Origin of the sequence: Butyricicoccus faecihominis (assembly GCF_024462775.1) — a bacterium.
GTDB classification, from domain to species: Bacteria; Bacillota; Clostridia; order Oscillospirales; family Butyricicoccaceae; genus Agathobaculum; species Agathobaculum faecihominis_A.
The window spans coordinates 55,999-102,425 of the sequence record NZ_JANGCE010000008.1; the positions used below are offsets into that span (position 1 = coordinate 55,999).

Annotated in this window: 41 protein-coding genes and 1 tRNA gene (1 of these 42 running past the window's edge); 21 read left to right on the top strand and 21 right to left on the bottom strand. The window is 55.8% G+C overall.

Annotated elements, in window-relative coordinates:
- The 7 genes in view from iolE to NE562_RS06385 are tightly spaced (at most 54 nt apart) and all read right to left on the bottom strand, a layout consistent with a single transcriptional unit that may run on beyond the window.
- A protein-coding gene (iolE, locus tag NE562_RS06355; protein WP_280961571.1) for a myo-inosose-2 dehydratase crosses the window boundary here: on the bottom strand, window positions 1-419 show its start. The gene continues 484 nt to the left of window position 1, outside the view; the window shows 419 of its 903 coding nt (coding positions 1-419); the start codon lies at window positions 417-419; its stop codon lies beyond the left edge, outside the window.
- 16 nt (window positions 420-435) lie between these two features.
- Window positions 436-1,251, bottom strand: coding sequence for a sugar phosphate isomerase/epimerase family protein (locus tag NE562_RS06360; protein WP_280961572.1), 816 nt, complete (start codon window positions 1,249-1,251; stop codon window positions 436-438).
- Between the two features lie 13 nt (window positions 1,252-1,264).
- Entirely contained in the window at window positions 1,265-2,245 is a 981-nt protein-coding gene (locus NE562_RS06365) for a Gfo/Idh/MocA family protein (RefSeq protein WP_280961573.1), read from the bottom strand.
- Window positions 2,246-2,299: 54 nt separating this feature from the next.
- On the bottom strand, window positions 2,300-2,989 hold the full coding sequence (locus NE562_RS06370; RefSeq protein ID WP_280961574.1) for a PIG-L deacetylase family protein: 690 nt from the start codon (window positions 2,987-2,989) through the stop codon (window positions 2,300-2,302).
- A 27-nt stretch (window positions 2,990-3,016) separates the two neighbouring features.
- Entirely contained in the window at window positions 3,017-3,976 is a 960-nt protein-coding gene (locus NE562_RS06375; protein ID WP_280961575.1) for a sugar ABC transporter substrate-binding protein, read from the bottom strand.
- A 48-nt stretch (window positions 3,977-4,024) separates the two neighbouring features.
- Window positions 4,025-4,993: an ABC transporter permease gene (locus NE562_RS06380; protein WP_280961576.1), complete on the bottom strand. Its 969-nt coding sequence runs from the start codon at window positions 4,991-4,993 to the stop codon at window positions 4,025-4,027.
- Between the two features lie 27 nt (window positions 4,994-5,020).
- Window positions 5,021-6,514: a sugar ABC transporter ATP-binding protein gene (locus tag NE562_RS06385; RefSeq protein ID WP_280961577.1), complete on the bottom strand. Its 1,494-nt coding sequence runs from the start codon at window positions 6,512-6,514 to the stop codon at window positions 5,021-5,023.
- A 313-nt stretch (window positions 6,515-6,827) separates the two neighbouring features.
- On the opposite strand from NE562_RS06385, the gene NE562_RS06390 reads away from it, so the two are divergent.
- Both NE562_RS06390 and NE562_RS06395 read left to right on the top strand, forming a co-directional pair.
- On the top strand, window positions 6,828-7,856 hold the full coding sequence (locus NE562_RS06390; protein WP_280961578.1) for a LacI family DNA-binding transcriptional regulator: 1,029 nt from the start codon (window positions 6,828-6,830) through the stop codon (window positions 7,854-7,856).
- Window positions 7,857-8,066: 210 nt separating this feature from the next.
- Window positions 8,067-8,489, top strand: a complete 423-nt coding sequence (locus NE562_RS06395; protein WP_280961579.1) for a flavodoxin domain-containing protein — start codon at window positions 8,067-8,069, stop codon at window positions 8,487-8,489.
- A 49-nt stretch (window positions 8,490-8,538) separates the two neighbouring features.
- Here the strand turns inward: NE562_RS06395 and NE562_RS06400 are convergent, their stop codons facing one another.
- From NE562_RS06400 to NE562_RS06420, 5 genes are all read right to left on the bottom strand, one after another.
- Window positions 8,539-9,477: a DUF1848 domain-containing protein gene (locus tag NE562_RS06400; RefSeq protein ID WP_280961580.1), complete on the bottom strand. Its 939-nt coding sequence runs from the start codon at window positions 9,475-9,477 to the stop codon at window positions 8,539-8,541.
- 113 nt (window positions 9,478-9,590) lie between these two features.
- Window positions 9,591-9,667, bottom strand: a tRNA-Val gene (locus NE562_RS06405).
- 62 nt (window positions 9,668-9,729) lie between these two features.
- Entirely contained in the window at window positions 9,730-9,849 is a 120-nt protein-coding gene (locus tag NE562_RS06410; protein WP_280961581.1) for an OadG-related small transporter subunit, read from the bottom strand.
- 19 nt (window positions 9,850-9,868) lie between these two features.
- A complete protein-coding gene (locus NE562_RS06415) occupies window positions 9,869-10,996 on the bottom strand; it encodes a sodium ion-translocating decarboxylase subunit beta (protein ID WP_280961582.1) in 1,128 nt (375 codons plus the stop codon).
- A gap of 271 nt (window positions 10,997-11,267) precedes the next feature.
- Window positions 11,268-12,938 (bottom strand): GGDEF domain-containing phosphodiesterase, encoded by a 1,671-nt coding sequence (locus NE562_RS06420; protein ID WP_280961583.1) that lies wholly within the window; start codon window positions 12,936-12,938, stop codon window positions 11,268-11,270.
- Window positions 12,939-13,318: 380 nt separating this feature from the next.
- On the opposite strand from NE562_RS06420, the gene NE562_RS06425 reads away from it, so the two are divergent.
- From NE562_RS06425 to NE562_RS06440, 4 genes are all read left to right on the top strand, one after another.
- Window positions 13,319-13,756 (top strand): hypothetical protein, encoded by a 438-nt coding sequence (locus tag NE562_RS06425; protein WP_280961584.1) that lies wholly within the window; start codon window positions 13,319-13,321, stop codon window positions 13,754-13,756.
- Between the two features lie 21 nt (window positions 13,757-13,777).
- The gene (locus NE562_RS06430; protein WP_280961585.1) at window positions 13,778-14,368 is read left to right on the top strand and encodes a ribonuclease domain-containing protein; all 591 of its coding nucleotides are present in this window, start codon (window positions 13,778-13,780) and stop codon (window positions 14,366-14,368) included.
- Between the two features lie 3 nt (window positions 14,369-14,371).
- Entirely contained in the window at window positions 14,372-14,638 is a 267-nt protein-coding gene (locus NE562_RS06435) for a barstar family protein (protein WP_280961586.1), read from the top strand.
- A 368-nt stretch (window positions 14,639-15,006) separates the two neighbouring features.
- A complete protein-coding gene (locus tag NE562_RS06440; protein ID WP_280961587.1) occupies window positions 15,007-15,219 on the top strand; it encodes a helix-turn-helix domain-containing protein in 213 nt (70 codons plus the stop codon).
- A 109-nt stretch (window positions 15,220-15,328) separates the two neighbouring features.
- Here NE562_RS06440 and NE562_RS06445 read toward each other — a convergent pair whose 3' ends face one another.
- The 4 genes from NE562_RS06445 to NE562_RS06460 all read right to left on the bottom strand — a co-directional run bounded on the left by NE562_RS06445 (window position 15,329) and on the right by NE562_RS06460 (window position 20,316).
- On the bottom strand, window positions 15,329-16,342 hold the full coding sequence (locus NE562_RS06445; protein ID WP_280961588.1) for a LacI family DNA-binding transcriptional regulator: 1,014 nt from the start codon (window positions 16,340-16,342) through the stop codon (window positions 15,329-15,331).
- 274 nt (window positions 16,343-16,616) lie between these two features.
- Window positions 16,617-17,657 carry a sugar ABC transporter substrate-binding protein gene (locus tag NE562_RS06450; RefSeq protein WP_280961589.1) on the bottom strand — a complete coding sequence of 347 codons (1,041 nt, stop codon included), beginning with the start codon at window positions 17,655-17,657 and terminating at the stop codon, window positions 16,617-16,619.
- Window positions 17,658-17,734: 77 nt separating this feature from the next.
- Complete coding sequence (locus NE562_RS06455; RefSeq protein ID WP_280961590.1) at window positions 17,735-18,772, bottom strand: ABC transporter permease; 1,038 nt, start codon at window positions 18,770-18,772, stop codon at window positions 17,735-17,737.
- Window positions 18,769-20,316, bottom strand: coding sequence for a sugar ABC transporter ATP-binding protein (locus tag NE562_RS06460; RefSeq protein WP_280961591.1), 1,548 nt, complete (start codon window positions 20,314-20,316; stop codon window positions 18,769-18,771). Before NE562_RS06460 ends, NE562_RS06455 begins: the two co-directional genes overlap by 4 nt.
- Window positions 20,317-20,810: 494 nt before the next feature.
- On the opposite strand from NE562_RS06460, the gene NE562_RS06465 reads away from it, so the two are divergent.
- Window positions 20,811-21,809 carry a Gfo/Idh/MocA family oxidoreductase gene (locus tag NE562_RS06465; RefSeq protein ID WP_280961592.1) on the top strand — a complete coding sequence of 333 codons (999 nt, stop codon included), beginning with the start codon at window positions 20,811-20,813 and terminating at the stop codon, window positions 21,807-21,809.
- Window positions 21,810-22,030: 221 nt separating this feature from the next.
- Here NE562_RS06465 and NE562_RS06470 read toward each other — a convergent pair whose 3' ends face one another.
- The 3 genes from NE562_RS06470 to NE562_RS06480 all read right to left on the bottom strand — a co-directional run bounded on the left by NE562_RS06470 (window position 22,031) and on the right by NE562_RS06480 (window position 25,702).
- The gene (locus NE562_RS06470) at window positions 22,031-22,891 is read right to left on the bottom strand and encodes a sugar phosphate isomerase/epimerase family protein (protein ID WP_280961593.1); all 861 of its coding nucleotides are present in this window, start codon (window positions 22,889-22,891) and stop codon (window positions 22,031-22,033) included.
- 15 nt (window positions 22,892-22,906) lie between these two features.
- Window positions 22,907-23,923: a Gfo/Idh/MocA family protein gene (locus NE562_RS06475; protein WP_280961594.1), complete on the bottom strand. Its 1,017-nt coding sequence runs from the start codon at window positions 23,921-23,923 to the stop codon at window positions 22,907-22,909.
- Window positions 23,924-24,040: 117 nt separating this feature from the next.
- On the bottom strand, window positions 24,041-25,702 hold the full coding sequence (locus NE562_RS06480; RefSeq protein ID WP_280961595.1) for a solute:sodium symporter family transporter: 1,662 nt from the start codon (window positions 25,700-25,702) through the stop codon (window positions 24,041-24,043).
- 290 nt (window positions 25,703-25,992) lie between these two features.
- On the opposite strand from NE562_RS06480, the gene NE562_RS06485 reads away from it, so the two are divergent.
- From NE562_RS06485 to NE562_RS06500, 4 genes are all read left to right on the top strand, one after another.
- Window positions 25,993-27,015 (top strand): LacI family DNA-binding transcriptional regulator, encoded by a 1,023-nt coding sequence (locus NE562_RS06485; RefSeq protein ID WP_280961596.1) that lies wholly within the window; start codon window positions 25,993-25,995, stop codon window positions 27,013-27,015.
- A 479-nt stretch (window positions 27,016-27,494) separates the two neighbouring features.
- The gene (locus NE562_RS06490) at window positions 27,495-28,526 is read left to right on the top strand and encodes a sugar ABC transporter substrate-binding protein (RefSeq protein WP_280961597.1); all 1,032 of its coding nucleotides are present in this window, start codon (window positions 27,495-27,497) and stop codon (window positions 28,524-28,526) included.
- A 131-nt stretch (window positions 28,527-28,657) separates the two neighbouring features.
- Entirely contained in the window at window positions 28,658-30,139 is a 1,482-nt protein-coding gene (locus NE562_RS06495) for a sugar ABC transporter ATP-binding protein (protein ID WP_280961614.1), read from the top strand.
- 12 nt (window positions 30,140-30,151) lie between these two features.
- Window positions 30,152-31,150: an ABC transporter permease gene (locus NE562_RS06500; protein ID WP_280961598.1), complete on the top strand. Its 999-nt coding sequence runs from the start codon at window positions 30,152-30,154 to the stop codon at window positions 31,148-31,150.
- A gap of 190 nt (window positions 31,151-31,340) precedes the next feature.
- On the opposite strand, the gene NE562_RS06505 is transcribed toward NE562_RS06500, so the two are convergent.
- On the bottom strand, window positions 31,341-31,592 hold the full coding sequence (locus NE562_RS06505) for a hypothetical protein (RefSeq protein WP_280961599.1): 252 nt from the start codon (window positions 31,590-31,592) through the stop codon (window positions 31,341-31,343).
- Between the two features lie 157 nt (window positions 31,593-31,749).
- Window positions 31,750-31,938: an Arc family DNA-binding protein gene (locus tag NE562_RS06510; RefSeq protein WP_280961600.1), complete on the bottom strand. Its 189-nt coding sequence runs from the start codon at window positions 31,936-31,938 to the stop codon at window positions 31,750-31,752.
- Between the two features lie 227 nt (window positions 31,939-32,165).
- On the opposite strand from NE562_RS06510, the gene NE562_RS06515 reads away from it, so the two are divergent.
- From NE562_RS06515 to NE562_RS06560, 10 genes are all read left to right on the top strand, one after another.
- Window positions 32,166-33,293: a cysteine desulfurase family protein gene (locus NE562_RS06515; protein WP_280961601.1), complete on the top strand. Its 1,128-nt coding sequence runs from the start codon at window positions 32,166-32,168 to the stop codon at window positions 33,291-33,293.
- Window positions 33,294-33,314: 21 nt separating this feature from the next.
- Complete coding sequence (locus tag NE562_RS06520; RefSeq protein ID WP_280961602.1) at window positions 33,315-33,968, top strand: PepSY domain-containing protein; 654 nt, start codon at window positions 33,315-33,317, stop codon at window positions 33,966-33,968.
- A gap of 38 nt (window positions 33,969-34,006) precedes the next feature.
- Window positions 34,007-34,657 carry a hypothetical protein gene (locus NE562_RS06525; RefSeq protein WP_280961603.1) on the top strand — a complete coding sequence of 217 codons (651 nt, stop codon included), beginning with the start codon at window positions 34,007-34,009 and terminating at the stop codon, window positions 34,655-34,657.
- A 28-nt stretch (window positions 34,658-34,685) separates the two neighbouring features.
- Window positions 34,686-35,849, top strand: coding sequence for a tRNA uracil 4-sulfurtransferase ThiI (thiI, locus tag NE562_RS06530; RefSeq protein WP_280961604.1), 1,164 nt, complete (start codon window positions 34,686-34,688; stop codon window positions 35,847-35,849).
- 202 nt (window positions 35,850-36,051) lie between these two features.
- Window positions 36,052-37,287, top strand: a complete 1,236-nt coding sequence (locus NE562_RS06535) for a competence/damage-inducible protein A (protein ID WP_280961605.1) — start codon at window positions 36,052-36,054, stop codon at window positions 37,285-37,287.
- Window positions 37,288-37,526: 239 nt separating this feature from the next.
- Window positions 37,527-39,737: a 1,4-alpha-glucan branching protein GlgB gene (glgB, locus tag NE562_RS06540; protein ID WP_280961606.1), complete on the top strand. Its 2,211-nt coding sequence runs from the start codon at window positions 37,527-37,529 to the stop codon at window positions 39,735-39,737.
- 90 nt (window positions 39,738-39,827) lie between these two features.
- Window positions 39,828-41,039: a glucose-1-phosphate adenylyltransferase gene (locus NE562_RS06545; protein ID WP_280961607.1), complete on the top strand. Its 1,212-nt coding sequence runs from the start codon at window positions 39,828-39,830 to the stop codon at window positions 41,037-41,039.
- Window positions 41,040-41,053: 14 nt separating this feature from the next.
- Window positions 41,054-42,181, top strand: coding sequence for a glucose-1-phosphate adenylyltransferase subunit GlgD (gene glgD / locus NE562_RS06550; protein WP_280961608.1), 1,128 nt, complete (start codon window positions 41,054-41,056; stop codon window positions 42,179-42,181).
- Window positions 42,182-42,360: 179 nt separating this feature from the next.
- Window positions 42,361-43,794, top strand: coding sequence for a glycogen synthase GlgA (gene glgA / locus NE562_RS06555; protein ID WP_280961609.1), 1,434 nt, complete (start codon window positions 42,361-42,363; stop codon window positions 43,792-43,794).
- Window positions 43,795-43,874: 80 nt separating this feature from the next.
- The gene (locus tag NE562_RS06560) at window positions 43,875-46,319 is read left to right on the top strand and encodes a glycogen/starch/alpha-glucan phosphorylase (protein WP_280961610.1); all 2,445 of its coding nucleotides are present in this window, start codon (window positions 43,875-43,877) and stop codon (window positions 46,317-46,319) included.
- Window positions 46,320-46,427: the final 108 nt, after the last annotated feature.

Below are 46,427 nucleotides of genomic sequence, written 5' to 3' on the forward strand. Positions count from 1 at the left end.
TCCGTAAAAAGCTTCCATTCCTCTTCGTTTAGCTTTTGCACGCCCTTGGCCGCGCGGTATTCGCGCGGGTCCCAGCAGGAGGAATTGGTGCCTTCCGCCGCAATCACATATTGCGCGCCCATATCGAGGAAAAACTTCGCCTTTTCCTTGAGCGCTTCAAAGTATTCGTCGCGCAGCTCGCGGCAGGCGAACATCGTATCGCACCAGCCGGAGGTGAGCTGTAGGCCGCGCTTGTCAAATTCGGGCCGCAGCGTCTTGGCGTCGCGGGGAAATTTGCGGCTGTTTTCAATACCGGCGTAGCCCGCGGCGGCCGCTTGATCGATAATATCGTAGAAAGAGTAGCCGTCGCCCAGCAGCGGATCGGTCATATCGTCGTTGCACCAGTTGATCGGATGCACGCCGATCTGTACGTTTTTCATTATTTGTCCCGTCCTTTCACTTGCTCAAATACCGGCGCACATACTCGGTCACCTTTTTGATATAGATCTTTTCATCCTGTTCGCCCTCGTACTCGATGGACAGCGTGCCGTCGAATCCGGCGGCAGTCAGGATATCGAGGATCGCGGGCAGGTCGTACAGGGTGTCGTGGCCGTCCTCCGCCACCTCGTTGATTTTCAGGTGGGCGTGCGCGGCGACGAGCTGTACGGTGGCGCGAATACCGTCCAAACCGTCCACGTAGTTACCGGTATCGAGCAGCAGGCTCAGGTTGTCGCGGTTTGTCTGTCCAAACAGCCGCAGCACATCCTTGGAAGCGGAAAGGAAGCCGCCGTGGTTATGGTTTTCAATGACGATGGACAAATCGAGCGTCTTGGCATAGTCGCAGAGCTCCTGTACACACGCGACCATTTCCGCCCAAGCGGTTTCGGGTTTCAGTAAGGCGGGCCCCTTTTTATGGATCTCGGGATCGGGACCGCCCATCCAGCCTGCGAACAGGCGAAAATGCGGGCTGCCGAGCGCCTTGCCGATAGGCATCCACGCCTTGGCGCGCTCCACCTGCGCGCGGTTCTGCTCGGGCGTCGGATAGCCGAAGCTGCAATCAAAGGCGATATTGCACACGCGCAGCCGCTTTTTGTCAAAATAGGCTTTCAGACTTTCGATATACGCGGGATCGGTCGATGCAAAATGCTTATCCTCTACCTCAATGAAAGAAATGCCCAGCTCCTCGGCGCAGTAATCGGCAAAATCAAACAGCGTGCACTGGTTCTGCATAAAAAGGTGGTCGAGAGACTGGGAGCTGCAACTGATTTTCATATTTATACTCCTATCACGCGTCGAACCGGATGATCGAGCCGCCTGCCTTGGCGGATTCGTAGCAGGCTTCGATCAGTTCAACTACCTTGTATCCGTCGTCCACGCTGTTTTGGGGCGAAGCGCCGCCGAAAATGCATTCGTTAAACATATGGTCGTGCATTTGCGCGTAGCCCCATTTCACATTGTGCTCCAACGTGGCATACTGCTTGCCCTCCACCACCGCGCCGAGGCCGGAGGAATATCGGTAACTGTCCAGTTCCTCGGTGATCACGCTTTTGTGATCGCCGACGACCTGCACCCGCTCGAAGGGCGAGATCCACGAGGCGTGCCCGCAGGTGGAAATGACGCCGAACGCGCCGCTTTTGAATTTCAGCTGCACGGCAAAGTTGTCCTCGATGGGGTAGAACGACGCTTCGCCGAGCGCGCGCAGCTCGGTGATATCGCCCAGCAGATAGCGGGCCATATCCAGAAAGTGCACGGTGGTATCATACATGAAGCCGCCGGTCATGGCGATGTCGGTCAGCCACGCGGGATTTTGCATATCGCCGTCGTTTTGGATGATGTTGACGTTCGCAGGTTTGAAGTCCGGCTGGCTGACCGTGCGCTTCGCTTCCAGATAAACGGGCGCGAAACGCCTGTTGTAGCCGACGAACACGTGCAGGCCGGTTTGGGCCTGCAAGGCGCGGATATGCTCCGCGTCCTTGAGCTCGGTCGCCAGCGGCTTTTCGACAAAAACATGCTTGCCGGCTTGCAGCGCCGCGACGCAAAGCGGACCGTGCGAGGTATTGGGCACGGTGATAAACACCATGTCCGCTTCGGAGGCAAGCAGCGCTTCGACCGAATCAAAGGCGGCGCAGCCAAAGGCGGCGGCGGCCTCTTTCGCGCGGGCAACGTTCATGTCGGTCATGCCATAGAGTTCTAGGCGTGGGTTGGATTGGATCAGGCCCGCGTGGAGCCGGCCCATGTTGCCTACGCCGATAATGCCAATTTTCATAATGTTACTACCTTCCTGAAATAAAATATCGTAATCGTGAAGCGTTCCATGCTTTTACGGCAGCAGCTTATAATCCGGCATGGAATCAAACAGCTGAAAGCCTTTAAAGGCTTCCGCGTATCGGAAACCGGCCTGCATGCCGCGGAATTTTCCCTGCACCTCAAGCATTTCCTCCCAAGAGGTTTCCGCCGTGAGCTGTGAGCGGTGACACAGCAAAGCTTGCCTTTTGGTTTCAAATTGGTCTGTGATATCTACGAAAGCGGTGGGCATCGGCCCGACGCCGGCATAGGTATCCATCAGAAAAACGGTGGGCTGCCGTTGGAGCGCCGGCGTTTGCACACGCACGTTTTCCAGCGGAAGATAGACGATGCTATCCTGTACGATTGCTCCGACCGTGTGGTGATCGACGTTTCCGTCGTAAGGATCATGCGTTAAAATCACATCGGGCTGCGCGCGGCGCATGGCGTCGATCATGAGGCGGCGGGTATCTCGGTCGTTGAACAGCTCCCCGTCGTCCAAACGCAAAAACTGTACCGCTGCGGGATACAGGCTTGCCGCCGCAAGCTGCTCTTTTTCACGGCGGGCGATCAATTCCTGATCGTCCACTTTACAGTGCGTCCCTGTCCGGCCGTTTGTGGCGACGAGGATGGACACGGTATGGCCTTGCTCCGCATATTTTTTTAAGGTGCCGCCGCACCACAGGTCGGCGTCGTCCGGATGGGCCACAACTGCAAGCACATTCATGGGATTTCCCTCCTAATGCAGTGTTGTTTATTGCAAATAGTCCTTTACATTTTCCTTTGTAATGGGTTCAAATGGAATGTAGGTATCCTCTACGGACTCGCCTTTAGCCAGCTTGCTTGCCATTTCGGCGCAGGCCTTGGCCTGTGCGTTTGCGTTCTGGTAGGCGCTCATCACCATTTCGCCTGCGTCGATCGCCTGCAGCGCGTCGTCCACTGCGTCAACGCCGAGCACCATGACGCCGTCCAGCCGCCGCGCGCCCTTGAGCGCTTCGACGGCGCCCAAAGCCATCTGATCGTTTGCGCATACAATGGCGTCGAACTGATCGAAGCTTTGGATCCAGTCCTCCGCGATCTGCATGCCCTTGGCGCGGTCGTAGTTGCCGTCCTGCTCGGATAGGATCGTCACATCGGGCCGCTTTTCTCCCAGTAGATTCTTAAAACCGTTCATGCGCAGCGTAGTGTGGTTCATACCGAGTGTGCCGGACATATACAGGATGTTGGCGTTTTCCGGCAAGTTTTCAATGCAGTATTCGGCTTGCAGCCGGCCGGCCTCCTCGTCGTTGGAGCCGCAGTATAGGTAGTCGCCATCCGCGATTTTTGCGCGGAAAGCAATGAATGGGATAGCCGCGTCATTCGCGGCCTTCACCGCGGGCACGAGCGCTTCGTAGTCCAGCGGCAGGGCGATCACGACGTTGACCTTTTGCGCGACAAAGTTCTCAATATCCGCAATCTGCTTTTCAATCTGATTCTGCGCGTCGGATGCGAGCACCTCCATGCCGTCGTACTCCTTGGCGTATTCAAGGAAAAACTCTTTTGTCAAACGGCAGTTGACATCGGAATCGGCCAAGTTTGCATAGCCGACGGTATAGCCGCCGGTGTTTTCTTTTGGGGTATCGTCCGGCGTGTCCGCCGCGGGCGGCGTGGATGAGCAGGCGCCCAGAGAGAGGATGAGCGATAGCGTGGCGGCGATAACGGTGAGTCGTTTCATGGTTGTTTCCTCCATTTTTTTATTTTTCGCGCTTGCCGGCGCGGTTTTTCAAAACGATTTGCTCGTTGATTTTTTGCTTTTCACGTCAATGATAACCGCGATCAGGATGACCAGCCCCTTGACGATCTGTTGATAGTACGCGGAAACGTTCTGCAAATTGAGCATATTGTTAATGATGCCGACGATCAGGCCGCCCGCGATGGTGCCGATAATGCTGCCGGAGCCGCCGCTGAGGCTGATGCCGCCGACCACGCAGGCCGTAATGCCGTCGAATTCATAGCCTACGCCGATGGCCGGCTGGCCGGAGTTGACGCGGGCCATCAGAATGATGCCTGCAAGGCCTACAAAGCAGCCGTTGGTGAGATAGGATAGCATTTTTACCTTTTTCACATTGATGCCGGAGGCGATCGCGGCGCTTTCGTTGCCGCCAATCGCATAAATGTAGCGCCCAAGCGGCCGTCTGCTCATAATAAACCACGTAATGAAAAGGACGATGGCCAAAATGATGACGGGGATGGGGATCAAACCGATATAGCCCTGCCCCAATACGGTCAGCCGGTCGAGATTTGAAATAGGAACGCCATTGGTGAATACCAGAGCAAGCCCGCGCGCGCTGGTTTGCACCGCCAAGGTAACGATAAACGCGGGAATACCATAGCGCGTCAGTACAAAACCGCTGAACAAGCCGCATAGGCCGCCGATCAGGATCGAGGCGAAAATGGCCAGAAGGACGCTGTTCGTCGTTACGAAGACCGAAGTGCCGATGCAGCCCGCCAGCGCAACGACCGAGCCGGGAGAAAGGTCAATATCGCCGCCGGTAATGACGAGCTGTTCGCCGCAGGCGATCAGCATGATGACGACGATCTGCCGCATGATGTTGGTGATGTTGGCTGGGGTAAGGAATTTACTGTTCAAAAGTGATGAAACCACGATCATCAATAGCAAAATCAGATAAATACCGAATTTACGGAATATTTCTGTAAGCTTTGTTTTGGTTATCGTTGATGCTGCGCTCATTTTTTTATCCCTCCACCTTCGTTGATATCAGTCCCCAAGCGCCATTGTCATGATTTTTTCCTGACTTGCCTCTTCGCGCTGCAATTCCCCCTTCAGCTTTCCTTCGTGCATGACCAAGATCCGGTCGCTCATCCCAAGCACCTCCGGAAGCTCGGAGGATATCATGATGATCGCCATGCCTTTCTTTGCCAACTGGCACATAATCTTGTGAATCTCGGATTTTGCGCCGACGTCGACGCCGCGCGTGGGTTCGTCTAGGATCAACACGTTGATATCGGAGATCAGCCATTTTCCAAGTACGATCTTTTGCTGGTTGCCGCCGCTGAGGGAGTCCGCGCGATTGTTTGCGTCGTTCGTTTTGATGCGCAGCATATCGATGATTTCTTGCGAGCGTTTTGTTTCCTCGCGTTCGCTGAGCGCGATACCGCGGACAAACTCTTGTAAAAAAGCAAGCGTGATATTCTTCTTGATGGACATTCCAAGCACTAGGCCGGACAGCTTTCGGTCCTCGGGGACCATGGCGATGCCGTGCTGGAGCGCGTCCTGCGGCACATGCACGGATATTGCGCGGCCGTCTAGAAAAAGCTTTCCTTCGCTTGCTTGGTCTAGCCCGAATATACAGCGCATGATCTCCGTGCGCCCTGAGCCGATCAGCCCGGCCACGCCAAGGATCTCGCCGTGCCGTACGGAAAAGCTGATATCCCGAAACACGCCTTTTCTGGAAAGACGCTCTACCCGAAGCGCCTCGCCCTTGATCTCCGCAAATTCCTTGGGGAAAATATCGGTGAGTTCTCGGCCGATCATCATCGATACCACTTGGTTTTTATCAAGTGCCGACGCGGGGCTGCTGCCAATCCATTGTCCATCGCGCAATACTGTGACTTCATCCGCAATGCGGAACAATTCGTCAAGCTTATGCGTGATGTATATAACAGCCGCGCCGTTTTGTTTGAGCTGTTCGATGCATGCAAAAAGGGTATCGACCTCGTTCTCGGTAATGGCCGAGGTGGGCTCGTCCATGACAATGATCTTGGCATTGCAGGAAAGCGCTTTGCAGATCTCCACCAACTGCATGATCGATACGCTGATGTCGCCCATTCGCGTAGTGGGAGGGTATTTGATATTCATGCGCTGCATGTATTCCGCCGCTTTTTCGTACATGGTTTTATAATCGATGCCGCGGCCGTAGGACAAAAGAGGTTCGCGCCCCAAAAATATGTTTTCGGCTATGGAGAGATTGAGGACTGAGCTCAATTCCTGATGAATCATGGCCACGCCATGCGCCGCGGCCTTTTTGGGCGTAAGCGGGCCGACGTTGACCCCGTCGATCCAAATTTCCCCCTCGTCCGGTTGCATCAGGCCGTCAAGGATCTTCATCAGCGTGGATTTTCCGGCCCCGTTTTCGCCCATCAAAGCATGCACGGTGCCGGGGCGTACCGCAAGATCGACCGATTGCAGCGCCTGTACGCCCGGAAAACCTTTTGTGATATTCTTCATCTCAAGCAAATAACGATCCGACAAAACATTTCCTCCTATCTAAAATTAATGTTTTTAATTCTATATTTATTGTTTATAACCCGGATTATACGCCTGCATTTCATGTATGTCAAGAATGAAATTCATATATATTATAAAATATTGTATAATTAATTTTATTAATTGTGCAATATGACATATAAAGCTTGGTGGGATTGTAATAACTGAATAAATTAAAAAAATTATATATTTGTTGTTTAAAACGATTTGTGTTTTTATTTAACAAGTGATATAATGCATTATATTGAGAGTATTTGATAGAACAGGAATTTCTTATTCCTGCCAAGGATGTGATGCTATGCCTAAACGAGTAACACTAAAAGACATTGCGGAAAAAATGGCGGTCTCGCAAAATACCGTCTCCGTGGCCTTGCGCGGAGAGGCCGGCGTAAGCGACCAGCTGCGCGATCAAATTCTCGCTGTCGCACGGGAATTGGGGTATGCGCCGAAGCATGTTTCGGCGCGGCCTTCAGTACTGATCTGCTCCACCGTAGAAAATTTTAGCGATACCTACTTTTTTTCCGACATGCACCGTTTGCTGCGTGAAAAGATAAAGGTGCGGGGTGGAAAAGCGGTATCGCTGAATCTGGATTCCTCATATTCGCGGATGGATATCAATCAAATCATACGGCAGAACAATACTTGCGCGGTTGTATTATTGGGCGATTCCAGCGAACAGATCGTATCGTATTTTGCGGAAACGGGGCTTCCGGTTTTATGTTGCAGTTTCTTTTGCCCAACGATTTTAACGGATGTGGTGATCGAGGATAATTTCTCCGGCATTTATCAGCTCGTCAAGCATTTGTATGAGCATAACTACCGGCAGTTGGGTTTTATCGGCAATCCGGATATGTATTTTGCCTTCTTTGAACGGCTAATGTGTTTTCGCAGCATATGCGAGCACTTTTCTCTGGTGTTTGATCCTTCTGTTTGCATCTGCGATTATCCGTTGGATGGACCGATGAGCATCCGCTATATGAAAAAACGGCTTGCGGAGCTTCCGTACATGCCGGAAGCCTTCCTCTGCGCGGACGACCGGACCGCGGTGCTGACCATAAAGGCACTGACGGAATTGCATTATGCTGTGCCGCGCGATATCGCGGTCACTGGCTTTGATAATAGCGAGCTGTCCCGGCTAAGCACACCGACGGTGACGACCATCGATACCGAGATCGAGCTGCAGGCTGAGGCTGCTGTCGCGCGATTGTGGGAAAAAATAAGAAGCCGCGAAACCGAAGATGGGAAATGCGAACGGTTGGTGTTGCCGGTCACCTTTATTTCGGGTGATTCGGTCGATCTTTCGCACAAGATCACGACGGATAGATAAAAAGGCAGCGCGAGCCACGCTTTGCGTAGCGCGGCTCTCGCTGCCTTTTCATTCCAGTGTATACTTTGCGGCAATATCCCTTTGACAGCGATTGTCTTTTACCTTATACTGAACGTGTTCAAAAAATGTTTCGCGGAGGCCGCGATGGCGCGCGTAATTTATTGATACGTTGGCAGATAATTTGACAAACCACGCAGAGAGGAAAGAATAATGAAAGTATTGATCGCTTATGCAACGAAATCCGGCGCAAGCCGTGATTGCGCGGAAACGCTGGCAAGCCGGTTTGAAAACGCCGTGCTCGCGGACCTTTCTAAATCCAGTCCTTCGCTCGAGGGGTTCGACGCGGTCGTCCTCGGTTCCGGTATCCGGATCGGAAGAGCCTACCGCCCGGCGCGGCGCTTTTGGAAAGATAATCAGACGCGTCTGTTGGAAAAGCCGCTTGCGTTCTATTTCTGCAATGCGGAACCGGAGTCGTTTGAAAAAGCGGTACAGCGGAATATCTCGCAGGAATTGATGGCGCACGCGGTCTGCGTCCGCTCATTTGGCGGTATCCAGCCGTTTTCCAAGTCACAAACCAAAGAATGGATGAACCACGCGGCGATGGAAGAGCTCGCAGCGGCGTTGGGCCAATAAAAAAGAGTCACTACCCATGCGTGGCGTGGGTAGTGGCTCTTTTTTCTCTTCATAGGTCGAATTGCAGCTGGTCCACACGATAGGAGCGCATTTCGCGTTCCGTGATCCGGTCGTCCGGATCAGGCGCACCGAATAGCAGGGGGGAGCTTGGAACGTGTGCCGCCGCGTTGCAAAGGGCGGCGCCGGGGCCGTCGTTTGCATAACAGTACCGGCAGCCGCCGGGGCAGGTGTGGTACGCGCCGATATCGATGCTTTCCACACATCCGCATGCAAGCCGTTGGTTTTTATCCTTTGTAATCGCAAGCGGGCAGTGCAGCAGACGGGTTAACAGCCGGTCGTCGATACAGCGGGCGTGCTGGACGCCGTAGGGCGTTAGCTCCAGTTCTTCGGCGCAGGTGTCCATCTCAAGCCCGTAACGGTGCGCGATCTGAACAAGCTCCTTGGCAAGCGCCCGCTGTTCGGCGGGCGGAAAGGCCTGTAAGCGCAGCCCGGCCATGTTTTTCGCCGTGTTCCGGTATTGGTCGAGGAAACTAATGGTGCATTTTCGCGTGTAGGGATGCAGCCGCGCGGCAAACTCTGCAAAGCGGCGCAGGTGATAGGCGGGGGTATAGGCTTCGCTCAAGAAAATGGGGTCATACCGCCAGACGACCCGGTCGGGCCCGATCGTTTGGGCAAGCCGCTGAAAAGCGGGAATCAGGCAAGCTTCCTTGTCGGGGATCTGCGGCTCAACATCCGGCCCGTAAGCGGTCAGCGTAAACTGAAAATAGTACATGTAATCGTGCAGCAAGGGCAGCGCGTCGAGCATGGGCAGCGGATTTTTCGTCCAGAACACAATGGCGTCCACCACGTCGGGACGTAGGCTGACCCGGCTGATCTGGTGCGGATTCACCGGGTTCCGCGTCAAAACGTAACCGGCCTTTAGCCGGTTGAAAAACCATTTTGCATAATACGCCGGTATGTCGGTGCGGCGGCTTGCGCTGATGATCATAATATCCTCTTTCCATATACAAAAGCTTGAAGGTGCGCGCGAAGGCCGCTTGGACGCCGGTGCGCTCTTAAGAGAATAAAAAAAGAAACACCCGAAGGCGTTTCTTTTTTTCATGGTGGAGTTGAGGGGGCTCGAACCCATGACCTCTCGCGTGTGAGGCGAACGCTCTGACCAGCTGAGCTACAACTCCGTGCAATAACATTACTATAACAGAATTGCACGGAATTTGCAAGTGCTTTTTTCCAAAAGACCTTACTGGCGGTCGAGCCGGGAGAGCAATGTGACGATCAGCGCAATCACGATTAGCACGGTGAAAATACCCGCCATGCCCTGCCAAAGCAGGGTGAGGGCCATACCCATATCCGCATTCATTTGGCTGTACGCTCCTTCCTTACATGAAGAACCCGAGAATGACGCCGCCGGCGACGACCGAGGCAATTTGCCCCGCGACGTTTGCGCCCACCGCATGCATCAGCAGGTGGTTCTGGTGGTCGGCTTCCACGCCGAGCTTTTCTATCACGCGCGCCGACATGGGAAAGGCGGAAATGCCTGCCGCGCCGACCATGGGATTGACCTTGTTCTTGCAAAACAGATTGAGCAGCTTGGCGAACAGCACGCCGCCCACGGAATCGAGTACAAAGGCAAACAGACCGAGGCAAAGGATGAGCAGCGTTTCTTTGGTGACAAACTGCTCGGCCCGCATCGAGAACGAAATGGTAATGCCGAGCAGCAGCGTAACGAGATTGGCCAGCTCGTGCTGCGCGGTTTCGGATAAATTATTGAGCACGCCGCATTCGCGGATGAGGTTGCCGAACATCAAAAAGCCGACGAGCGAAACCGACGCGGGCGCGACGATACCGGCGACAAACGATACGACGATGGGAAAGAGGATGCGCGTGCGGCGGCTGACCTGACCGGGCGAATAGGGCATGCGCATGGCCCGCTCCTTTTTCGTCGTGACCAGCTTGATGGCAAAGGGCTGAATAATCGGCACCAGCGCCATGTAGGAATAGGCTGCGACGGCAATCGCGCCCACATAGCGCGACTTCAGCACTTGCGATACCAGAATGGAGGTCGGCCCGTCCGCCGCGCCGATAATACCGATCGAGGCGGCGTCCCGGATATCAAAGTGAAGTGCGGTGGCGAGGATAATGGTCAGAAAAATGCCGAGCTGCGCCGCCGCGCCGAACAGAAACATTTTGGGGTTCGACAGAAGCGGTCCAAAATCGATCATCGCGCCGATGCCGATAAACAGCAGCAGCGGAAACGCCTCGGAAATTTCAATGCCGTTTTCAAACAGCCACTGAATGATGCCGTGCGTCTGCCCGACGCCCTGTGTCATTTGATTGAGCACGCCGGAGGCCGGCAGATTGACTAAGATTGCGCCGAAGCCCATGGGCAGCAGCAGCGCAGGCTCGTATTGCTTGCCAATGGCAAGGTAGATCAGGATACCACCCACTACGTACATTACCGCTTGCTGCCATGTAATGGCCAGCAGTCCCTCCCATAAAAACGACATGCGGTTAACCCCCTTTAAGTGTATAATTCAATTCTTGCCCTGTTCGCGCGGAGTAATCCATAGATTGTAAAAAAACGGCCGTTTCGATAAAAAAAGACCTGCGTTTCCCTAAACGGAAAACGCAGGTCTGGTCGTTTGATGCAAAGCCAGAACGCGATCAAGCCGCGTCCATGCTTGTTGACTTCGCCACGCGGCTGGCCGCGCCGACTACTCCCCTTTGTTTATGGCCGTATCGTACCATGTTTGGCAGCGGTTTGTCAAGCATAATGTTTTATTTTGGTATGCGTTTTTCCAGCAGCTCGCGGTAATCCTGCACGTGCTGGGGCCGGTAATAGAAATAGCCTTGTGCCGCGTGGATACCGGCGCTCCGCGCCAGCTCGACCTGCTCCTTTGTTTCCACGCCCTCGATGATGGTCGGTATGCCGAGCTGGTCCGCCATAAAGACGAACGAGGTAAGCAGCTGGCCGACGCGGCGCGTCGTACGGGAGCGCTTGGCGATCGATCGAAGATCGATTTTGAGCGCGCTGATATCGATGCCGCTGAGCACATTGAAGGTGGAAAAGGCGCTGCCGAAATCGTCCAGCAGGATATCGAACCCGCGTTCGCGCAGCGTGCCCACGGTGCGCAGCATGGCCTCGATATCGGGCGTGGAGCCGCTTTCGGTGATTTCAAGGCGAAACAGGGAGAGCGGGATGCGATAGCGGCGGATTAGATCGGATAGCGTATCGAGCAGCTCGGGCCGCTGAATGTCGACGCGTGACAGGTTGACGGATATGGGGAGAACCTCGTAGCCGTCATCGATCTCGCGGCGCAGCTCGCGGCAGGTCTCCTCCCAAACAAAGCAGTCGAGCTTAAAGATAAAGCTGGATTTTTCAAACACGGGCACAAATTCGGAAGGCGGGATAATGCCGCGTTCCGGATGCCGCCAGCGGGCTAACGCTTCGCCGCCCATCACCCGGCCGGTTTCCATATCGCATTTTGGCTGAATGACGATGAAAAACTGCCCTTCCCGCAAGGCCGCGCCCATTTCGCCCACGATAAACTGTTCGCGCAGCACGCCGGCGCGAATCGCATCGCTGTAATACACGCTGCTGTCCAGATAATTGCCTTTGGTGGTCTGCATGGCCATATTGGCGCGGTCGATCATCAGGTCGACGGAAAGGGTGGGATCGGTCACCTCGTACAGGCCGAACCCCACGCGCACTTCATAGTCGGGAAAGTACGGGCCGATCGTGTGGCGGATATATTCGATGATCCCGGTGATGTTTTCCTCGGTGTTTTCGCAGCAGCACGCGAAAATATCCGCGCGGATGCGGCCGAACACGGCCTTGCCTTTGATGTGCCCATGGGTCAGCTCTCGGCTGGTATGCGCCATGCGGCGCAGCAAAGCGTCGCCCTGTTCTATGCCGAACAGATCGTTGACAACCTTAAAGCGCTCGATATTGGTCCGGATGATGACATACTGACGCTCGGTATCCTTGGTAATCAGTTCGTGCGCGTGAACGGAAAAACCGTGCTGGTTGTAAATGCCGGTCTGCGGATCGTACTCGCTCAAATATTGCAAGCGGTTGTACATTAAAAGCTCCTGCTCGGCGTCAAGCAGGATGGCGGTGCATAAAAATGTTTGTGCGCTCCTGCGGGTAATGTGCAGCAGCAGGCGGAATAAGTGGTAGCCGCTGTCGCGCAGCCGAAGCCGCGCGTAAAAGTCGGCCGAATCCTTTTCGGCCAGCGAACGGATTTGCCGCCGCAGATCGGCCAGATCGTCCGGATGGGTCACATCGTCCTCGCAAAGAGCGGTGAGCAGATCGCGGCCGGCGTAATTGCCGTAAAGCAGATCGCCCGGCTCGGAGGAATAGGTGCGCACTCCGGTTTCCGCATCATATTCAGCAAACAGAAGCGCCGCTTGCATACAGTTTTCGCGTAAATAGCTATACTGCTCCATGATACTTTGATCCTGTCCCACAGTGCTCAACACCCTTCGTCATTTATCTACAGAAAAGCTCTTATATTAAGTGTATGAGCGTGGCCGCAATAATGCAAGAGTTTTTTTATGGCTTTGCCAAAATAATTGTTAAAATTCAACAGTTTGCTGTAAGGCGCGCCGCGCGCCGCCGAACGGACGGTCTGCGGGCGTATATATGCTGCCGCGAAGCACCGGTACGCAAGCGGTAAACCGCGTTATAAAATCATGCTACGGCGGTAGAAAAACGTCGTCAAGTCATATTTTGTTTACACTTTCTCTCGTTGACAGGGTACTTGATTTGCGGTATGCTTTTATTAATAAGGATCATCATGCTCTTACCAGAAAACGGAGGCAATTCCATGCGAAAATCGACTGCTTTTGCGTTTGCGCTTTGCGGCACGCTGCTTTTGGTGCTGCTGTTCGTTGGCGCGCGTATGCTGTATATCGGACACCACTCCCAGTCCTTTGAGAAAATCGCGGGCAAGGGGGAACAATTTCAGCTCACGCTGATGGAAAACGACACGCTGATCGCCGAATTGACGGACAGCGCGCAGATTGCCGCCGTGACCGATCTGCTGAAAGGCTATACTTACACCGAATACCCGCACTTTTTCCACCCGCGCGATAACGAGCTTTCCGGCAACCGGCTGACCGTTCTGTTTGAAAACGGGCATTCGATCAGCGTCAACGCTGACGGTTATATTTTTGTTAACGACAAGCTGCGTGATGTGGAGGGCGGCAGAGGCAAGGAATTTTATCATCTGCTTTATATCACGTTCTACCCCAATGCGGAGTAAAACGCAAAACGGAGGCTGTTTATGAAAAAACTATTTACGCTTCTGCTCGCGCTGCTGTTTGCGGTCGCGCCGCTCACGGGCTGCGGGGCGGACAGCGTGCCGCCTGCCGCGGACGGCGGAAGCGGCGTTAACACCGGGCTGGATGAAACGGCGGACGAGCCCGCCGCGCAGCCGCCGGCGGACGAAACGCCCGCCCTGCCTTGGGACGAGGCGGATTACCCTGCCGTTACCGGGACCGAGACCATTGTGCGCGGCGAAACCGCGATCGACGAGGAGGGCTGGTACTCCGGTAAGGAGGAGGTCACCCTTTACCTGCTGACCTATGGCCAGCTACCGCAGAACTTTATCACCAAAAAGGACGCCAAGGAGCTTGGCTGGCCGGGCGGTTCGCTCGAGCCGTACGCGCCGGGCATGTCGATCGGCGGAGACCGCTTCGGCAATTATGAAGGCGCGCTGCCCGAAGCGGACGGCCGGCACTACACGGAATGCGATATCGACACGCAGGGCGCGGAAAAACGCGGCGCCAAGCGCATGATATTTTCAAACGATGGGCTGATCTTCTATACGGAGGATCATTATAAAACGTTTACGCTGTTAATGGGGGAGGTATAAGCCATGCGGGAACTGCTGCTCGACGCGGAACAGATCCACACGCGCCAGCATTTACATGATGCCTTTGCCGGTTTGCTTGGTCTAGGGGAAAGCTATGGCCGCAATCTGGACGCGCTGTACGACGAGTTGACCGTTTGTCCGCGCACCCGGCTGACTCTGCGCCATGCGGAGTCGTTCATCGCAAATCTGGGCAATTACGGCGAACTGGTGCTTCGCGTTTTGGCCGACGCGGCAGTGGAAAACCCGGATTTTGTGTTGGAAATCGCCTAAAAAGCCTATAAAGACCGTTCCGCTGGATTGTGTTTCCGCGAAACGGTCTTTTTGTTGTATTCTAATTTGATTCAGCGCTATATATCGGTTTCAAAATTGTCGGTCAGCTTGCAATGTAGGGTCGCTCCAGCTTTCATTCCTAAGCTGAAATAGATTTCCTGAATAACAACTATGTAAGCGTTTATATGAGAAATAATTTCTTCTGTCTTGAATTCGCTTTAAAACAAATAATATTTGTATTTATACGAATATTATACGGCTTATAACGAATTGTGTCAATGCATTGTTTGGGTATTGCCGAATGATGTTCGTATTTTGTTTGAAATTCTTCGTTAATAAACGTATAATTAAGAAAATGAGGTGATAAATTGTCTGCTGCAAAGAAGATAAAAATACTTTTAATTGAACGTGAAATGACACTTACGGATTTGTCTAGGCTGCTAAATAAAAGTCTTTCAACAATGAGTGGGAAAATGGCCCGTGATAATTTTTCCGAAAAAGACTTAAAGCAAATCGCTGATATACTGAATTATAACTATGAGGCGGTATTCACGGATAGGGAAACCGGAAAACAGATATAAACAGTTTGGATTATAAAAGGACAAGACAGGCGGTATTGTGCCTGTCTTGTCCTTTTTTGTTATATCTGATTTCTCTTTGCGCTGGAGAAAATGCGGCATGCTTTTTGTTTTAATTCGCGGCGGGGGATAGCGTGCCGACCGATTCGCCTTCGGCAAGCGTGGTCTCCACCAGAATGCGGTCGGGCTGCGGCTCGGAGCCTTGGATGAAGCTGACCAGCAGCCGGACGCAGACCTCGGCCTGCGCTTCACAGCGTACGTCGACCGAGGTGATCGAGGGCATGGCCATTTTGCCGATCATGCTGTTGTCGAAACCGACGAGGGCGACGTCGCCGGGCACGGATAGTCCCTGCTCGTGCAGCGCCTTGGCGGCTACCATGGCAAGATTGTCGTTGGCGCAGATAAAAGCTTCGGGCAAGCGCTTTTTGGAAAGCAGCGCGCGCTGTAAATTGTCGAAGCTGTATACGTTCTCCAGATCCAGATCGAGGATGAGGCTTTCGGGATCGCTATCCAGTCCAAACGCCTGTATGGCGCCCGTGTAGCCCTGATAGCGTTCCATGTAGCCGGTGGAATACTGCGGCGGGCCGATAAAGCCGATCCGGCGGTAGCCGCGCTCGAACAGATAGCGGACCGCTTGGTGTGCGCCTTCCAGATTGTCCTCGATCACCGTACACACGGACAGGTCGTGGTAGCGCGTGCCGGTGGCCACCACGGGGATGCCGCAGGCCGCCACGTTGGCGACGATGCGTTCCTCCATATCGCCCAGAATGATAACGCCGGCAATCGAATTGGATTCAAATTTACGGCGCAGCTCATCGGGATCGACGTCGCAGTTAGCGCCCTTGAAAACCATCATATTATAATTGTAATCATGGGCAATGTTGAGGATATACTGGTGAAAGCTCATGTAAAAGTAAGAGTCACGCAGCCGTTCCCCGGTCGAGATCAGGCCGATATTATGAAGCTCCGTCCTGCTCTTCTGGTCGTAGTAGCCGAGTTCCTCCGCGATGCGCAAAATGGTTTCGCGCGTTTCCTGCTTAACGCTGGGCATATCGCGCAGGGCGAGGGACACGGTGTTTACCGACACACCGGCTCGCTGGGCGATATCCTTTAACGTGACTTTCATCTGTTTTCCTCCAAACCGCATAAGGGGGCGGCGGGTGCGGCTAAAACCGGTTCGCGCCTTCATATGCCGGATACAGCATGCTATATCCTATCCTAATATTATTAGTGTATGTTATTTCTTGCGCGTATGCAATGATAAAATTCAAAAATCAGCATATTCACATGAAACTCCCGCCCTATTTTCGCGATTCTCGTGTAAAATCATAAGAACGCCGCCCGGAAATGATTTTTCCGGGCGGCGCTTTGTTTGATAAAACAGCTTTGCGTAAAAAGGATCAGGATTCGCGCTTGACGCCGGACTGGGCCATCTTATCGTTGACATCCGCGTAGAACGAGTCCACGTTCGAGGAATCGACGACCAGCACGTCTACCGCTTGATTTTTTTCCACGCTCTTGCCTTCTAGGATTTCGACGGCGTTCTTGACGCCCTGATAGCCCTCTTCGATCGGCTGCTGGGCCAGAGAAGCGGTCAGTTCGCCCGCCTGAATAGAGTCGAGCGCGCCGAAGGAACCGTCAAAGCCCATGACGATGGTCTGGCTTTCCAGCCGCGCGCCCTTGACCGCTTCGGTCGCGCCGAGCGCCATCTCGTCGTTCGTGCAGTAGAAGGCCTTAATATCAGGGGTGGACTGAATGATATTTTCCGCAACGTTCATGCCCTTGCCGCGGTCGGAATCGGCGGGCTGCACGGATACGACCTCCAGCCCGGCGGCCTCCATGGCCTCCTGCGCGCCGCTGACGCGGTCGTCATGCACGGTTTGGCCGACCGTACCGCGGATGATGGCGACCTTGTCGCCCTTTTGCAGTTTGGATGCGATGTATTCGCCCGCGGTCTTGCCCGCGGCCACGTTGCCCGTGCCGACAAAGCACTCGTACAGGGAATCGTCCTCCGTATTCAGCTTGGTATCGATCAGAACGAGCGGGATCCCCTTGCTCTTGACGGTCTCCGCGGCGGATACCAGCGCGGTCGGCTCGTTCGCCGCCAGCACGATCGCGGCGGCCTTGTTATTGCACGCGTCCTCCACCATGTTGATCTGGGCGGCGGAATCGGTCTCCGCGTTCGGCCCTACCACGTTGATGTTGTAGCCCAATTCCTTGCCCGCGATCTTCGCGCCCGCTTCGACCATGTGCCAGTAATCGCTATTGAGCGCCATGACGATCACGCTGATGTCCTTGCCGCCGCCGGAAGCTTCAGGGGCGGCGGGGTCCGCCGTGTCGGTCGGCGCGGGGGTGTCGCTGCCGCCGCCGCAGCCCGCGAGAACGCCTGCGAGCAGCACGCCGCTCATTGCCAATGCCAGATGCTTCTTCATAGTTTTCATTTTTCTTTCCTCCTTGATTGGCGGCGCGCCGCTTGCATGTCTGGCGCGCCAATGGTTTATCATGACCCCTAGCGGGGTTATGCGCTTGCCGCTACGGCGTCGTCCTCTTTCTTCATGCGCTTGACGCGGGCAAAGCCGCCCGAGCGGATGACGTCGATAAACACCGCCACGATGATGATTGCGCCGAGGAAGATCGTCTGCATATCCGAGGATACATTGAGCAGGTTCAGGCCGTTGCGAAGGACGGAAATGAGCAGTACGCCGGAAAAGGTGCCCAGCACGTTGCCCTTGCCGCCGAAGAACGAGGTGCCGCCGATGATGACGGCCGCGATCGCGTCGTTTTCCAGCAGCAGGCCGGAAAGGGGATAGGCCGAATTGGTGCGGCCGGTCAGGATGATGCCGCCCAGCGCGGCCATGACGCCCGATATCACATAAACACTGGTGCGCACAAAGTCCACATTGATGCCGGACAGGGCGGCCGTGGTGATATTGCCGCCCACCGCGTAGATATGGCGGCCGAGCGTGGAGTAATTGAGGAAAACGCTGAATAGGATGTATGCGATCAGCATCAGCAGAAAGCTGACCGGCACCTTGCCCAAAAAGGAATCCGGGTCGCTGCTGAGGAAGGAAGCGCCCGCCCATTTGATGGCGGCGGGCATGCCCGCGATCGGGGTGGCGCCCGTGATGACCAGCGCCACGCCCTTATAAATGTTCTGCGTGCCGAGTGTGGAGATGAAGGGGTGGGGCAGCTTGCACTTGGTGAGCAGCAAACCGTTGACCAGACCGAGCAATCCGCCGGACAGGATGCCGATCAGCAGGCAAAGGATCGGGTTCCAGCCCATCCCCACCGCGCATTTGGCCATGATGATGGTCGAAAGCGTCATGGTGAAGCCGATCGACAGGTCGATGCCCGCCGTCAGGATACAAACCATCATGCCGAGGGCCAAAAAGCCGTTCATGGCGGTTTGCCGGGCCACGTTCATCAGGTTGCCCACGGTCAAAAAGTTTTCGTTTTGGATGGTCAGAAAAATGCCAAGCAGGATCAGCGCGATGATGGGGCCCGCCTTGCCGAGCAGCTCCTTTGCCCCCGCGGCCGCCTTGTTGTCCTTGTTCATCCGATATTACCTCCCGTTGCCAGTGTCAATATTTCCTCTTGTCCCACGGCGCCGTCGTTTGCGACGACGCCCGTCTGTTTGCCCTCGTACATGACCATGACCCGGTCGCTCATGCCCAAGATCTCCTCCATTTCAGAGGAGACCATGATGATCGACGCGCCCTGCTCGAGCAGCCGGTTCATGATCGTATAGATCTCCACCTTGGCGCCCACGTCCACGCCCTTGGTCGGTTCGTCGAAGATGAATACCTTGGCGCCGGAAAGCAGCCATTTCATAATGACAATCTTTTGCTGGTTGCCGCCGGAAAAATTCACCGAAGCCTTGTCAGGCTGCATGGGCCGCAGGTTCAGTTCGTTGCCGTATTGGGTGACCATCTCGCGGCGCTTTTTGTTGCTGACCAGCCCGAATTGATTGCGAAATTGCTTCATTGTGACCAGCGTGCCGTTTTCAATCACATTATGAATGAGGACAAGCCCTTCTTCCTTGCGGTTTTCCGTGATCAGTACAATACCCTTTTTGATGGAATCGCGCGGATTTTTCACGGTGATCTGTTGGCCGTTCAAATACAGACGTCCGTCCGCCAACGGGTCCGCGCCGAAGATGGCGCGCATGGTTTCGGTGCGTCCCGCGCCGACCAAGCCGAATACGCCGAGTAATTCGCCTTTTTTAACGTTAAACGAAACATTATCAAATTTTTCGGCGCACAGATTCTCGCAACGGAAGACCTCTTCGCCGATGGGTACGCTGCGCTTTGGAAATTTTTCCTCAAGCGACCGGCCGACCATCAGTTTGATGATCTGATCCTCGGTCACGTCCGCGACCGGGATGGATGTTCCGGAGTTCTGGCCGTTTTTCAGCACCGTCACCATGTGGCCGACTTTTTTAGCTTCGTCCAGCTTGTGGGTGATGAAGAGGATGGCCACGCCCTGCCGGTTCAAATCGAGCATTAGGTCGAGCAGAAAATCGATCTCCTTGCGGCTGAGCGAGGAGGTCGGCTCATCCATGATGAGCAGCTTGGCGTTGCGGTCGACCGCGCGGGCGATCTCGACGAGCTGCCGCTGTCCCATGCCCAGCTTCTCCATGGGCATATCCACGTCGATATCGGTCAGGCCGACGCGGGCGAGCGCTTTCTTGGCGGATCGGCGCTGTTCCTTCCAGTTGATCAGTCCGGCCTTTTGCTTTTCGCAGCCTAAGTACATGTTTTCCACAACGCTCAGGCAGGGGATGTTGCTCAGTTCTTGATAAATGACCGCAATGCCCAGATTGTAAGCGTCCTCCAAGGAACGCAGCTTGACGGGCTGGCCCATCCAGCGCATTTCGCCGCCTTCCGGCTTATTGATGCCGATGATCGTTTTGATCATGGTGGACTTGCCGGCGCCGTTTTCGCCCAGCAGCAGGTGAATCTCCCCTTGGCGGATGGTCAGGTTTACGTGGCTCAGTGCGACGACGCCGGGAAACATCTTTGTGATATCGCGCATTTCGAGCAGCGGAACGGAAAGAACGGCTGCCGCGGCAGCGCCGGTATGCTGTTTGGTCTCTGTCATCTTCACTCCTCCTTTTGAGCTGTCGGGGAACGTTGTTTGGGGAAATCGTGAAATTAATATTCGTTGGTAATAGTATATTTCATATCAAACTGGCTGTCAATAATATAAATAATAATATGATAAACAAGAAAATAACCAACAAAATATGCAATTTGACGGAAGGAGGAAAAGAAATACATTTATAAAGTCAAATAAAAACTGTGGTTAAATGTCGATATGTGTCGAAATACATGAAATAAAATGCTATATATAATAAGAATGTCGAAAACGCGGTTGCAGTGATGTGATGTTTGACATAAGCGTGACGAGGGGTATCGAAACCGCCTTATCAGTTTTGCACAAAAATAATAATCTGTATTTGTTATATGAAAAATATGAAATTATATTGACAAATTAATATTATGTGATAGGATGGACTCAAGAAAAGAATCGTAACTGAAAACCAAACCGAAGCAATTTGAACGTTATCATGTATATTATCGGAGGTGCGTAAAATGAAAAAAACACTGAAAATCGGCGTGATCGGTCTGGGGCGGCTGGGCTACCACCATACCATGAACGTGACCCGCACGATGGGCGCCCGGTTGGTCGCTGTGTCCGATCCGGTGCAGGCCGCGCTGGATCGCGCGGCAAATGATTTCGATGTAAAGGGGTATCTGGATTATCGCGAAATGATCAGCGATCCCGAGGTGGAGGCGGTTGTCGTCGCCACGCCCACGCAGACCCACTACGAGGTGCTGATGGATATCATCGCCACCGGCAAGCCGATCTTTGTGGAAAAGCCCATCACCTTTACGGTGGAAGAGGCGGAAAAGATCATGCAGGCCGTCAAGGAGGCGGGCGTGTACTTACAGGTCGGCTTCATGCGCCGGTTTGATCCCGGCCATGTGGCGGCGAAGAAGATGATCGAATCCGGCGCGTGCGGCAAGCCGATCTATATCCACGATTGCCAGCGCGATCCCAACGGTCCCCCTCCGGCCTATGTGCCGCAGTCGGGCGGCCTGTTCGTCGATATGGGCATCCATGATCTGGACGTGGCGCGCTGGCTGATGGGCTGCGAGATCACGGAGATCTACGCGCAGGGCGCGGTGCTCAAGCACGAGTTCCTGAAAGAGCTGAACGACGTGGACGACGGCCAGATGCTGCTGAAGTTTGAAAACGGCGGCCTCGGCATGATCGAGATCAGCCGCAACGCCAACGATGTTTACGATACCCGCACCGAGGTGATCGGTCTGGACAAGAGCGTCTTTGTCGGGCAGGATCAGCTTACCCCGTACACCGTTGTGGGCGGGCAGCAGGTCACGGTCGATATGGCGAACTGGTGCCTGGGCCGCTTCAAGGATGCGTATGAGCTGGAAATGCAGGCCTTCGTCGACCATGTGCGCGCGAACGAGCCTTCGCCGGTCACCGCGTACGACGGCATGATGGGCATCAAGCTGGCGCTGACGGCTACCGCGTCCTACCGCGCGGGCACGGCGATGCAGCTTAGCTGATAAAATTTGCTTGTATCATTTCTTCTTCATCCTTATAACGCCGAAGGGCGCTGACGGAAACCCGTCAGCGCCCTTCGGTCAGCGTGTCAAAGAACCTCTCGCGCCGCAGCGCGTTTAAAATAGGTTTCGGACAGTCTAAACAGCAAGAGCGGGCCGATTGGCCCGCTCCGCTGTGCTAGAGGGATTAAGGAAAAAAGAAAAAAGAAAATGAAAAGAGGGTGTCAGCAGTATTTCGCAACGTGTGCGCGGGTGACCTCGGCCGCCTTCTTGACGTTCTCTTCCTGAGAGAGCTCGTAGTAGGCGGGGCGGAACACTTCCATGGTGCATACATCGCCGGTGAAGCCGATCTTCTTGAGCGTATCGGCGTAGCGCTTGTGATCCAAGCAATCGCCCGGCTCGCCCGGCCACAGACGCTTCTCGTCGTTGTTGTAGGCCGCGCCGCAGGGCATATCCTCCATGCCGTTCAGATGCCAAACGAAGATGTACTTGCCGTCGGCCTGCTCGAGGGTCTCCCACTGGGAAGCCATCGCATGGAAGTGGTACTGGTCGAGCGTGATGCCGACGAACGGGGAATCGACAGCCTTCACGATATCGTAAGCGTATTCAAAGCGGTTGATGGACATGGTGGGTGCGCCGCAGAATTCGAGCGACAGGCGTATGCCGTGCGGCTCCACCTTTTTGACCATTTCTTTCAGAACGGCCACGGCGTCGGCCTTGATCTCGCCCACGGTCGCGTGGACCGGCAGGTCCATGGAGGGCACGACGACGATCATTTTGCAGCCGAGGATGTTGCAGCGGCGGATAATCTCGTCCAGCTCCGCCATGACGGCGTCCTTCTCGGCCTGCGTCTGTTTCATGTTGAAGAAAATAAGCGCGTTGTAGGAAAGCATTTTCAGCTTGTGGGTCTTGAACCACTCGCCAAGCTCTTCGATGGTGTACTTGCCGGCCTCGAGGTCGCGGTTGAGGCATTCGGACTGTACGTCGATATAATCAAAGCCATACTTTTCGCACAGATCGAGGTCCTTTAGTACCGAGTGATCCTTGCAAAAACGGTTGCAGCCTTCGTTAAATCCGATTTTCATATGTATGTTCCTCCCTTACTTCTGATAGAAAGCGGGCGTGCCGCCGGTAACGACCTTTTCGATCTGGCCCGAAGTCTGCGCCTTGACCAGCGCGTCCGCGGTGATGGAAGCCACGTAGCCGTCCCAAGCGGAGGAGCCGCCGGTCTCGCCCTTCAAAGCGTGGTCGACCCAGTCCTGAATCTCCACATCGTAGGAATCGATGAAGCGCAGGATCCAGTTGTCCTCGATCTTGGTGGAAACGTTGTGATCGTAACGGACGGTCGGGAAGGACGGGCAGGGCAGGTTCATTACGCCGTTTTCGCAAACGACTTCGCAGTTGATGTCGTAGCCGAAGCCGCAGTTGACGTTCACTTCGAGAACGGTGACAACGCCGCCCTTGGTCTTGAGGATCATGACCTGCGGGTCCTTGAGGCCTTCGTGCGCCTTGCTCGTGACCTTGGGCATGATGCACTGTACTTCGTCCCACTCGTCGTTAACGAGCCACGGCAGTACGTCGATTTCGTGGATCGCGGTGTCGGTCACGGCCATGGCGGTGGTGTAATCCTCCGCTACGCCGTCCGCGCGGTGGGTGCACTTGATGACCAGCGGCGCGCCGAACTTGCCTTCCTCGATCAGGGCCTTGAGCTGGTTATAGCCGCGGTCGTAGCGGCGCATGAAGCCGACCTGTACCAGATGCTTGCCGGAGGCGACCTCCGCGTCGACGATCTCCTTGCAGTCCGCGGCGGTGTTGGCCAGCGGCTTCTCGCTGAATACCGGCTTGCCGGCCTTGACGGCGGCGACGACCGGATCCTTGTGGAACGCGCCCGGGGTGGTGACGACAACGGCGTTTACGTCGGGATCGTTAATGGCTGCGTTGAAATCCGTGTAGACCTTGACGCCGGCGCCCGCGATCTCGGCGCCCTTCTGCGCGCCTGCCTCAAAAACGTCGCAGACCGCAACGACCTCCGCTCCCTTGATACGGTTCTGGATGCGCTCGATGTGTTCGCGGCCGATCATGCCGCAGCCGATAACAGCGATTTTCAGATTGTTCATAGTATTTTCTCCTTTTCCAAAATAATAAGTAAGCGAATGTGTACGGAGCGTCCTGCTTGGGGCCGGGGCGCTTTTCTTAAAGCCGTGCCCTCGGTGAGGCGCGCGGTTTTAGACGAATCAGGCCGCAATACCGAGCGGAGAGAACAGGATGTAAATGCCGATCGCGATGATAACGCCGACAATGGAGACCACGTGGCGGTATTTCCACGGCGTCAGGTCTACCGCGCCCACGTCGTGTATCTCGTAGGCTTCACCCGGGCGGAACTTGTTCAGCGCCCACATGATGATCAGCTCGACCGGGAACAGCACCGCCATGGCGTATAGGTAGTGGATGGGGTTCTCGGAACCGGGGTAGCAGGGCTTCACCAGCAGGAACAGGCCGTAAAGCACCACGTGGAACACGGTGATGACCTTGGGCGTGTACTTGGGCAGCCGCTTGAACAGGAATACGCCGAGAATGGTGCAGAGCACCGGCAGCGAAACGAATTGACTCATGGAGTTCAGGAAGGTGGTGATGCCGCCTGCATACATAACGAACGGTGCGATGATGATCGAAATGCAGCCCGCGATGGTGCCGTAAATCTTGCCGACCTTGACGCACTTGATATCCGAAGCCGCCGGATTGATCGAGGAACGGTATAGATCGAGTGTGAACATGGTCGAAGCGGAGTTAAGCACCGAGTTAAAGGAGGACAGGATCGCGCCGAACATAACGGCGGCGAAAAAGCCCATGACCGGCTTGGGAACGATCGCGGAAATCAGCGCCGGGTAGGCGAAGTCGATCGCCTGCGAACCGGCGGCGGCCAGTTTGTCCTGAATGGTGGGCAGATAGAAAGCGATAATGCCGGGGATGACCAGATACAGCGGGCCGAGGCACTTGAGGAAGCCGCAGAAGATCGCGCCCTTTTGGCCTTCCTTCAGGCTCTTCGCGGCGAGCGAACGCTGTACGAAGGACTGGTTGGTGCACCACCAGTAAAGGTTGTTGAAAAACATACCGGTGATCAGCAGCGGCCAAGGAACCTCGGGTTCGGGCGCGTTCCATGCGTTGATGGCGTTGAGCTTGGCCGGATCGGCTTCGACAATGTAGCGGATGCCGTCCATGATGCCGTGGCCGCCGGTCGCCGCGGCGAGCGCCGCGAAGCCGAGAAACGGGATCATCAGGCCGCCGATGATCAGGCCGACGCCGTTGATCGTATCGGATACCGCCACCGCCTTCAAGCCGCCGAAGATCGCGTAGCAGCCGCCGACGATACCGACGATCACGCACAGCACCGCGACTGCCTGAAACTTGGTGACGCCGAACATGCCGGAGATATCGAAGATCTGCTCAAATACGACCGCGCCGGAATAAAGAATGACCGGCAGGTTGAGGATCGAATACATGATGACGATGACGAGCGAGAACATCGTCTTGGTTCCCTTGCCGTACCGTTCCTCCATCAGGGAGGGGATGGTCATGGCGCCCATTTTTAAGAAGCGCGGCAGGAAGAAGTAAGCCAGAACGAGCAGCGTGAAGAGCGAACCGACTTCCCATGCAATGGGGCCCATGTTGGTTTTCCAGCTTTGGCCGTTCAGGCCGACGAGCTGTTCGGCGGATAGGTTGGTCAGTAACAGCGAGCCGGCAATCACGATGCCGGGCAGGCCACGGCCTGCTAAGAAGTAACCTTCGGCTGTTTCCAGATTGTCGCCCCGCGTTTTAAGGCTGGAGACGATGGCGACCATTGCGGTAAACAACACAAAGGAGATGCCGGTCCATGCCAGCGTATGAAAAAAGTTCATTTGTTTCCCCCATATAAAGCTGTAGAGCGTGTTTTCTGTTTTGCGATTATCCAAAATGTGTTGCGTGCACGTGAATATATCTTGTTGTACTAACAATATCACGATAAAACAGTGGATGCAAGACGGGAAAATCACCAAAAAACACAGGCTGTTTTTGGCGAAAACGCAAAGAAAACGATTTTATGTACAAAAAGACGTGCATTTGTACTTGCGTTTTCGTGTTTTGCGTCCTATACTGGTAGGGAAATGAACGCGATTGCACGCAAAAAACAAGTAAGGGGGCAACCACAATGGCGGTAACACAGGCGCAGATCGCCCAAATGGCCGGCGTATCTCGCGGCACGGTCGATCGCACGCTCAATAACCGCGGCAGAGTCGATCCGGAGGTAGCGGAGCGCATCCGCAGGATCGCGAATGAACTGGGCTACCGCCCGAACCGGGCGGGCAGCCTGTTGCAGCGGGCAAACCGGCCGGTTCGCCTCGGCGTAGTGATACAATCGGTCGAAACGCCGTTTATGGCGCTTATGCTGGAGGAAATTAACAAGGCGCTGCCGCACATGCGGGAGCTGGGAGCCGAGGTGATCGTCCGCGCAAATGAATTCGTGGATATCGACCGGCAGCTGATATCGCTCGACGAGTTGGAAAAGGAAGGCGTGGACGGCATCGCGCTGACCCCGGTGGAGGATATGCGCATTTGCGACCGGATCGACGAGCTGGCAAAAAAAATGCCCGTCGTGACGTTCAATACCGATTTACCCGATTCCCGCCGCCTGTGCTATGTCGGCCAAGAGAACTATTTAAGTGGGCGCGCGTGCGCGGGACTGATGAATATGTTGCTGGGCGGCAAGGGAAAAGTGCTCATGATCGCCGGACATCCCGCCAGCCAATCGCACCGCCGCCGTATCGACGGCTTTCGGTCCGAAGCGATATCGACGTACCCGGGGCTGTCGCTGCTTCCGCTGGAGCGCAGCAACGACAGCAGGCAAAAAGCTTATGAGATCGTCAAAGAAGTATGGGCGCGCCACCCCGATCTGCGCGGCATTTTCATTGCGGCGAACGGTCAGGTCGGCGTGTGCGACGCGATGCGCGAGCTGGGGCTAAAGGGAAAAGTCCATATGATCTGCTATGACCTGCTGCCGGATACGGCGGAAGGCTTGCGCGAGGGACTGATTGATTTGCTGATCGATCAGGACGCGCACGCGCAGGGCGTTCGCCCGTTGGAAATTCTGCTGGAGAACATTTTGACCGGCGCCCGTCCGCCGGAAGAGTATATGCTCACGCGGATCGATATCCGGAATCAATATAATATATAATCGTCGGGCGCGTTGCCGCGAAAGCGGCGGCGCGCCTGTTGCGTGCTTTGCCGTGAATATGAACACGTGCTGCTTTTGAATATTGAAATAGCCTGAATGCTTTTTGCACGGCGTATTTCATCCGTTTTCCGTCCTGTTTTTGACGCGTGTCAAAAAATGGGGCGGTTTTTTGGTGAAATTGCGTGCACGAGAACACAGTGTGCAGGTAATTTCGTACAATCAAGCGGGTCGAAAATCGGTAAAAACCATGAAAAAGGGTCGGAGGCACAAATAGTTCTTGCCTTTTCGAGGCGGGGGAGCTATAATTTGACCATCGAAAGCGTTCACGTGAACGCGGATAAAAGAACACATATATTTGTCAAATCAAGGCTAATTATGCGTCTTTTTGAGCGTTTTACTGGACGACGCCGGAACGGAGAAGCAAAAAGCACGCTCCGCTGGTGCAAACCGATGACAATAGAAGAAGAGGAGAGAAAAACATGAAGAAATTACTGGCATCTGTACTAACGGGAACCATGGCGCTCAGCCTGCTGGCGGGCTGCGGCGGCGGTGGCGGCGGCTCGACCGAGGGCGGCGCAAGCACCGAGGGCGGTTCGAGCGACGGCTCCAAGAACATCACCATGGTACTTTCCCAGCGCGACGAGTGGCTGTCCACGCTGGACACCGCCGCAAAGGATTCGGCTTCTGCGGCCGGTTACAAAATGACCTCGCAGGATTCCCTGAGCGATACCAACAAGCAGATTCAGTTTGTTACCTCGGCTGCAGCCGCTGGTGAAAAGGCGATCATCGTAAACCTTGTGGACCCCAACATCGCGGGCGACATTATTGAAGCCGCGGGCGATATGAAGGTTGTATTTGTGAACCGTCCGCCGCAGGATATGAGCCTGCTGAACGAAAACGCCGTTTACGTCGGTTCGGACGAGCTGACCTCCGGTAAATTCCAAGGCGAATGGCTGGTCGAGCACTTCAAGGCGGAAGGCAAGACCGATATCAAGTACATTCTGCTCAACGGTATCATGGGTCAGGTTTCGACCACCAACCGCACCGCTTCCGTGCTGCAGGCCCTGAAGGACGGCGGCATCAACGCCACCGAAGCTTCCGCGCCGCTTGCCTGCGACTTTGACCGCGCCGAGGCGATGACGCAGATCACCCCCCTGCTGACCAGCGGCACGCAGTTCGACTGCATTATCTCCAACAACGACGCGATGGCGCTCGGCGCGATCGAGGCGTTGGAAAACGCTGATATCGACCCCGCTTCCATCCCGATCGTCGGCATCGACGCTACGGCTGACGGCCGTCAGGCAGTCAAGGACGGCAAAATGTCCATGACCGTGTTCCAGAACGCCAAGGGTCAGGGCGAAGGCGCGATGAAGGCCGCTCTGAACATGCTGGAAGGCAAGCCGATCAACGACGGCACCGAGTATGAAGTTGCTTCCGACAACCCGTACGTTATCTGGGTTCCGTTCGAGCCTGTTACCTCGGACAACGTTGCAGAATACGACAACCGCTGATTTGTAATTAAAGTGAGACATGGCGGCGGCACGGCCGGAAAACGCGCCGCGCCGCCGCTTCTTACTTACTAAAAAAGCGCTGCTTACGATAAAAAGGGGTGAACTACGTGAGCGAAGAATACATTCTGGAAATGCAGGATATTGTTAAGGATTTTCCCGGTGTGCGCGCGCTGAAGGGCGTTCAGCTCAAGGTGCGGCCGGGCACCGTCCACACGTTGATGGGCGAGAACGGCGCGGGCAAAAGTACGCTGATGAAGTGTCTGATCGGTATCCATAAGCCCACCTCGGGCAAGATCATCTATCAGGGCAAGGAGATCACGTTCCCCAATACGCTGACCGCCATGAACGCCGGTATCTCGATGATCCACCAAGAGCTCTCGCCCGTGCCCGAGCGCACCGTGTGCGACAACGTGTGGCTGGGCCGCTACCCGCGCAAGGGCCTGATCGTCGACCGCCGCAAAATGCGCAAGGATTGTTTGGCGCTGTTCGCGAAGCTGGGGCTCGATCTGGACCCGGATGAAAAAATGGGCAACCTGACCGTCGCCAAGATGCAGATGGTCGAGATCGCCAAGGCGGTCTCCTATGATTCCAAGATCGTAATTATGGACGAACCGACCTCCGCGCTGACCGAGACCGAAGTGGAGCATCTGTTCCGCATCATCGACGATCTGAAGTCGAAAAACGTCGCGATCATTTATATCTCGCATAAGATGGACGAAATTTTCCGTATTTCGGACGATATTACCATTTATCGCGACGGCGAGTACATTGCGACCGACCGCGCCGCGAATCTGGATATCGACAAGCTGATCACGCTGATGGTGGGCCGCGAGATGGATTCGATGTTCCCGAAGGTCGATTGCCCGATCGGCGAGACCATCCTCAAGGTCGAAAACCTGTCCTCGGGTCGCGCGGTCAAGAACGTTTCGTTCGAGCTGCACCGGGGCGAGATTTTGGGCTTTGCCGGTCTGGTCGGCGCGGGCCGTACCGAAACGGTGGAAACCATTTTCGGCATGCGGCATAAAACCGGCGGCAAGGTGTATAAGGATGGACAGGAGCTGCACATCAAATCCCCGGAGCAGGCGATCAAAAGCAAGATCGCGCTTCTGACCGAGGACCGGCGCGGCAACGGCATCGTGGGCCTTTTGAGCGTCCGCGAGAACACCGTTCTGGCCAATTTGAAGCATTACGGCCGTCCGCTCAACCATAGGAAGATTTCGGCGGACGCGGAAGAGTACGCAAAGAAGCTGAACGTAAAGACGCCCACGCTGGACACGCCGATCATGAACCTTTCGGGCGGCAACCAGCAGAAGGTGCTTGTCGGCCGCTGGCTGCTGACCGATCCGGATATCCTGATCGTCGACGAGCCGACGCGCGGTATCGACGTTGGCGCGAAGGCTGAGATTCATTCGCTCATCACCAAGCTGGCGGGCGAGGGCAAGGCCATTATTATGATCTCGTCGGAGCTGCCCGAGGTGCTCGGCATGGCCGACCGCGTGCTTGTCATGCACGAGGGCGAGATGACCGGCATTCTCGATCGGAAGGACGCCACGCAGGAACTGATCATGAAATACGCCACCGGCGACGTCAACGACTTCGCCGCGTCCAATTAAGGGGGTACGGAAATGGAGAACACAAAAAAGAGCTTTAACTGGAAGCGATTCCTGTCGCAAAACTCGATCTGGGGCGTACTGATCCTGATGATCATCGCGCTCAGCATCGTTCGCCCGGTATTTTTGTCGCCGGCCAACCTCAAGGGTTTGCTGGAAGGCGAATCGGTCAAGGGCATCATGGCCTTCGGTATCATGTGGGCCATTCTGGCAAAGGGCATCGATCTGGGCCCCGGCTCGGTCGTCGCGCTCGTATCGGTCATCACGGCTTCGCTCGTGCAGCCGTCTGATCTGGCCACCCGTATTCTCGGCGTGGGCGGCATGCATGTGCCCACGTGGGCTGCCGTTATCATCGGTATTGCCATCGGCGTTTTGATCGGCGCGATCGTCGGCGCGGTCATCGCCTTCACGCACATACCGCCCTTTATCGCAACGCTCGGTTCGCAGCTCATATGCCGTGCGCTGAGCAAAATGTATTCCACCTCGCCTGTTTCCAACCTGCCGGATGATTTCCGCTGGCTGGCAAAGGGCAAGCTGTTCGGCTTTATCCCGATGATCGTCGTTATCTTTATCGTTATGTTTATTATTTCGGCGTTCCTGCTCACGCAGACCCGCTTCGGCAAGAACATTTACGCCATTGGCGGCAATGATCAGGCGGCGCGCGTGGCCGGTATCAATGTGGAAAAGAACCTGATCCTCGTTTACTTATGGTGCTCGGTCTGCGCGGCTATCGGCGGCATCCTGCTCGCGGCCCGCACCGGCTCGTCCGACCCGTCCACCTCGGGCCTGAACTACGAGCTCGACGCGATCGCGGCGGCCACCGTCGGCGGCACCAGCCATACAGGCGGCGTGTGCCGTGTTACCGGCGTACTTTGCGGTATCCTGATCCTTGGCGTTATCAACAACGGCCTTGTTTTGCTGGGCGTTGACGATAATATGACCAACGTGATCAAGGGCCTGATCATCGTCGGCGCTGTTGCGATCGACATGCGCAAGAACACCCGCAAGGCTTAAAACTTCGGTAAAACCTACTTTCACCCCGGCGTCCGCTACCCCATGGCGGACGCCGGGGCTTTTTATGGTTTATGGCCCGTGTGGCTCGCGGTGTTGGCCGGGCGGATCACCCAGCCCTACGGCTCGGCGGATTACGACCTGCTTTTGGGCGGCGTGACCTCGCGCCGCCGTCCCGGTGCGCGGGAGACGTTTATTGGGGTTTATCGTCGTGCTCTTGCAGTATTTTACAGAAGCAGAGAAGCGCCAGTAGGAAAAAATCCTTTTTATCCATTGCGTGCTGTATGCTTGCTTCGAGCTCTCCCGGAGCAAATTCGCTGTTCCTGCACATTTCTTCCGCAAATGCAAAGTGGTTGATGATCCATGCCATCCCCTGTTGGGCATCTGGCGGTAAGCGTTCTAAGGATTGCAAAATATGGTTGATCTGCGCTTCTCGGTTATCCATGGTTACTACCTCTATCTTGATTGGATTTGTCAAATCAGCCGCAAATGAATTTGCGTTTCCGCTTCTCGCCGCGTGGAGGCTTTGACTTGAGGAGCTTATAAAATACATCTGTAATCAGATGCTATTATTTTCGCGGCGGCTCACACCGCCGGAAAAATTATTTGTTGATTATGGTAAGCCCGGTTTGCTGTTCAATGCATTCGATGATTAATGCATTTACACTTTTGCCATGGGAGGAGGCCAATGCCTTGATTTCGGCTTTTTTCCCTTTTGGAACTCTAATTATAATGTCGTCATAATTATCCTTGTTAAACTCCGCTTTGTAACGGGTTTCGTCAAACGCCATTTTATCACCGCCCTTATCTATACTTTATTTTAGCATAAATAAGGGCGGTTTTCAATTTTGTTATTCTCTATTATAAAACATCTGATTACAGATGTCAAGCGGAAATATTACTTTTGTGGGGGCGACCACGCCAGATCGCCGGAGCCGCATGAAAACCCTACATTCCCACTTGTGCCTCCATCGGCCGCGTTGTATAATGATACGGAAAGGTAAGGAGAGACAAAACCATGCATTATTTGGATAACGCGGCGACCACGCGGGTGCTGCCGGAGGCCGCCGAGGCAGCCGTCCGCGCCATGTGTGAGGAATTCGGCAATCCATCCTCACGGCACAAAATGGGGATAGAAGCCGAGCGCCTGCTGGAAAACAGCCGCAAAACCGTGGCGGGCGCGCTGGGCGCTTTGCCGGAGGAGACCTTTTTCACCTCCTGCGGCACGGAAAGCACCAATATGGCCCTGCGCGGCGCGGCATATTTGAACCGCCATAAAAAAGGGCATATCATCGTGACCGCGATCGAGCACGCGGCGACGTTAAACACCGCGAAACAGCTTGAGGCCGAAGGCTTCCGCGTCACCTATTTAGCGCCGGATGAAACCGGACATATCCTGCCCGCCGCGCTGGAAAACGCGCTGACGGAGGATACGGTTCTGCTATCCTGCCAGCTCGTCAACAACGAAATCGGCACGGTGCAGCCGGTGGACGAGTTGGGCGCGCTGCTGAAACGGCGCTGCCCTAAAGCGCTGTTCCATATTGACGCGGTGCAGGGCCTGTTCCGCGTGCCGCTGACCCCGAAAAAATGGAACTGCGATTTTATGAGCGTGAGCGGACACAAGATCGGCGCGCCCAAGGGGATTGGCGCGCTGTATGTCAAAAAAGGCGTGCGCCTGCCGCCGCTGATGTACGGCGGGGGACAGGAAAAGGGCCTGCGCCCGGGTACCGAACCGCTGCCGGGTATCGCGGCGTTTGCCAAGGCCTGCGCGCTGCGCGCAGCGCGGCTGGATGAGGACCTAGCCCACGTGGCGGATTTGGCCGCCTATTTAAAGGAACAGGCGGCTGAAAAGCTGCCCTACGCTGTTTTCAACAGCGTTTCCGATGTGCCGCATGTACAGAATTTTTCCATACCCGGCTGTAAGAGCGAGGTCATGCTGCGCGTGCTCGAAAGCGACGGGGTGTTCGTATCCTCCGGCTCCGCCTGCTCCAAAGGCAAGCAGAGCGGCGTGTTAAGCGCCATTGGCCTGCCACGGGAACGCACGGACAGCGCGCTGCGCGTTTCGTTCGCGCCGTTCAACACCAAAGCGGATGTGGACGCGCTGATAGGCGCGATCAAAAAGGGGAAAAAGCTGCTGGGACGCTGACGCGAAAGGAGCGCGACCGGTATGGAACGGATACACTATCCCAAATGGAAGTACGCCGTTATGGCGGTGCCCAGTTTTCTAAATGCCGCCATATTATGTTATCTGGTATTCGGCGACGCGTATGACAATCTGTTTTCGTCTATTGCGGGTTGGGCCGGTTTAGCGTTTGGCTGGGGGATCGTCAGCTTGATCGGCTTGCGGATCGGCATGCCCAAACCGGTGGAGAGCGGCGGCTGGAAGCGCCTGAGCGACGCGATTATTGCAATGGGCGGAACCGCTATCGTCGCGCTGAATATTTACTGGCTGTACGATAGGCCGCTTTGGCTCTCCACTTGGCTGCTGACCGGCATGATCGTTTGGATCATTGTGGAGCTTCTGGTGCCGCGCTGGAGAAATAACAACAGTCCGTTGCATTACGCGAGTCTAATGGCTGTCCTGCTGGCGGCCACAGCGGCGTATTTCCTTTTCGTCCATCCGATGACGACCGAGCAGGCGTTAGCATCGGTGCGCGGGCAAGGCTACCACCCCAGACCATGGGCCAGCTATTGCAGAAGCGATGAACAGGTGCCGGTCGGCTGCTACCTCGTGGAAGCCAGCACGGCGGACGGAGTACCGTACCGCCTGTATGTAGACGTGCGGGACGGCGCGGTGCTCCGCGCGGAACCGGTGGGATAAGAAGGGCCGCGCTACGACCGGGAAGGGAGTGCTGTATCGTGGAAGGCAAAAAGCTTAGTTGGAACAGCGTCGTGTTCAGCTTGCTCGCATTACTCTGTGCAGGCGCTATGCTGTGGATCGACGGCAAGCCGTATCAAGGGGCTCTTTGGGACAGTGCCTTCACCATGTTCTTTGCGCTGGCGGGGTTTGTCATTGCGGAGCTGCGTAGGCTGTGTCAGCCGGAAGCGCCGGCGGGCCGGAAACTGGCAGTAAAGAAAGCTGTGCTGACCGCCGGCGGCCTGTTCATAGCCAGCTGGATGGTGTGGCGGCTGGCGCATTCGCTCTTTTCGCTGGAGGCGTGGATGTGCGGCGTGCTGCTCGTCTGGGCTGTGCTGCTCTGCCTGCCGCCGCTGCGCGCGTGGGGCAGGACGGACGCCGTGATCGCCGCGGTTTACGCCTCGCTGCTCGCGGTCATGCTGGTATTCCTCGTGGCGGTAAGGCCGGTCACGTTCGCTCAGGCCGAGCAGCGCCTGCGCGAGAGCGGCTACACCGATTTTGATCTGTTCACCGTTCTGCACTATGATCTCCATGGCACACCCGAGGGAGATATGGGGTTTTATTGGTTTCACGTATACCAGCCAGAACACGTGCGCTTAGTCAAGGTTTCGATTTTGACCGGCGCTGTGACGGATGTGGGCGCTGAAAGCTAAGGCGCATAAAAAACAGAAGGAGTTGCAAATGAAAGAAGTATTGCTTTTAAAATGCGGCGAGATCGTTTTAAAGGGTCTGAACCGCAAGACTTTTGAGGACCGCTTGCTGCAAAACCTCCGGCGGCGGATGAAGCAGGTCGCGGAATGCGAGATTTCGATGCGGCAATCGGTCATCTACGTCGAGGTGCCGGAAGCTGCGGACAAGGACGCCGTAATGGACTGCGCGCGGCGCGTGTTCGGGATCGCGACCATTTCGCGCGCGGCTGTTTGTGAGAAATCGCTCGACGCGGTGGTGGATTGCGCCGCGTCGTATTTGGGCGACCGCTTTGCCGCGGCAAAGACCTTTAAGGTGGAGACCAAGCGCGGCGACAAGAAATTCCCCATGACCTCTACCGAGATCAGCCAGCGCGTCGGCGGCGATCTGGCCGACCGCTTTCCGGCGGTGCGGCCCGATATGCACGGCCCCGATCTGACCGTGCATGTGGAGATTCGCGAAAACTATGCCTTTGTCCACCCCGGACCGGAGCCGGGCGCGGGCGGCATGCCCACCGGCTCGAATGGCCGCGCGGGGCTGCTGCTTTCGGGCGGCATCGATTCGCCGGTTGCGGGCTGGATGATGGCCAAGCGCGGGTTGGAGCTGGTTGGCATCCACTTTTTCAGCTATCCCTATACCTCCGAGCGTGCCAAGGAAAAGGTGCTGGAGCTGGCGCGCAAGCTCACCGCGTGGTGCGGGCGGCTGTCCGTTATGGTCGTGCCGTTCACAAAGATTCAGGAACAGATCCGCGAAAAGTGCCATGAGGAGCTGTTCACCCTCGTCATGCGCCGTTTTATGATGCGCATCGCCGAGCGGGTGGCGGAGGAATACGGCTGCGGCGCGCTCATCACGGGCGAAAGCCTTGGACAGGTCGCTTCACAGACCATGCCGGCCATGGCGGTCACGGGCGCGGTGTGCGAGCTGCCGGTGTTCCGCCCCTGCATTGGTATGGATAAGGAGGAGATCGTGCAGATCGCGCGGCGAATCGATACCTTTGAGACCTCGATCCTGCCGTATGAGGACTGCTGCACCGTCTTTACGCCCAAGCACCCGAACACCAAGCCCAAGCTGCCCAAGATTTTAGAGGCCGAAAGCCATCTGGATGTGGACGCACTGGTGGAGGAAGCGGTAGCGGGCGTGGAGATCGTACACCTTTAAATTAATTAGTAATTAGGAATTAGAAATTAGGAATTGAATGTGTCGCGCGGCGCGCGATTAATTATATTGCGCGCTTTGCGCGCTGCCGACAACTCCTAACTCCTACTTCCTAACTCCTAACTATCCCCCCGGCTTACGAACATGAATAAAACTTACTAATTACTAACTACTAATTCCTAATTAAAAAACGGAGGTTTTTAAAATGAACGCAGAACTGATCGCCGTCGGCACCGAGATCCTGCTCGGCGACATCGTCAACACCGACGCGCAGCTCATCTCGCAGGGGCTGTCCGAGCTGGGAATCAACGTATTTTATCAGACCGTCGTCGGCGATAACCCGGAGCGCTTGCAGCGCGTCATTGAGGAAGCGCGCTCGCGCGCCGATATCATCATCACTACGGGCGGCCTTGGGCCGACGCTGGATGATTTGACCAAGGAAACGCTTGCGCGGGTATTTGGCAAGGAAATGGAATTGCACCAGCCCTCGCTCGACCGCATCGTCGGCTTTTTCAACAAGATTGGCAAGCCGATGACTAAGAATAACGAAAAGCAGGCGTGGCTGCCCGCGGGCTGCACGGTGTTCACCAATTTGTGGGGCACCGCGCCCGGCTGCGCGTTTGAGGCGGATGGCAAGCATGTGCTGATGCTGCCCGGTCCCCCGCGCGAATGCAACCCCATGTGGAAGGAATGCGCCATGCCGTACCTGTATCCGCTCGCGGGCGGCTGCATCGTTTCGCGCAACATCCGCGTGTTCGGCCTTGGCGAAAGCAATATGGAGACCATTCTGCACGATATGATGGCGTCCATGCAGAACCCGACCATCGCGCCCTATGCCAAAACGAGCGAATGCTTTGCCCGCGTGACCGCCAAGGCGGAGACCGTGGAGCAAGCGGAGGCGCTTTTAGAGCCGGTCGTGCGCGAGGTTTGCGAGATTCTCGGCGACGATGTGTACGGCGTGGATGTGGATTCGCTGGAACAGTGCGTGGGCGACGGCCTGCGCGCGCGCGGCATGACGCTCGCGGTGGCCGAAAGCTGCACCGGCGGTCTGCTGTCCAAGCGCATTACCGATGTGCCCGGCTGCTCGGACTATTACAAGGGCGGCGTGTGCTCGTACTCGAACGATGTGAAGATGCGCGTGCTGAACGTTTCGGCGGAAACGCTGGAAGCGAAGGGCGCGGTATCGCCCGAGGTGGCCGAGCAGATGGCGCGCGGCGTGGCCGAAGCCCTTGGGGCGGACGTCGGCGTGGGCATCACCGGCATCGCCGGGCCGGACGGCGGCACAGAGGAAAAGCCGGCCGGTCTGGTATACGTATCGGTTTATGCAAGCGGCCGGTTTTTTACCCGGAAACTGCAGGGCGCAAATGGGCGCGACCGCGTGCGCAATCAGGCGGCTTCCACCGCGTTGGATATGATACGTAGGAACCTGTTTACTGCGTAAAATGGGGTAAGTTGTGCGGTTTTCACACATTTCCCAACATTCCCTGTGGAAAGCAACCAAAATTCGAGCAAAAAAAGTCCGGTAATTGTGTAAAATTACTGGACTTTTTTCTTGCTATGCTGTATACTATATCTAACTAAAGTGGAAGACAGCTGTCCAAAAACGTGCGAAATGTACAAAAAGGTGCAAAATACTTACAGATTCGTGGGCTTTTGGCAGTCAAAAGGGAGAGGATAGTTATGAAGAGGAAATCCGCAGCGCCGGCAAACAAGAAGAGAGATGAACTGTTTTTCTCAGGACGTGACTGCCGTGCGTATGATTATATGGGCGCGCATCCGGATAAACGGGATGGCGAGCCCGGATACTTATTCCGAGTTTACGCGCCCGAGGCCGAAAAGGTTTCCGTCATGGGTGAATTCAACAACTGGGACCGTACGGTCGATCTTATGGAGCGGGACGAGCAGGGCATATGGGAGCTATTTATCCCGCATGTTCAGCAGTACCACGCATATAAATATAGTGTGTGGACAACATCCGGCGATATCTTTGATAAATCCGACCCGTACGGCTTCCACGCGGAGACCCGCCCGGGCAACGCCTCCAAGACCTTCGATCTGGAAGGCTACGAGTGGGGCGACGCCACGTGGATGGATTGGCGCAAGTCGCATCTTCCGTATTCCAACCCCGTCAACATCTATGAGTGCCATCTCGGCTCGTGGAAGCAGCACGAGGACGGCAACTTTTACTCCTACCGCAGACTGGCGGACGAGCTGATCCCTTACGTGAAGGAGATGGGCTACACTCATATCGAGTTTATGCCGCTGACCGAGTACCCGTTCGACGGCTCGTGGGGCTATCAGGTAATCGGCTATTTCGCCGCCACCTCGCGCTACGGCACGCCGCACGATCTGATGTATCTGGTTGATAAGGCGCATCAGGCGGGGCTTGGCATCATCATGGACTGGGTGCCCGCGCACTTCCCGAAGGATGGCTGCGGTCTGGTGGAGTTCGACGGCTCGTATCTGTACGAATACGCGGACCCGCTCAAGATGGAGCATAAGGAATGGGGCACCCGCGTTTTCGACTACGGCAAGGTGTCGACGCGCAACCTGCTGTTCTCCTCGGCCATGTTCTGGATCGAACAGTTCCACATGGACGGCCTGCGGGTGGACGCGGTCGCGTCGATGCTCTACCTCGATTACAACCGGCAGGGCGAGTGGAGGCCCAACATCCACGGCGGCCGCGAAAATCTGGAAGCCATCGATTTTCTCCGCATCCTGAACGAGTTTATCCTGACCGACCATCCGGACGTCATGATGATCGCCGAGGAATCCACCGCGTGGCCCATGGTCACCAAGCCGGGGTACGACGGCGGCTTGGGCTTCAACTTTAAGTGGAACATGGGCTGGATGAACGATATGCTGTGCTACTGCTCGGCCGACCCGTTCTTCCGCAAGGACATGCATGATAAGATCACCTTCTCGTTCATGTATGCCTTTTCCGAAAACTATATCCTGCCGCTTTCGCACGACGAGGTTGTGCACGGCAAAAAGTCCCTGATTGACAAAATGCCCGAGCCGTACGAAAACAAATTCGGCGGACTGCGCGCGCTGTACGGCTATATGGCCGGACACCCCGGCAAAAAGATGCTCTTCATGGGCGGCGAGTTCGGCCAGTTCTCCGAATGGGCCTATCAGCGCGGGCTGGATTGGATGCTGCTGGATTATCCGGCGCACAAGCAGCTGCAAACCTATGTGAAGGCGCTTAACCATTTCTATCTCAAGACCCCGCAGCTTTGGGAACAGGATACCGATTGGCGCGGTTTTGAATGGATCGCGCACGAGGATAACCGCAACAACGTCATCGCGTTCCGCAGGGTCGCGAAGGATGGATCGGATATCATCGTTGTCGTCAACTTCTCGCCGGTCGAGCAGCCGGAGTACCGCGTTGGCGTACCGTTTGCCGGTACGTATGAAGAGCTGTTCTCCTCCGATCAAAAGGAGTTCGGCGGCGGCGATATGCTGAACGGCAAGGTCCGTTCGGAAAAGAGGCCCATGCATGGACAGGAACAGTCGATCAATATCCGCATCCCGCGCTTCGGCGTATTGTTCTTTGCGGGCAAGCCGCGTGTGCGCCGTCGAACCAAGGACGAGATCGAGCAAGCCAAGAAAGCGGCGGCAAAGACGCCCTCCAAGGCTTCGGCAAAGGCGCCGGGCAAGGCGGTATCCAAGACCGCGACCAAGGCGGTGGCCAAAACGGGCACCAAGGCCGTGGCCAAGACCGGCACCAAGGCGGTGGCCAAAACACCCACAAAGGCCGTGGCCAAAACACCCTCCAAAGCGGTCGCTAAGACCGCTACCAAGGCAGTTGCCAAAACGCCTACCAAGGCCGTGACCAAGACGGCCCCCAAAACACCGAAAGACCCGGCGGAGCAATCGCCGGAGAAATAACGCGCAATGGCAGTGAGCGCCGCTTTTTCCGCCTTCGGGCGGAGGGGCGCGCAAAATGAACTGATTTGCACAAAAAAAGGAGAGTAATCAATGTATCGGAAAAAAGAATGCGTGGCCATGCTCCTCGCGGGCGGTCAGGGCAGCCGTCTGTATGTGCTGACGAAAAACGTCGCTAAGCCCGCGGTCCCCTTCGGCGGTAAGTACCGCATCATCGATTTCCCGCTGTCCAACTGCGTCAACTCCGGCATCGACACGGTGGGCGTGCTCACCCAGTACGAGCCGCACGCCTTAAACGCCTATGTGGGCGCGGGCCAGACGTGGGACCTCGACCGCCTGCGCGGCGGCGTGTACATCCTGCCGCCGTACCAGAAGGGCAAGGCTTCTGAATGGTACAAGGGCACCGCGAACGCCATTTACCAGAACATACAGTTTATCGACGAGTACTGCCCGGAATATGTGCTCATCCTTTCGGGTGACCATATCTACAAGATGAACTACAACAAAATGCTCCAGCAGCACAAAAAGACCGGAGCGGACGCGACCATCGCCGTTCTCGACGTGCCGCTGGCGGAGGCCAGCCGTTTCGGCATCATGAACTGCAACCCGGACGGCACGATCTACGAGTTTGAGGAAAAGCCCAAGAACCCGAAATCCACGCTCGCTTCGATGGGTATTTACATCTTCTCATGGAAAAAGCTGCGCAAGTACCTGATTGACGACGAAGCCAATAAGAAATCCTCGAACGACTTCGGCAAGGATATCATCCCCGCCATGCTGGGCGACGGCGAAAAGCTGGTATCCTACCGCTTCGAGGGCTACTGGAAGGACGTCGGCACGATCGAGAGCCTGTGGGAAGCCAATATGGATCTGCTCTCGCCCAATTCCGGCCTGAACCTGTCGGATGATTCGTGGAAGATCTATGGCCGCAACAACGGCGCGCCTCCGCACTTTACCGCGAAGGACGCGGTGGTCAAGCACACGCTGGTATCCGAGGGCTGCGAGATCTCGGGCGAGGTATCCGAGTCCGTCCTCTTCTCCGACGTGCGGATCGCCAAGGGTGCAAAGGTCGAATACTCGATCCTGATGCCGGGCGCGATCGTGGAGGAAGGCGCCACCGTCCGCTACGCGATCGTGGCGGAAAACGCGGTGATCGCGCGGGACGCGATCGTCGGCGGCAGCCCGACCGAGGGCGACGTGGACAAGTGGGGCGTGGCAGTCGTGGCCGAGGGCGTGCGCATCGGACGCGGCGCGAAGCTGGGCGCCAAGGAAATGGCGGATAGCGATCTGCCGGACAAGATTTAAGGGGGCGGTAAACTATGAACAACGTATTGGGCGTCATCATTGCGTTTGACAATGACAACGATCTGCGCGAGATCACCGATCACCGCACGGTCGCGGCCGTGCCGTGGGGCGGCAGATACCGCGTAATCGACTTTATGCTATCGAACATGGTAAACTCCGGTATCTACCGTGTGGGCATTCTGATGAAGGATAAGTACCAATCCCTGATCGACCATATCGGCAACGCCAAGGATTGGGACCTGTCCCGTAAGAATTCCGGCGTTACGCTGCTGCCGCCGTATTCCTATTCTAAAAAGGCTTCGCCCCTTGTGACGGGCGAATACCGCGGCAAGATTGACGCGCTGGCCGGCGCGGTCGATTTTCTACAAAAGAACCGTTCGGACTATGTCGTCATCGCGGACGGCGATATCGTCGCCAACGTTCCGCTGGACGATGTGATCGACCGCCACGTGAAATCGGGCGCCGACCTGACCATGGTCTGCACCAAGAAGACCAAGGATTCGCCGTATACCACCTATGTGGAGCTCAACCGCCGCAAGGAAGCGGTCGATATCCGCGTGGGCGACTCGAACGAGGGCAAGTGCAAGCATGTCGCGCTGGGCATCTATGTGATGAGCCGTCAGTACCTCATCCACCTGCTGTCGGACTGCGTCACGCATAACTGCATCCATTTCGAGCGCGAGCTCCTCACCCGCGCCCTGATTGACGGCACGGTCGCCGGGTACATTTTCTCTGAATTTGCGGTGAAGATCGAGGATACGAACGATTATTTCCAGTCCAACATGGACATGCTCGACAAGGATGTACGCGACGAGGTGTTCCTCCGCACCCGGCCCATCCTCACCCGCATCAAGGACGAGGCGCCCGCTTATTACGGCGACAAGGCCGTGGTTGAGGATTGCCTGATCGCGGATGGCTGCCACATCGAAGGCCAGATCAAAAACTGCGTGCTTTTCCGCGATGTTTTGATCGAGGAAGGCGCAGATGTGCGCGACTGTATCATCATGGAGGGCGGCCGTATTTTGAACGGCGCGTCCTTGCGCCACGTCATCACCGACCGCGGCGTGACCGTCCGCGACGGACGCACCATGATGGGCCACGAAAACTATCCGATCACCATCGCCAAGAGCTCCACGGTATAACAACTGTCCCTTGAAAGCATCACAATAATGCCAAAAACATGGCAAAATGTGTGTGATGTTCGTTCAAAATCCCCATATTGTTTGGGGATAGGATTTAGTATAATAGATGAATAGAAGCATGGGGCGCGGAAGCGGAGGATACCTACGCTTCCGCGCGGCCTTGAGGGAGGTTCGGCTCTATGAAAATCATGTATGTAACGAGCGAATGTGCGCCGTTCGTCAAGACCGGCGGTCTGGGCGACGTTGCGGGCTCGCTGCCCAAGGCGCTGGCCGCTAAGGGACATGACGTGCGCGTGTTCTGCCCGTTGTATTCCGCGATTGACGGCGGCATGCGCGAAAAGTTTTATTTTATCAAAAACGCCTATGTCCGCCTCGGCTGGCGCAATCAGTATTGCGGCGTGTTTGAATACAAGCAGGACGGCGTGACGTTTTACTTTATCGATAATGAGTATTACTTCTCGCGCGGCCAGATCTATGGCGAATATGACGATGCCGAGCGCTACGCCTACTATTCCAAGGCCGTGCTTGAGATTCTGCCCGATCTCGATTGGAAGCCGGATGTGATTAACGCCAACGATTGGCAGACCGCGCTTGTGCCGGTGTATTACAACCTGATGTTTTCGTCCCGGCCGTTCTACTCGGGCATTAAAACGGTGTTTACCATTCATAATATCCAGTATCAGGGCCGCTATGGCCGCGAGATATTGGAATACGTGCTGGGTATCGACGACGCGCATTTCCGTTCCGGCTTTATGTCGATGGATGGCGACGTTAACCTGATGAAGGCTGCGATCGTCTCGTCGAGCGCGGTTACCACCGTATCGCCCACCTATGCGCAGGAAATCCAGACCGAGTACTACGGCTACCGGCTCGATTCCGTGCTGCGCATGAACAGCTATAAGCTGCACGGTATTTTAAACGGCATTGATATGGACGCTTTCAACCCCATGACCGACCCCAAGCTGTTTAAAAACTACGGCCCGCGCAATCCGCAGGATAAGCAGGTAAACAAACTGGAGCTTTTAAAGCTTTGCGGGCTGGAAGGTAATGAGAACACCCCGGTCATCGGCATTGTCACGCGTTTTGTCGATCAGAAGGGGCTCGACCTCGTCGAAGCCGTGCTGCACGATCTGCTGTCGGACGACCTGCGCCTGATCGTTCTGGGCACGGGCGACTGGCGCTATGAGCAGATGTTTATTGAAGCCAAGCGCCGCTATCCTGCAAAAATATCGGCTTCCATCATGTTCTCCGGCGATCTGGCCAACCGTATTTACGCGGGCGCGGATATGTTCCTGATGCCGTCTAAATTCGAGCCCTGCGGCCTTGCCCAGATGATCGCGCTGCGCTACGGCACCATTCCGATCGTGCGCGAGACCGGTGGCCTGAAGGACACGGTACAGGCCTTTGTCGACTATTCCGGCACGGGCAACGGCTTTACCTTCAACAGCTACAATGCGCATGATATGCTGCATGTCATCCGCGAAGCCTGCGGTGTGTTCCGCTACAACAAGGCCGCGTGGAACAAACTACAGCTTCAGGGCATGAAATCGGATTTCAGCTGGGGCAGCTCAGCGGATAAATACATAGAGGTCTATCAGTCCACCATGGGATAAGGGACCCGGCAGGCGCCTTTTGCGCGCTTGCATCGCCCGCAAAGGGGCGAGAGATGAAATAGTGAGGAGAAATAGAAACCATGCCAAAGAAACTTTACACGAAGAACGCACTCAAGGAGGCGATCGCCGCCAAGCTGCGCCGTCATTTCGGCCGCGAGGTGGAGGATGCGTCCAAAGAGCAGGTGTACGAGGCCTGCGCGCTTGTTGTCCGCGATGCGCTGACCGAGCACATGATCGAAACGCAGCGCAAGGTAGAACGCGACGGTGAGCGTCAGGTGCACTATTTGTGCATGGAATTTTTGGTCGGCCGCAGCCTGCGCAACAATGCCTATAACCTAGGCATGCTGCCCACGCTGACCGAAGCGCTCGCGGACATGGGCTATGATATGGCCGATGTTTTTGAGGAAGAGGCCGATCCCGGCCTTGGAAACGGCGGTTTGGGCCGTCTGGCCGCCTGCTATATGGATGGCATGGCGACCACCGGCGTGCGCGGCACCGGCTATTCGATCCGTTATGAACACGGTATTTTTAAGCAGAAGATCGAAAACGGCGAACAGATCGAGTTGCCGGATTCTTGGCTCGCTTCGGGCGACGTGTGGCACATCCCCGCGATGGACGACACGCGCGAAGTCCGCATCGGCGGTACGGTCAATTCGTATTTCGACGAATCGGGCAAGCTTGTGGTAGAGTACCATGATTACACGCCCGTGCTCGCCGTACCGTACGATATGCCGATCTCGGGCTATGATACGGATAACATCGCCCGCCTGCGCCTTTGGGAAGCAAAAAGCCCGATCGCGCTCGATATGAAGCTTTTCTCCTCCGGCGAATACCTTAAGGCGCTGGAAAAACACGCCATGGCCGAAACCATTTCCATGGTGCTCTATCCCGAGGATAACCACCGCGAAGGCCAGTCGCTGCGCCTGAAGCAGCAGTATTTTCTGGTTTCCGCTACCATTCAGGATATCTGCGCCAAGCACAAGGCCAAGTATAAGACGCTCGCGAACTTTGCGCACAAGCATGTGCTGCACATCAACGATACCCACCCGACCCTTGTCATCCCGGAGCTGATGCGCATCCTGATGGATGAAAACGATATGACGTGGGAGCAAGCGTGGAACATCGTTTCGCAGTCCGTCGCTTACACCAACCACACCGTTATGCCCGAGGCGCTGGAGTGCTGGCCGATCTCGCTCATGACCGAGCTGATGCCCCGCATCATGCAGATCGTCTATGAGATCAACGAGCGTTTCTGCAAGGAGCTTTGGGACTTCTTCCCGAACGATTTCCAGAAAATCTCTAAGCTTGCCATCGTGTCGGACGGCATCGTGCGCATGGCGAATCTTGCCATCGCGGGTTCGTTCTCGGTCAACGGCGTTTCCGCGCTGCACTCCGAGATTCTCAAGGAGCGCGTCTTTAACGATTTTTACACCATTTACCCGGCCAAGTTCCGCAATGTCACCAATGGTATCGCGCACCGCCGCTGGCTGTGCGAGGCCAACCCGGAACTGACCGAGCTGATCACCGATAAGATCGGTCAAGGCTTTATCACCCATCCGTCCGAATTGCAGGTGCTGGCGAACTTCGGCGATGATAAGGATCTGCTGAATCAGCTGGGCGAGATCAAGCGCCGCAACAAGGAACGCCTTGCCGCCTATATCAAGGAGCACAACGGCATCGAGGTCAATATGAACTCGATCTTCGACGTACAGGCCAAGCGCCTGCACGAGTACAAGCGGCAGATGCTCAACCTGCTTCACATCATCGCGCTGTACCACCGCTTGAAGGATGATCCGCGCCAAAGCTTCGTGCCGCGCACGTTTATCTTCGGTTCCAAGGCGGCGCCCGGCTACGCGGTCGCGAAAAAGACCGTTCGTCTGATCAATTCCATTGCGAATATGATCAATAACGATCCCGTGATCGGCGACAAGCTCAAGGTCGTTTTCCTTGAGGATTATAAGGTCTCGCTGGCCGAAGTGCTTATGCCGGCGGCCGAGGTCTCCGAACAGATTTCGATCGCGGGCAAGGAAGCTTCCGGCACGGGCAACATGAAGTTCATGATGAACGGCGCGCTCACCATCGGCACGATGGACGGCGCGAACGTCGAAATCTGCGAAGCCGTGGGCGAAGAAAATATCTTCATCTTCGGCATGGAAACGCCGGAAGCGGAGGCGCTCGCGGCATCCGGTTCCTACAACCCGATGCTGATTTATCAGAACGATCCCACGCTCAAGCGCGTGATGGATCATATGATCTCCGGCTTTGGCGACGGCGTGGATTACACCGACCTTGCTAACCTGCTGCTGCACGGCGCGGGCGGTCAGGCGGATCGCTATATGAGCTTCAAGGATTTCGGGGCGTATGCCGCCGCGCAGGATCGCGTTTCGCAGATGTACCTCCGCCCGGAAAACTGGAACTATATGTCGCTCATGAATATCGCGAACTCCGGCCGTTTTGCGGCGGACCGTTCGGTTGCGGAATACGCGCAGAACATCTGGCGCGTCAAGACCAACTTCGCATTTTAAAAGAGAAGTACCGGCCAAATTGGCCGGTACTTTTTTGCGTAGGGGATTCGCTTCGCGCACGATTTTGGATGCGCGGCGGTAGCCGCGGGCGGGGCGGGGGGGGGGCCC

Excerpts from the sequence above, each read along its gene's own strand:
- NE562_RS06360 (WP_280961572.1), bottom strand. The coding sequence starts at position 1,251 with ATGAAAATCAGTTGCAGCTCCCAGTCTCTCGACCACCTTTTTATGCAG.
- NE562_RS06365 (WP_280961573.1), bottom strand. The coding sequence starts at position 2,245 with ATGAAAATTGGCATTATCGGCGTAGGCAACATGGGCCGGCTCCACGCG.
- NE562_RS06370 (WP_280961574.1), bottom strand. The coding sequence starts at position 2,989 with ATGAATGTGCTTGCAGTTGTGGCCCATCCGGACGACGCCGACCTGTGG.
- NE562_RS06375 (WP_280961575.1), bottom strand. The coding sequence starts at position 3,976 with ATGAAACGACTCACCGTTATCGCCGCCACGCTATCGCTCATCCTCTCT.
- NE562_RS06380 (WP_280961576.1), bottom strand. The coding sequence starts at position 4,993 with ATGAGCGCAGCATCAACGATAACCAAAACAAAGCTTACAGAAATATTC.
- NE562_RS06390 (WP_280961578.1), top strand. The coding sequence starts at position 6,828 with ATGCCTAAACGAGTAACACTAAAAGACATTGCGGAAAAAATGGCGGTC.
- NE562_RS06395 (WP_280961579.1), top strand. The coding sequence starts at position 8,067 with ATGAAAGTATTGATCGCTTATGCAACGAAATCCGGCGCAAGCCGTGAT.
- NE562_RS06400 (WP_280961580.1), bottom strand. The coding sequence starts at position 9,477 with ATGATCATCAGCGCAAGCCGCCGCACCGACATACCGGCGTATTATGCA.
- NE562_RS06410 (WP_280961581.1), bottom strand. The coding sequence starts at position 9,849 with ATGAATGCGGATATGGGTATGGCCCTCACCCTGCTTTGGCAGGGCATG.
- NE562_RS06415 (WP_280961582.1), bottom strand. The coding sequence starts at position 10,996 with ATGTCGTTTTTATGGGAGGGACTGCTGGCCATTACATGGCAGCAAGCG.
- NE562_RS06420 (WP_280961583.1), bottom strand. The coding sequence starts at position 12,938 with ATGGAGCAGTATAGCTATTTACGCGAAAACTGTATGCAAGCGGCGCTT.
- NE562_RS06425 (WP_280961584.1), top strand. The coding sequence starts at position 13,319 with ATGCGAAAATCGACTGCTTTTGCGTTTGCGCTTTGCGGCACGCTGCTT.
- NE562_RS06430 (WP_280961585.1), top strand. The coding sequence starts at position 13,778 with ATGAAAAAACTATTTACGCTTCTGCTCGCGCTGCTGTTTGCGGTCGCG.
- NE562_RS06435 (WP_280961586.1), top strand. The coding sequence starts at position 14,372 with ATGCGGGAACTGCTGCTCGACGCGGAACAGATCCACACGCGCCAGCAT.
- NE562_RS06445 (WP_280961588.1), bottom strand. The coding sequence starts at position 16,342 with ATGAAAGTCACGTTAAAGGATATCGCCCAGCGAGCCGGTGTGTCGGTA.
- NE562_RS06450 (WP_280961589.1), bottom strand. The coding sequence starts at position 17,657 with ATGAAAACTATGAAGAAGCATCTGGCATTGGCAATGAGCGGCGTGCTG.
- NE562_RS06455 (WP_280961590.1), bottom strand. The coding sequence starts at position 18,772 with ATGAACAAGGACAACAAGGCGGCCGCGGGGGCAAAGGAGCTGCTCGGC.
- NE562_RS06460 (WP_280961591.1), bottom strand. The coding sequence starts at position 20,316 with ATGACAGAGACCAAACAGCATACCGGCGCTGCCGCGGCAGCCGTTCTT.
- NE562_RS06465 (WP_280961592.1), top strand. The coding sequence starts at position 20,811 with ATGAAAAAAACACTGAAAATCGGCGTGATCGGTCTGGGGCGGCTGGGC.
- NE562_RS06470 (WP_280961593.1), bottom strand. The coding sequence starts at position 22,891 with ATGAAAATCGGATTTAACGAAGGCTGCAACCGTTTTTGCAAGGATCAC.
- NE562_RS06475 (WP_280961594.1), bottom strand. The coding sequence starts at position 23,923 with ATGAACAATCTGAAAATCGCTGTTATCGGCTGCGGCATGATCGGCCGC.
- NE562_RS06480 (WP_280961595.1), bottom strand. The coding sequence starts at position 25,702 with ATGAACTTTTTTCATACGCTGGCATGGACCGGCATCTCCTTTGTGTTG.
- NE562_RS06485 (WP_280961596.1), top strand. The coding sequence starts at position 25,993 with ATGGCGGTAACACAGGCGCAGATCGCCCAAATGGCCGGCGTATCTCGC.
- NE562_RS06490 (WP_280961597.1), top strand. The coding sequence starts at position 27,495 with ATGAAGAAATTACTGGCATCTGTACTAACGGGAACCATGGCGCTCAGC.
- NE562_RS06495 (WP_280961614.1), top strand. The coding sequence starts at position 28,658 with ATGCAGGATATTGTTAAGGATTTTCCCGGTGTGCGCGCGCTGAAGGGC.
- NE562_RS06500 (WP_280961598.1), top strand. The coding sequence starts at position 30,152 with ATGGAGAACACAAAAAAGAGCTTTAACTGGAAGCGATTCCTGTCGCAA.
- NE562_RS06505 (WP_280961599.1), bottom strand. The coding sequence starts at position 31,592 with ATGGATAACCGAGAAGCGCAGATCAACCATATTTTGCAATCCTTAGAA.
- NE562_RS06510 (WP_280961600.1), bottom strand. The coding sequence starts at position 31,938 with ATGGCGTTTGACGAAACCCGTTACAAAGCGGAGTTTAACAAGGATAAT.
- NE562_RS06515 (WP_280961601.1), top strand. The coding sequence starts at position 32,166 with ATGCATTATTTGGATAACGCGGCGACCACGCGGGTGCTGCCGGAGGCC.
- NE562_RS06520 (WP_280961602.1), top strand. The coding sequence starts at position 33,315 with ATGGAACGGATACACTATCCCAAATGGAAGTACGCCGTTATGGCGGTG.
- thiI (WP_280961604.1), top strand. The coding sequence starts at position 34,686 with ATGAAAGAAGTATTGCTTTTAAAATGCGGCGAGATCGTTTTAAAGGGT.
- NE562_RS06535 (WP_280961605.1), top strand. The coding sequence starts at position 36,052 with ATGAACGCAGAACTGATCGCCGTCGGCACCGAGATCCTGCTCGGCGAC.
- glgB (WP_280961606.1), top strand. The coding sequence starts at position 37,527 with ATGAAGAGGAAATCCGCAGCGCCGGCAAACAAGAAGAGAGATGAACTG.
- NE562_RS06545 (WP_280961607.1), top strand. The coding sequence starts at position 39,828 with ATGTATCGGAAAAAAGAATGCGTGGCCATGCTCCTCGCGGGCGGTCAG.
- glgD (WP_280961608.1), top strand. The coding sequence starts at position 41,054 with ATGAACAACGTATTGGGCGTCATCATTGCGTTTGACAATGACAACGAT.
- glgA (WP_280961609.1), top strand. The coding sequence starts at position 42,361 with ATGAAAATCATGTATGTAACGAGCGAATGTGCGCCGTTCGTCAAGACC.
- NE562_RS06560 (WP_280961610.1), top strand. The coding sequence starts at position 43,875 with ATGCCAAAGAAACTTTACACGAAGAACGCACTCAAGGAGGCGATCGCC.